At 35.9% G+C, this 43,611-nt stretch carries 40 protein-coding genes; 21 read left to right on the forward strand and 19 right to left on the reverse strand.

Annotated features, from left to right (window positions below):
* Positions 1-97 precede the first annotated feature (97 nt).
* The 4 genes from E0W73_RS20700 to E0W73_RS20715 all read right to left on the reverse strand — a co-directional run bounded on the left by E0W73_RS20700 (position 98) and on the right by E0W73_RS20715 (position 4,294).
* Positions 98-928, reverse strand: coding sequence for an amidohydrolase family protein (locus E0W73_RS20700; RefSeq protein WP_135223952.1), 831 nt, complete (start codon positions 926-928; stop codon positions 98-100).
* Between the two features lie 6 nt (positions 929-934).
* The gene (locus E0W73_RS20705) at positions 935-1,732 is read right to left on the reverse strand and encodes an SDR family oxidoreductase (RefSeq protein WP_135223953.1); all 798 of its coding nucleotides are present in this window, start codon (positions 1,730-1,732) and stop codon (positions 935-937) included.
* Positions 1,733-2,044: 312 nt separating this feature from the next.
* Positions 2,045-3,058: a zinc-binding alcohol dehydrogenase family protein gene (locus E0W73_RS20710; RefSeq protein WP_135223954.1), complete on the reverse strand. Its 1,014-nt coding sequence runs from the start codon at positions 3,056-3,058 to the stop codon at positions 2,045-2,047.
* 381 nt (positions 3,059-3,439) lie between these two features.
* Positions 3,440-4,294: a fumarylacetoacetate hydrolase family protein gene (locus E0W73_RS20715; protein WP_135223955.1), complete on the reverse strand. Its 855-nt coding sequence runs from the start codon at positions 4,292-4,294 to the stop codon at positions 3,440-3,442.
* 400 nt (positions 4,295-4,694) lie between these two features.
* Here E0W73_RS20715 and E0W73_RS20720 point away from each other — a divergent pair, with 400 nt between their 5' ends.
* The 7 genes from E0W73_RS20720 to fucP all read left to right on the forward strand — a co-directional run bounded on the left by E0W73_RS20720 (position 4,695) and on the right by fucP (position 12,741).
* Positions 4,695-5,843: an ABC transporter substrate-binding protein gene (locus E0W73_RS20720; RefSeq protein ID WP_135223956.1), complete on the forward strand. Its 1,149-nt coding sequence runs from the start codon at positions 4,695-4,697 to the stop codon at positions 5,841-5,843.
* Positions 5,840-6,982: a CaiB/BaiF CoA transferase family protein gene (locus E0W73_RS20725; RefSeq protein WP_135223957.1), complete on the forward strand. Its 1,143-nt coding sequence runs from the start codon at positions 5,840-5,842 to the stop codon at positions 6,980-6,982. The genes E0W73_RS20720 and E0W73_RS20725 overlap by 4 nt, the downstream gene beginning before the upstream one ends.
* A gap of 195 nt (positions 6,983-7,177) precedes the next feature.
* The gene (locus E0W73_RS20730; protein ID WP_135223958.1) at positions 7,178-8,317 is read left to right on the forward strand and encodes a CaiB/BaiF CoA transferase family protein; all 1,140 of its coding nucleotides are present in this window, start codon (positions 7,178-7,180) and stop codon (positions 8,315-8,317) included.
* On the forward strand, positions 8,317-9,546 hold the full coding sequence (locus E0W73_RS20735; protein WP_135223959.1) for an extracellular solute-binding protein: 1,230 nt from the start codon (positions 8,317-8,319) through the stop codon (positions 9,544-9,546). The genes E0W73_RS20730 and E0W73_RS20735 overlap by 1 nt, the downstream gene beginning before the upstream one ends.
* Positions 9,547-9,596: 50 nt before the next feature.
* The gene (locus E0W73_RS20740) at positions 9,597-10,670 is read left to right on the forward strand and encodes a Gfo/Idh/MocA family protein (protein WP_135223960.1); all 1,074 of its coding nucleotides are present in this window, start codon (positions 9,597-9,599) and stop codon (positions 10,668-10,670) included.
* 106 nt (positions 10,671-10,776) lie between these two features.
* On the forward strand, positions 10,777-11,220 hold the full coding sequence (locus tag E0W73_RS20745; protein WP_135223961.1) for a MaoC family dehydratase: 444 nt from the start codon (positions 10,777-10,779) through the stop codon (positions 11,218-11,220).
* 216 nt (positions 11,221-11,436) lie between these two features.
* Entirely contained in the window at positions 11,437-12,741 is a 1,305-nt protein-coding gene (gene fucP, locus E0W73_RS20750; protein WP_135223962.1) for an L-fucose:H+ symporter permease, read from the forward strand.
* A gap of 239 nt (positions 12,742-12,980) precedes the next feature.
* Here the strand turns inward: fucP and E0W73_RS20755 are convergent, their stop codons facing one another.
* The 4 genes from E0W73_RS20755 to E0W73_RS20770 all read right to left on the reverse strand — a co-directional run bounded on the left by E0W73_RS20755 (position 12,981) and on the right by E0W73_RS20770 (position 19,573).
* The gene (locus tag E0W73_RS20755; protein ID WP_135223963.1) at positions 12,981-13,472 is read right to left on the reverse strand and encodes a hypothetical protein; all 492 of its coding nucleotides are present in this window, start codon (positions 13,470-13,472) and stop codon (positions 12,981-12,983) included.
* Between the two features lie 348 nt (positions 13,473-13,820).
* On the reverse strand, positions 13,821-15,227 hold the full coding sequence (locus E0W73_RS20760; RefSeq protein WP_135223964.1) for an efflux transporter outer membrane subunit: 1,407 nt from the start codon (positions 15,225-15,227) through the stop codon (positions 13,821-13,823).
* Positions 15,228-15,245: 18 nt separating this feature from the next.
* On the reverse strand, positions 15,246-18,416 hold the full coding sequence (locus E0W73_RS20765) for an efflux RND transporter permease subunit (RefSeq protein ID WP_135223965.1): 3,171 nt from the start codon (positions 18,414-18,416) through the stop codon (positions 15,246-15,248).
* Between the two features lie 5 nt (positions 18,417-18,421).
* On the reverse strand, positions 18,422-19,573 hold the full coding sequence (locus tag E0W73_RS20770) for an efflux RND transporter periplasmic adaptor subunit (protein WP_135223966.1): 1,152 nt from the start codon (positions 19,571-19,573) through the stop codon (positions 18,422-18,424).
* 264 nt (positions 19,574-19,837) lie between these two features.
* Here E0W73_RS20770 and E0W73_RS20775 point away from each other — a divergent pair, with 264 nt between their 5' ends.
* The 5 genes from E0W73_RS20775 to E0W73_RS20795 all read left to right on the forward strand — a co-directional run bounded on the left by E0W73_RS20775 (position 19,838) and on the right by E0W73_RS20795 (position 24,475).
* A complete protein-coding gene (locus E0W73_RS20775; protein WP_135223967.1) occupies positions 19,838-20,887 on the forward strand; it encodes a sensor histidine kinase in 1,050 nt (349 codons plus the stop codon).
* Complete coding sequence (locus E0W73_RS20780; RefSeq protein WP_135223968.1) at positions 20,884-21,615, forward strand: LytR/AlgR family response regulator transcription factor; 732 nt, start codon at positions 20,884-20,886, stop codon at positions 21,613-21,615. The genes E0W73_RS20775 and E0W73_RS20780 overlap by 4 nt, the downstream gene beginning before the upstream one ends.
* Positions 21,616-21,635: 20 nt before the next feature.
* Positions 21,636-21,929 (forward strand): DUF3861 domain-containing protein, encoded by a 294-nt coding sequence (locus E0W73_RS20785; protein ID WP_135223969.1) that lies wholly within the window; start codon positions 21,636-21,638, stop codon positions 21,927-21,929.
* Between the two features lie 66 nt (positions 21,930-21,995).
* Entirely contained in the window at positions 21,996-22,886 is an 891-nt protein-coding gene (locus E0W73_RS20790; protein WP_135223970.1) for a dienelactone hydrolase family protein, read from the forward strand.
* A gap of 362 nt (positions 22,887-23,248) precedes the next feature.
* Positions 23,249-24,475 (forward strand): PQQ-dependent sugar dehydrogenase, encoded by a 1,227-nt coding sequence (locus tag E0W73_RS20795; protein ID WP_208730557.1) that lies wholly within the window; start codon positions 23,249-23,251, stop codon positions 24,473-24,475.
* A gap of 133 nt (positions 24,476-24,608) precedes the next feature.
* Here the strand turns inward: E0W73_RS20795 and E0W73_RS20800 are convergent, their stop codons facing one another.
* The 6 genes from E0W73_RS20800 to E0W73_RS20825 form a co-directional block, all read right to left on the reverse strand.
* Positions 24,609-25,223 (reverse strand): thioredoxin family protein, encoded by a 615-nt coding sequence (locus tag E0W73_RS20800; RefSeq protein ID WP_135223971.1) that lies wholly within the window; start codon positions 25,221-25,223, stop codon positions 24,609-24,611.
* A 3-nt stretch (positions 25,224-25,226) separates the two neighbouring features.
* Entirely contained in the window at positions 25,227-25,706 is a 480-nt protein-coding gene (locus E0W73_RS20805; RefSeq protein WP_135223972.1) for a TlpA disulfide reductase family protein, read from the reverse strand.
* A gap of 1,538 nt (positions 25,707-27,244) precedes the next feature.
* Positions 27,245-27,835: a hypothetical protein gene (locus E0W73_RS20810; protein ID WP_135223973.1), complete on the reverse strand. Its 591-nt coding sequence runs from the start codon at positions 27,833-27,835 to the stop codon at positions 27,245-27,247.
* Between the two features lie 12 nt (positions 27,836-27,847).
* Positions 27,848-28,570 (reverse strand): DUF1963 domain-containing protein, encoded by a 723-nt coding sequence (locus tag E0W73_RS20815; RefSeq protein WP_135223974.1) that lies wholly within the window; start codon positions 28,568-28,570, stop codon positions 27,848-27,850.
* A gap of 49 nt (positions 28,571-28,619) precedes the next feature.
* Entirely contained in the window at positions 28,620-29,150 is a 531-nt protein-coding gene (locus E0W73_RS20820) for an SMI1/KNR4 family protein (protein WP_135223975.1), read from the reverse strand.
* Between the two features lie 15 nt (positions 29,151-29,165).
* Positions 29,166-29,867 carry an SMI1/KNR4 family protein gene (locus tag E0W73_RS20825; RefSeq protein WP_135223976.1) on the reverse strand — a complete coding sequence of 234 codons (702 nt, stop codon included), beginning with the start codon at positions 29,865-29,867 and terminating at the stop codon, positions 29,166-29,168.
* A gap of 292 nt (positions 29,868-30,159) precedes the next feature.
* Between E0W73_RS20825 and E0W73_RS20830 the strand changes: the two genes are divergently transcribed.
* A complete protein-coding gene (locus E0W73_RS20830; RefSeq protein ID WP_135223991.1) occupies positions 30,160-31,077 on the forward strand; it encodes a DsbA family protein in 918 nt (305 codons plus the stop codon).
* A 1-nt stretch (position 31,078) separates the two neighbouring features.
* On the opposite strand, the gene E0W73_RS20835 is transcribed toward E0W73_RS20830, so the two are convergent.
* Complete coding sequence (locus E0W73_RS20835) at positions 31,079-31,573, reverse strand: CinA family protein (protein WP_135223977.1); 495 nt, start codon at positions 31,571-31,573, stop codon at positions 31,079-31,081.
* Between the two features lie 198 nt (positions 31,574-31,771).
* On the opposite strand from E0W73_RS20835, the gene E0W73_RS20840 reads away from it, so the two are divergent.
* Genes E0W73_RS20840 through E0W73_RS20850 form a run of 3 tightly spaced genes read left to right on the forward strand, consistent with a single transcriptional unit; the run spans position 31,772 to position 32,989 of the window.
* Positions 31,772-32,269 carry a hypothetical protein gene (locus E0W73_RS20840; protein WP_135223978.1) on the forward strand — a complete coding sequence of 166 codons (498 nt, stop codon included), beginning with the start codon at positions 31,772-31,774 and terminating at the stop codon, positions 32,267-32,269.
* Positions 32,270-32,286: 17 nt separating this feature from the next.
* Positions 32,287-32,679 (forward strand): hypothetical protein, encoded by a 393-nt coding sequence (locus E0W73_RS20845; protein ID WP_135223979.1) that lies wholly within the window; start codon positions 32,287-32,289, stop codon positions 32,677-32,679.
* 34 nt (positions 32,680-32,713) lie between these two features.
* A complete protein-coding gene (locus E0W73_RS20850) occupies positions 32,714-32,989 on the forward strand; it encodes a PrgI family protein (RefSeq protein WP_135223980.1) in 276 nt (91 codons plus the stop codon).
* Positions 32,990-33,074: 85 nt separating this feature from the next.
* Here E0W73_RS20850 and E0W73_RS20855 read toward each other — a convergent pair whose 3' ends face one another.
* The 3 genes from E0W73_RS20855 to E0W73_RS20865 all read right to left on the reverse strand — a co-directional run bounded on the left by E0W73_RS20855 (position 33,075) and on the right by E0W73_RS20865 (position 36,533).
* Positions 33,075-33,443, reverse strand: a complete 369-nt coding sequence (locus E0W73_RS20855) for a SpoIIAA family protein (RefSeq protein WP_135223981.1) — start codon at positions 33,441-33,443, stop codon at positions 33,075-33,077.
* Between the two features lie 267 nt (positions 33,444-33,710).
* The gene (locus tag E0W73_RS20860) at positions 33,711-35,642 is read right to left on the reverse strand and encodes a metallophosphoesterase family protein (protein WP_135223982.1); all 1,932 of its coding nucleotides are present in this window, start codon (positions 35,640-35,642) and stop codon (positions 33,711-33,713) included.
* A 252-nt stretch (positions 35,643-35,894) separates the two neighbouring features.
* Positions 35,895-36,533, reverse strand: coding sequence for an HAD family hydrolase (locus E0W73_RS20865; protein WP_135223983.1), 639 nt, complete (start codon positions 36,531-36,533; stop codon positions 35,895-35,897).
* Positions 36,534-36,827: 294 nt separating this feature from the next.
* Between E0W73_RS20865 and E0W73_RS20870 the strand changes: the two genes are divergently transcribed.
* Complete coding sequence (locus E0W73_RS20870) at positions 36,828-37,994, forward strand: DUF4861 family protein (protein WP_135223984.1); 1,167 nt, start codon at positions 36,828-36,830, stop codon at positions 37,992-37,994.
* 93 nt (positions 37,995-38,087) lie between these two features.
* Here E0W73_RS20870 and E0W73_RS20875 read toward each other — a convergent pair whose 3' ends face one another.
* The gene (locus tag E0W73_RS20875) at positions 38,088-39,158 is read right to left on the reverse strand and encodes a LacI family DNA-binding transcriptional regulator (RefSeq protein WP_317129340.1); all 1,071 of its coding nucleotides are present in this window, start codon (positions 39,156-39,158) and stop codon (positions 38,088-38,090) included.
* A gap of 201 nt (positions 39,159-39,359) precedes the next feature.
* On the opposite strand from E0W73_RS20875, the gene E0W73_RS20880 reads away from it, so the two are divergent.
* From E0W73_RS20880 to E0W73_RS20895, 4 genes are all read left to right on the forward strand, one after another.
* Positions 39,360-39,809 carry a YhcH/YjgK/YiaL family protein gene (locus E0W73_RS20880; protein ID WP_135223986.1) on the forward strand — a complete coding sequence of 150 codons (450 nt, stop codon included), beginning with the start codon at positions 39,360-39,362 and terminating at the stop codon, positions 39,807-39,809.
* A gap of 167 nt (positions 39,810-39,976) precedes the next feature.
* Positions 39,977-40,789 carry an SDR family oxidoreductase gene (locus E0W73_RS20885; protein WP_135223987.1) on the forward strand — a complete coding sequence of 271 codons (813 nt, stop codon included), beginning with the start codon at positions 39,977-39,979 and terminating at the stop codon, positions 40,787-40,789.
* A gap of 127 nt (positions 40,790-40,916) precedes the next feature.
* On the forward strand, positions 40,917-42,101 hold the full coding sequence (gene uxuA / locus E0W73_RS20890; RefSeq protein ID WP_135223988.1) for a mannonate dehydratase: 1,185 nt from the start codon (positions 40,917-40,919) through the stop codon (positions 42,099-42,101).
* A 301-nt stretch (positions 42,102-42,402) separates the two neighbouring features.
* Positions 42,403-42,966: a DUF2911 domain-containing protein gene (locus E0W73_RS20895; protein WP_135223989.1), complete on the forward strand. Its 564-nt coding sequence runs from the start codon at positions 42,403-42,405 to the stop codon at positions 42,964-42,966.
* Positions 42,967-43,611 lie beyond the last annotated feature (645 nt).

A 43,611-nucleotide genomic window follows, 5' to 3' on the forward strand; every position in this document is an offset into this window, starting at 1 on the left:
TAACTCATAACTCATAACTCATAACTCATAACTCATAACTCATAACTCATAACTCATAACTCATAACTCATAACTCACAACTCACAACTCATAAAACTCATAACTCATAAAACTCATTCGCATTCTCAAACCAAATCTTATTTTGGTCTTCGACTGAAAACTTCGAAATATAATCTTCTAAAGTTTTTACCACTTCGTGATAATCTGAAGCCACGTTTAAAACTGGCCAATCTGAGCCATACATTAATTTGTCTGCTGAAAAGTTTTCAAAAATTACATCTAAATATGGCTTCAAATCTTCTCGTTTCCAATTTTTCCAGTCCGCTTCTGTGACCATTCCTGAGATTTTACAGTAAACGTTGTCGTATTTTGCAATTTCTTCTATTCCTTTTTTCCAAGAATCAATGTTTCCTGATTTGATATCTGGTTTCGCAATATGGTCGATTACAAACTTTTGGTTTGGAAAATCTTGAACCAAACGTATTGCAGCAGGAAGTTGTCTGTGAAAAATTAAAATATCATAAGTATAATTGAATGGCTTTAAAGCTTTTATTCCTCTTCTAAATTCCTCACCATCCATAAAATCATCAGCTTCGCCTTGTACGACGTGTCTAAATCCTTTTAGTTTTTTTTGATTGGCGAAAAATTGCAAACGTTCTTCGATATTTTCATTTCGTAAATCTATCCATCCAACAACGCCTTTTATGAAATCATTTTTAGAAGCTAAATCCAACAGAAAATTAGTTTCTTCTTCCGATTGACTAGCTTGAACAGCAACACAGCCTTCAAACTCATTAGCACTCAATAACGGCTCTAAATCTTCTGGAAGAAAATCTCTTTGAATATTTTGCATGGTTTCGTCAATCCAACTGTCTCGAACCGGGTCAAACTTCCAAAAATGCTGATGGGAATCTATTCTTTTACTCATAATTTCTTAATTAACATCGCTGATTAATGCGCGGTCTAAATGTACATAACCTCCATCTACAAAAACAAATTGTCCCGTAGTATGCGATGATTTTTCAGAAATGATGAAAAGTGCTGTATCTGCAATTTCTTCTGTTTTAGTCATTCGGCTTTCTAATGGAATCGTTTTACTAATTTTTTTCAAGACCGCCTCTCCATCTGGCAAAGTTTTAATCCAATCTTCATAGGCTGGTGTGTAACTTTCCGCAATAATAATCGCATTCGAACGGATTCCGTACTGAATCAAATCTACTGCCCATTCTCTCGTTAAGCCTAAAACTCCCCCTTTCGCAGCAGCGTAACCCGAAGTGCCTCCCTGTCCAGTTAAAGCGACTTTTGAACCAATATTCAAAATATTCCCTTTAGATTCTTTCAAATAAGGAAGCGAATATTTAGCCAGCAAAAAGTAACTTACTACATTCAATTTCAACGAATTCATAAAATCTTCGTAACTAGAATCTAGTCCTGCTCCGTCATTTACGCCGACATTATTTATGATGGCATCGATTCTGCCGTATTTTGCTCCGATGACTTTTACAGCATTTTCTATTGCAACTGGGTCAGTTACATCGGTCTGCACAAATAAAGAATTCACACCTCTTTTTTGAAGTTTTTCTACATATTCAAAACCTCTTGCATTTCTATCAACCAAAACTGGAATAGCGCCTTCATCTGCCAATCTATTAACGATTGTTTCTCCGATACTACCTTCTTTTCCAGCTGAACCAGAAACGACAACAATTTTATTTTTTAAGTTTAAATCCATTTTGTAGTTATTTAAGATTTATTTTTAAACACATATAAACATAGTTTTTGAAACCGCATAAAGGCGTTTCACTTGCATTAATTCACATAGTTCTATGTGTTAGCAACTAGTTTCTTCCTATTCACTTTTCGAGAAACAAAAAAATCTATGTTTTTATGTGTTTATTTATTTTTCTCTTTTTGTCATTTCGAGGAACGAGGAATCTCCACAAGTAGCTCCGCAATCTAAATCGTAAATCTTTGTAGAGTTTCTTGCGGAGATCCTTCCTTCGTCAGGTTGACAAACTGTGCGTTAAAAGCTTGACTATAATTCCTAATCTATTTCAATCAACGCCTTGATTACATTATTTTTAGGGTCAATCAAATTTCCAAAATTGTTTATCATTTCGTCAAAACTAGTTCTATGCGTAATGTATTTTTTGGGATCGATTTTTCCTTCTTTCAGGCATTTCATTACGTATTCAAAATCTTCAATTGTGGCATTTCTGCTGCTCATTAAAGTCGATTCCCTTTTGTGGAAATCAGGATGACTGAAACTCAATTCGCCTTTTTGAAGTCCAACCAAGACAAATCTTCCGCCATGCGAAATATAATTGAAAGCGCTGTTCATCACTTTCTGATTTCCAGTTGCATCAATTACTACATTTGCCATATCTCCGTTTGTTAATTCAGCCAATTTAGCTGCAACATCGTCATTTAATGGATTAATCGTTTCATCTGCCTGCAATTGTTCTTTACAGAAATTCAATCTGTAATCGTTGATATCCATTACGATAACTTTTGCACCAGCAATTTTAGCAAACTGAATCAAACCAATTCCGATTGGACCAGCTCCCATAACCAAAACAGTATCGGTTGCTTTTACAGCCGCTCTTCTAACTCCATGTGCTGCAATAGCCAAGGGTTCAACCAAAGCCAATTCATCATAATCTAATCCTTGACCGTGCAATAAATATTGCTCAGGAATTGACACATATTCTGCCATGCCGCCATCAATATGCACTCCGAAAACTTTAATATTTACACAGCAATTTGTTAAGCCGTTTCTACAAGCCACACATTTTCCACAGTTAAAATACGGAATAAAAGTTACTTTATCGCCTGGCTTAAAACCTGCGGCATTTCCTTTTACATATTCAGCAGCCAATTCGTGACCTAAAATCCTTGGATATTCAAAATAAGGCTGCGTACCGCCAAACGCGTGAATATCAGTTCCGCAGATTCCGATTCTTTTAATTTTCAATAAAACCTCCCCTTCTTTTGGTTCTGGAATATTGGTTTCTTTTAGTAAAAATTCTTGCGGTTTTTCGCAAACAATATATTTCATTTTTTGTTTCGTTTAAATTTCTAATTGGACGCGGATGATACAGATTCGCTATCGCGAAGACACGGATTAAACGGATTTCTATTATTTTTTAAATATAAAATCCGTTTAAATCAGCGTTTTTACGAAGTAAATCAGTTTTATCCGCGTTACCATTCGTTAATATAATAACAGATAGTTAACTCGTTGGGTGAAATTATTTTCAACACATAGAAACATAGTTTAACTAAACTTAAAAAAGGCGTTTCACTAGCCTAAATGCACATAATTTAGCTATGTGTGGAAACTTGTTTCTTCCATTTTCTTTTTTCGGCACAAAAAACTATGCTTCTATGTGTTAAAATGCTTTTATTTTTTTAATTACACCCAACGGGTATAGTTATATTACTTTTTGTAAGCTACAGCCTTTTGTTTACTTGTTCCCAAACCTTCAATTCCAAGCTCAATAACATCACCCGCTTTAATGTAAATAGGATCTGGTTTTATTCCTAAACCAACTCCCGGAGGCGTTCCCGTACTGATGATATCGCCCGGAAGCAAAGTCATAAACTGACTTAAATAATGCACCAGATAAGGAATTTTGAAAACTAAATTCAATGTGTTGCTGTCTTGGTATTTTTTACCGTTTACCGTCAGCCACATTTTTAGATTATCCACATCTGCGATTTCGTCTTTTGTTGCCAAAAATGGTCCAAGAGGCGCAAAAGTGTCGCTTCCTTTTCCTTTTGCCCATTGTCCGCCACGCTCCAACTGGAAAGCTCTTTCGCTATAATCATTCAATAAAGCATATCCAGCAACATAATCCAACGCTTCAGCTTCTTCTACATAACTTGCTTTTTTCCCTACGATGAAAGCCAATTCTACTTCCCAATCTGTTTTTTCACTGTTTTTCGGAATAATCAAATCGTCGTCTGGACCGCATAACGAAGTAGTCGATTTAAAGAAGATAATAGGTTCTGTCGGAATTGGAGCGTTGGTTTCTTTACAGTGATCAATATAATTCAATCCAATACAGATAATTTTTGAAGGTCTTGCAACAGGTGAACCCAAACGAACAGATGCATCAACTTCCGGCAAAGACGGATTGTTTTCTAATGCTTTTTGCAATTTTTCTAATCCGTTTTCTTCAAAGAAGCTTTCGTTAAAATCGGTTACTATCGAAGAAACATCGAATCTTTTTTCTCCAATCAAAACTCCCGGCTTTTCCTTTCCGATTTCTCCAAAACGTATTAATTTCATAATCGTATATTTTTAAATGTTAGTTTATTTTTTTTTCTGATGAATGAAATCCATCAATTATTCTTTTTCTTTAGCTAATCTTGCAAATGCTATTCGAAATGCTTCAAAAAAGCAAGCAAAATTAATAAATGTAAAAATCACAATTACAAAAGTACTTTTTAAATATTAATATTCGAGATATATTTTATTTTAGGTTTATTAAAATAACCATACTTTAAAAATTTATAACATTTTTTAGATGCTTTGTAAAAATTCAGTCTTAAATTTTTAACTTTATTCAAAAAACCCCCGTATTAACACAGGGATTTCTTGCGCATTACAATCTTATTTCTACTTTTGTAATTGTATTTTTTACATTTATTATTTCTCACGACATCACAATCCAAAATCCCTATAAAAAATGATAAAATTAAAAGGCATTACCTGGAATCATACAAGAGGTTTACTTCCAATGGTTGCCACTTCACAGCGTTTTACCGAGTTACACCCTGAAGTTGAAATTTCTTGGGAAAAAAGAAGTTTACAAGAATTTGCGGATGCCTCAATTGAGGATCTTGCCAAAAGATTTGACTTGCTGGTAATTGATCATCCATGGACGGGTTTTGGAGCACAGACAAAAGCTATTCTTCCATTAACAGATTTTCTATCTACAGATTATATAAAAGATCAGGAACAGAATACCGTTGGAAAATCATATGGAAGTTATGTTTTTCACAATAAATTATGGGCACTTCCGATAGATGCTGCCACTCCTGTGGCTTCTGCCCGATTAGACATCTTAGAGAAAAACAATTTAGAAGTACCCAAAACCTACGAGGATTTATTGGCACTGGCACAAAAAGGACTTGTGGCTTTTGCAGGAATTCCAGTTGACGTTTTGATGAGCTTTTATATGTTTTGCTGCAGTCTTGGTGAAGCACCTTTTCTTTCTGAAGAAAAAGTAATCACAGAAACTACAGGAAAAAAAGCGCTTCAAATGTTTAGAGAACTGGCGCAGTTGATTGATCCGGCAAACTTTAACCGAAATCCGATTCAGGTTTACGAAGCTATGGTCAATACAGACGAAATTGCTTACTGCCCTTTTGCATATGGATATACTAATTATTCTCGAACTGGATACAGCCGTAAACTGCTTCATTTTTACGACTTAGTGAGTTTAGACGGGAAACCTATGATTTCGTCATTGGGTGGTACTGGATTAGCAGTTTCTTCTTTTAGCGAACATATCGGCGAAGCAATGCGATATGCCGAATTTACAGGATCATCTCAGGTGCAGCAAAACATCTACACAGATAACGGAGGTCAGCCTGGACATTTGCAAGCATGGAAAAATGAGCGATTGAATGAATTGACACACGATTATTTTACCAATACATTGCCTGCATTACAAAGAGCATTTTTGCGTCCGCGTTACTACGGCCATATGTATTTCCAAGATCATGCTGGAGATGTGGTTCGCAATTATTTAATATACGGCGGAGACGAGCAGAAAGTTTTGGATGAAATGAATTCGCTTTACGCGGAATCCCTTAAAATCCAGACAATATGAGGCCTTTAGAAGGATTAATTGTTTTAGAATTCTGTCAATTCTTAGCGGGTCCGTCTGCTGGTTTAAAACTAGCCGATTTGGGCGCGCGCGTCATTAAAATTGAGCGTCCTGTAAAAGGCGAAGCTTGCAGACAATTGAGTATTAAAGATTTATTTGTGGATGACAGCAGTTTGCTTTTTCATACCATTAACAGAAATAAAGAATCTTTTGCAGCCGATTTAAAAAATCCCGAAGATTTGGTTTTGATTAAAAAACTAATCGAAAAGGCTGCTATTATGACGCATAATTTCAGACCCGGCGTGATGGAAAAAATCGGTTTAGATTTTGAAAATGCGCTTACTATAAATCCGCAGATTATTTACGGAACCATTACGGGTTACGGAAATGAAGGCCCGTGGGCAAAAAAACCGGGACAAGATTTATTGTTGCAATCGCTTTCTGGATTAAGCTGGCTGAGCGGACGCAAAAGTCAAGGCCCAGTTCCGTTTGGATTGGCGGTTGCCGATTTAATGTGCGGCAATCATTTTGTACAGGGAATTTTAGCAGCACTTTTAAAAAGAGCCAAAACTAAAAAAGGAGTTCTAGTAGAAGTTAGTTTATTAGAATCGATTCTAGATGTGCAGTTTGAGGCCATCACTTCTTTCTTAAACGATGGCGGACAACAGCCTGAACGAGGCGATATAAAAGGAAGCGCACATGCTTTTTTAAGCGCTCCTTACGGAGTTTACCAAACCCAAGACGGTTATTTGTCTCTTGCGATGGGCGATTTACTTTTCATCGGAAAAACTTTAGGATTGGATTTAAACGCTTTCGCGGATAAACATCTTTGGTTTGAAAAAAGAGATGAAATCAGAACGATTTTGAGCGAAAAAATCAAAACCCAAACTTCTGATTATTGGATTGAAATTCTGCAAAAAGAAGGCATTTGGTGCGGCAAAGTTTTCAATTACGAAGAATTAGACAAGCAGCCTTTTGTTAATGAATTACAGCTGAAACAAACTGTAAAAAATACCGAAGGTGAAACTTTGGTAACCACCAGAAGTCCGATTCAGTTAGATGGCGAAATTTTATTGAGTGAAAAAGCAGCTCCAAAAGTTGGTCAAGATAATATAGCGATACACAAAGAGTTTATTCAGTAATAAGCTACTATTTATTATTCATCAGCTTAAATTTAAATCTGTCTAATCTGCTATAATCTTTTAAAATCTGCGTGAAAAATCTATGCGCAAAAAGTATTTCACTTAGATTTAAAAAGATTTGAGCAGATTAAATTAGATTTTTAATTATTAAATAAAACGATTCAACAAACAAACCAATAAACGGTTAAACATAAAATGAAACCATTAGAAGATTATTTAATTGTAGATTTCAGTCAGTTTCTTTCGGGGCCTTCAGCAAGTTTGCGCTTGGCTGATTTGGGCGCACGAGTGATAAAAATTGAAAAACCTGGAACGGGCGACATCTGCCGAACCTTATATACTTCTGATTTGATTATGAACGGCGAATCGTCTGTTTTTCATACCATCAACAGAAACAAAGAATCATTTGCAATTGATTTTAAACAGCCAGAAGAACTTCAAAAACTTAAAAAATTATTAGCCAAAGCCGATGTCGTCATGCATAATTTCAGACCCGGAGTTATGGAACGCATCGGACTAAGTTATGACGATGTAAAAAGCATTAATCCGAATGTGATTTACGGCTCGATTTCTGGTTTTGGAGAACATCCAGACTTGAAAGATTTACCAGGTCAGGATTTGCTTTTGCAATCTCTCACAGCACTTACTTGGTTGAGCGGTAACCAAGAAGACGGCCCAGTCCCGATGGGGTTGTCGATTGTAGATATGCTTGCTGGAGCGCATTTAGCTCAGGGAATTTTAGCTGCATTATACAGAAAAGCAACACATAATGTCGGTGCACAAATTCAGGTAAGCATGCTGGAATCGGCTTTTGATTTTCAGTTTGAAACTATTACAACCTTCTTTAATGATGGCGGTGAACTGCCTGTTCGAACCAAAACCAACAATGCACACGCTTATTTAGGCGCACCATACGGAATTTACAAAACCAAAAACGGTTACTTGGCTCTTGCAATGGGTTCGATTCCTGTTTTGGCTTCTTTGCTAAAATGCGATGCTTTGTTACAGTTTCCTGAAAATAAATTTACGCTTAGAGACGACATAAAAAATATACTTGCCGAGCATTTGCAAACGCAGGAAACACAATTCTGGCTGGATATTTTAGAACCCGCAGATATTTGGTGTGCAGGAGTTTTAAACTATCAGCAATTGTTTGCTGAAGACGGATTTAAAGTTTTGAATTTTACGCAAAAAGTCGAAATGCTTGATGGCTACAATTATAAAACAACACGTTGCCCTATAAAAATTGATGGCAAATATTTGACCTCTGGAAAAGGTTCTCCAAAATTAGGCCAGGACAATGAGAAAATTATTAAAGAATTTATAGACTGCTGATGGAAAAATTTAGAATCGCTGTTCGAAAATTTGATCCTTTCGAAAGTACGCTGCAAAAACTCTGGGATGCCTTTTGTCTTCAAAACAATATTGAGATAGAAGCAGAAATGATTCCGTACGAACTGCATAATCTGTATGTAGAAACCATTGCTAAAAAAGGATTAGAAAACGGAAATTGGGATATTGCACACTTAAATACAGATTGGATTTTTGATGCGGCAAACGAAAAAGCGGTTTTGAATTTGACTTCTTTTATTACTGAGAATCCGCCTGAAAATTATCCTGATGGCTGGCATAATTCGTTGTTGCATTTGCAGCAAATCAACAATGGGACGTATGGGCTTCCTTTTCATGATGGCCCAGAATGCCTGATTTTCAGAAAAGATTTATTTGAGAACCCTATAGAAAAAGAAAACTTCAGAAAACAGTTTGGCTACGAACTACGTACTCCAGAAAACTGGGAGGAGTTTACACAAATTGCTACTTTCTTTAATCGTCCTGAAGAAAATCTTTACGGAGCAGTATTTGCCAATTTTCCAGACGGCCATAATATGGTTTTTGATTTCTGCTTGCAGTTGTGGACAAGAGGCGGCTCTTTATTGAATGAAAATAATCAAATCAACATCAATCATAAAGAAGCAGTTCTGGCTTTGGATTTTTATCGAAACATCGTCAATAACGAAAAAGCGGTTCATCCAAAATCCAAAAAATTCGGATCTGTAGAAGCTGGTCTGGCTTTCGCCGAAGGGCAAGCCGCGATGGCAATTAACTGGTTCGGATTTGCTTCGATGTGCGAAGTAATTGAAGAGTCGAAAGTAAAAGGAAAAGTTGATATTGCCGCATTGCCGCACGACCCAAATCATAAAACGGCTTCATTAAACGTATATTGGCTTTACACTATAGGCTCAGGCAGTAAACATCAAAGACTAGCTTACGAATTTCTAAGATTTGCTACGACTGCAGAAAGCGACAAATTGCTGACTACAGAAGGCGGTATCGGATGCAGAAAATCGACTTGGAAAGACGAAGAAATAAATAAGCTCATTCCCTACTATCACAAACTGGAAATGCTGCACGAAAATGCATTAACATTGCCACAAACACCAATATGGCCAAAAGTTGCCGAATTGATCGACAAAATGGTATTAAAAGCAATTGAGAGTGATGTTGCATCTGAAAAACTTCTGCAGGAAACACAAAAAGCGATTCTAAAATTACAGAACTATTAACTTTATCAAGGTATCAAGCGATAGAGATTACAAACCAAAAAAATATAAAAATGAATATTCCATATAAACCGTTACTGCCCGAAACAGAACAGCCAATCGTAATTATTGGTGCTAGTGGTATTGTAAAAGACGCTCATCTTCCGGCCTACGAAATGGCTGGATTCAGAGTTTTCGGTATCACCAACAGAACCATTTCTAAGGCCTACGACTTACAAAAACAATTTAAAATTGAACATGTATTTGAAAATGTCGCTGAAGCTGTAAAAAACGCACCGTCAAATGCAGTGTATGATATTACGGTTTTACCTGATCAGTATATTGAGATTCTAGAGCAATTGCCCGACGGAGCTGCAGTTCTAATTCAGAAACCAATGGGAAATGATTTGGCTCAGGCACGTGAAATCGTTGAAGTGTGTGAAAGAAAAAAACTCGTTGCTGCAATAAATTTCCAGCTTCGTTTTTCTTCTTTTGTTAGCGCAGCCCGTTATTTAATTACAGAAGGTATTATTGGCGATCTGTACGATTTAGAATTCAAAGTTACCGTAAATACGCCCTGGGAATTGTTCCCTTTAATTAAGGAACATCCAAGATTGGAGATTCTTTTCCACAGCGTGCATTATATTGACTGTATTCGTTCTTTTCTGGGAAATCCTAAAGGCGTAATGGCGAAAACAGCCAAACATCCGCTTAAGAAATTATCTTCAAGCCGATCTACGATTATTCTGGATTATGGCGAAGACAAACATGTTGTCATCAATACAAATCACGATCATCATTTTGGGCCGAAACATGAGGAAAGCTATATCAAATGGGAAGGAACAAAAGGTGCTATTAAAGCAAAAATGGGCTTGTTGATGAACTATCCCGACGGTCTTCCGGACGTTTTTGAGTATGCTTTGCCGAAAAAAGATAATAAAAATGAATACGAATGGACTGAAGTGAAACTGGAAGGTTCTTGGTTTCCTGAAGCTTTTATCGGCGCAATGTCTAATCTGATGCGTTACAAGGAAGGTTCTGACTCAATATTGTCTGCCAGCGTACAGGATGTTTTAGGAACTATGAAAGTTGTAGAAGCTTGTTATATCAGTAATAATAAGGGCGGAATTTCTTTTGATGAGTTATAAGAAAACACTATATTTCAAAACCAAAAATAAAATTTAAAACCATTTTCAAATTAATAGCGATTTAGATTGCAACTTGAATGATTATGGCGAATAAAAGAATTAAACTATGTATTTTAAATCCACTTTTTTCGAAGATTACACTATCGACGATAAACGAGTAACTTTAGGCAGAACCATAACAGAAACTGATTTTGTAGTTCATGCCGGACACACAGGAGATTTCTTCCCACACCATATGGATGAAGAATGGTGCAAAACACAACCTTTCGGACAAAGAATAGCGCACGGAACTATGGTTTTTGCCATCGGAATCGGATTAACGGCTTCTGAAATAAATCCTGAAGCTTTTTCAAGAGGATATGACAAAATGCGTTTTGTAAAACCTGTTCATATTGGCGACACGATTCATTCAGAAGTTACTATTTCTGAAAAGGGAGAAGCCAAAAATCCAGAAATGGGAACTGTAACAGAACACGTAGAAATCATCAACCAACGCGGTGAAGTCGTTTTGGTATGTGATCACCTATTGCTTGTTAAGAAAAGGCCTTAAGATGCTAAGGTTCTAAGCTACTAAGGTTTTAGAAACTTTGCGACTTTGCGAGATTACCTTTAAAGTATTCTTTTTTAGTCTCGCAAAGACGTAAAGTCGCAGAGAAAAAACTTCGAGTCTTGCTGTCTTTGCGGCAAAACCAAAAAAAACTTAGCATCTTAGCATCTCAGAACCTTAGCAACTTCAAAAAAATAACTTAAAAAAACTATCAACACAATGCAAATTACAAACCAAGCCGGCGATCAACACGAAGTGCCGACAGAAGGCGGAAAAGGAAATCAGTATCTTTTGCCCTTTATTTTAGTTACTTGTCTGTTTTTCCTGTGGGGAATGGCTCACAATTTAGATTCTGTTCTAATTCCACATTTAAAGAAAGCGTGCGAATTAAACAATCGCCAATCGACCTTAATTGATACTTCTGTATTCTTTGCTTACTTTATTATGGCTATTCCTGCGGGAATGCTGATTAAAAGATTTGGATACAAGAACAGTATTATTACAGGATTATTAGTATTTGCTGTGGGAGCATTTTTATTTGTTCCGGCTGCTAATACTAGAACGTATGAATTATTTTTATTTGCTTTATTTGTAATTGGCTGTGGTTTGACAATCTTAGAAACCAGTGCAAATCCGTATGCGGCAATTTTAGGACCAGCAGAATCTTCGTCTAAGCGACTAAACCTGGCCGCTTCTTTCAACGGATTAGCAGCGATGGTTGCTCCAATTGTAGGGTCATTATTTATTCTTTCTGGAACCAATCACACACCAGAAGAAATGGCAGCAATGCCAGAAGCAGAAAAAGCTGCCTATTTGTTAGGCGAAGCGGCTTCTGTAAAAATGCCTTATATTGTTTTGGGAAGCATCTTGGTTTTGGTTGCCATTATATTCTATTTTGTACAATTGCCATCGATGAAAGCAACTCACACAGAAGCTGAAATAAAACCTGGATTTTTCTCTGTTTTAAGATTTAGACATTTAAGCTGGGGCGTTATTGCTCAGTTTTTCTATGTTGGTGCACAAGTCTGCATTACCAGTTTCTTTATTCGTATTGCACAGCAAGGCGCTGGATTAGATGAAAAAACAGCAGGATATTATTTGGGAATCTATGGTTTCCTTTTTATGGCGGGACGTTTTATTGGGACTTTCTTTTTACGTTTTGTAAAAGATTACGTTTTATTATCAATCTATTGTGTAATGAGCACATTACTGTGTTTAGTTGCTATTTACGGCTCAGGAATGGTGGTGATTTACGCTCTTGGAGGAATCGGATTCTTTATGTCGATCATGTTCCCGACTATTTTCTCTTTGGGAATTAAGGGCCTAAAATCGAATACCGAAACAGGTTCTTCATGGTTGGTTATGTCAATTGTCGGTGGTGCTATTATTCCGTACGGAATGGGAACTTTGATTGATATGAATCATGATGATATTCAGTCTGGATATATTATTCCTTTAGTTTGTTTCTTAATTATTCTTTCTTTTGGCGCTATTGGGCACAAAGTTAAAACTGTTTCGGAATAGTTTTTTAGCCACAAATTACACAAATTAGCACAAATTTATTTTAATATTAATTGCCTCCAGCTTTAGCTGGAGGCTTTTTATTTTAGCAACGAATTAGCATAAATTAAACCCTTTACAAAAATAAAAATTCGTGTTAATTTGTGTAATTGCTTCGCCTATTCGCTATTGCTCGGGTTGTGGCTATAAAAAATCAAAAACGCCTCCAAATAAGAGGCGTTTTCTTTTAGTCATGTTAAGAATTAACGGTGTTTACCGTTGTGATCGTGGTCTTTGCCTGACTGTTGTTTGGAGTTGTTTTTTCCCTTGTTTCCTTTTTCAGATTTGTAATGCCCTTTTCCGTTGTTGCTTTTTACTGGTTTTTCACCTCTGTTTTTTTGAGGTTTTCCAATATAACCTTTTGGATAAGCTTTTCTGTGATTTGCATGATAACTATATGGAGAATCTCCTCTATAATCTGTCAAAACCACTTTGTAACCTGAATACAAATCGTAATTTCTGTATCTAGCTGGAAGTCTTTTTTCTCGAATCCATTTTCCGCCGTTATCATAGATAAAAACACTTTGCGGTATATCATAATAAACATCGATATCTGGCAGGTAATAATATCTGTCATCGTCATATCCTTGCGGTCCCCAACTTGGCGGTGTCCCAATGTTTACATTAATGGATACTTGCGCTTGGGCAAAAAATACACTCATAAAGAATACTGAGGCGAATACTAATTTTTTCATGATCTTTAGTTTTAAATATTAATTTTAGTAGATATTAATCTAAAGTAATGCCAATATTTAACGCCGACATATTCATTATACAAAACCTTAAAAATAATCGACGAACAGCGTTTTTAAACCGACATAGATTCCTAAAAAAAACGCCTCATTTCTGAGGCATTTTTAAATCATGTTTTTATTTCAATTAAGCGATGATTAAAACAATTATAATAATAGTGGAACTTATATATGTTTTAAATTATTTTAACTGTTTCAAAGGTATAGCCAATTCTCCAATAGTAATCATTAATTAGACGAAATGTATAATTATTCCGACAAACGACACATTTTGGGAAATGAAACTATTAATTATTTCCAACCTCCGCCTAAAGCTCTATACAAATTAACAACCGCCTGCAATTTCTGAAGATTGTCATTGATGCCGCTCAATTGCGCTGCTAAAAGATTCTGTTCAGATGTCAAAACATCAGTATAGTTAGTAGCTGAGCTATATTCTAAAAGCTGTTGCGTAAAATCTACCGCTTTTTCTAAAGCTTCGATTTGCTTTTTTCTTGAATCTTCTTTTTCGACTGCCATTTCGTAAGAATACAGTGCGTTTGAAACTTCCTGCCCTGCAACTAAAAGAGTCTGCTGAAAATTATTGTACGCTTGCAATTGTTGTGACTGAGCTGTCGTTAATCGCATTTTATTCAATCCTTGATTAAAAATTGGCTGTGTCAAACCTCCAATAATCGAATAGAAAATAGAGTTAGTGAAAAAGTCTTTCAATTCTAAATTAGAAAATCCGGTACTTGCTGTAAGAGTCAAACTTGGGTAAAAATAGGTTTTCGCCAAATTTGTAGATTCAAAAGCCACCCTGAAATTAAATTCCGCTTGACGGACATCTGGACGATTATTCAATAACTGAGCTGGCATACCAAGAGCAATGTTTTCAGGAATAATCTGAGTTCCCAATTCTCCCCTATCAATTGGTCCCGGAGCTTGCCCTAGCAAGATACTCAAGGCATTTTCAGTTTCGCGGATGCTTTGTTTCAAATCTGGAATCAGTACTTCCGCTGCATGCTGATTGGCCTCACTCTGAACAACCGCCGCGCCTGTAACAATCGCGCCCTCTTTTAATGCCTTAATCGTTTCTACATTTTTGATTCGGCTTTCCAAGGTAGCTTCTGTAATTTTCAGCTGTTTATCGTAAGCCAATAATAGGAAGTAATTATTAGCAATATCCGAAATCAATTGTGTCTGAACGGCTTGTTTTGCGGCATCAGTTGCTAAATAAGTGGCCAAGGCGGCTCTTTTAGAACTGCTTAGTTTTCCCCAAATATCTAGTTCCCAAGCCGTACTCACTCCTAATTTATAGGTAGTAGTCAAGGTGTTGATATTGATTCCTGGAGGAAAGTTCAGTCCTGCCTGTGATTGTTTGTTATGAGTTGCACTCGCGTCTAATTGTAATGTTGGATAGTAAGCCAATTTGCTTTGACGCAAAGAAGCACGAGCTTGTACAATATTCTCGATCGCATTTTTCAGATTTAGGTTCTGGTCTAGTCCTTTCTGAATTAAAGCGTTCAGTTTTTCATCTTTAAATACGCTCTGCCAAGGCATATCTGCAATGGTAGTCGAATCTGTAGCAGATTGATCACGATACAACTGATCTGTCTTTAAGGTTGTGGGGCGTTCGTATTTTTTGGTAACAGAGCACGCACTAATTAGTGCGGCTGTTATTACCAGTAAAATATATTTATTTGAACTATTCGTCATTTCTTTCTTAATTAAATTTTACTCTTTATGAGCTTCTAATAAATGAATTTCATCTTCATCGTCATCTTCGTCATCATAACCGTCTTTTGCTGGACCGCTGATTTTTTCCTGTAAGTTTTGGAAAATGATAAACAGAACCGGAATAACAAATACTCCTAAAATGGTTCCGATCAACATTCCGCCCACAGCTCCAGTACCAATCGATTTGTTACCAACAGCACCTGCTCCAGAAGCAAACATCAATGGCACAAGTCCCAAAATAAAGGCGAATGAAGTCATCAAGATTGGACGCAAACGAGCCACGGCTCCTTCAATTGCTGCCTGCACAACTGGCAAACCTTTTCGTCTTCTGTCCAAAGCAAATTCTACGATCAAAATACCGTTCTTGGCAAGAAGTCCGATCAACATGATTAAGGAAATCTGTAAGTAAATATTACTATTCAGCTTGAAAATAATAGAGAACAAATAGGCTCCCGCCAATCCAAACGGAATAGAAAACAATACTGCAAATGGCAGAATATAACTTTCGTACTGAGCACTCAATAAGAAGTAAACGAACACCAAACATAAAATAAAAATGAAAATCGTTTCCCCTCCAGAAGCCAATTCTTCACGTGTTAATCCTGAGAATTCGTAACCGTAACCTGCTGGAAGATTTTCTGCTGCCACTTCTTGAATTGCTTTAATTGCATCACCAGAACTGTAACCTGGTTTTGGCGCTCCCGTAATCGAAATTGAGGTAAACAAGTTAAATCTCGAAATCGATTCTGGACCGAAAACTCGTGTCATTTTTACAAACTCTGTAATTGGCGCCATATTTCCAGCACTATTACGAACAAAGATTTTATTTAATCCCTGCGTGTTTGCTCTAAACTCTGGAGCTGCCTGAACCATTACACGGTATTGTTTTCCGAATTTGTTGAAATTCGAAGCATACAATCCACCATAATATCCTTGCATGGTTGAAAGAATGGTATTTACAGAAACTCCAGCATCTTTCGCTTTCGCTAAATTAATATCCATCATGTACTGAGGGAATCCAGGATTGAAAGGAGTCGTCGCGTATTGAATTTCGGGACGTTCTGCTAATTTTGCTAAAAATTCGTTATTTACTTTAAAGAACTCAGCCGTTGTATGTCCACCTTTATCCTGTAATTGGAATTCAAATCCACCACTTTGTCCAAAACCTTGAATCGTTGGCGGCGAAATAAAGAAAATACTAGCCTCACGAATACCGCTCGTTTTAGCAAAAAGCTGTCCGATTACGTCATCAACGCTTAAATCACGTTCATCCCATGGTTTCAATTTCACGATAACCATACTATAGGCACTACCCGCACCAGCGGTAAAGTTCTGACCAACGATACGAAGCGTGTTTTTGACTCCCGGAATAGTTTTCGCAATACTATCTACTTTTTTGGCCATTATATCCGAACGCTCCATAGAAGCTGATGGTGGCAAACTGATATTAGCAAAAACTGTCCCCTGATCTTCCGACGGAACAAAGGCAGATGGTGTAGTCTTCATCATGTAAACCAATGCCAAACTTGCAATGATAATAGAAGCCACCGCAATCCATTTTTTTACAGAAAGAAAACTGACCGAACGTTTGTATCGCTGTGTTACGTTATCGAAGGCAACGTTAAACGAAGTATAAAAACGCTGTAAAAAACTTTTATGTTTATGATCATCTGCATGCGGTTTTAATAAAAGTGCGCACAAGGCAGGACTCAAAGTCAAGGCGTTTACTGCCGAAAGAATAATCGCCACCGCCAATGTAATACCAAACTGTTTATAGAAAACCCCTGTTGATCCAGTGATAAATGTTACCGGAATAAATACCGCAGCCATTACCAAGGTAATCGAAATAATAGCTCCCGAAATTTCGTCCATTGCGTGAATAGTCGCTTTTTTAGCCGATTTGTAGCCATGGTCGAGTTTCGCATGCACGGCCTCCACAACCACAATCGCATCATCGACCACAATACCGATGGCGAGAACCATCGCAAAAAGCGTCAGTAAGTTAATCGTAAATCCGAATAAATTCAGGAAGAAGAACGTTCCTACAATCGCAACCGGAACCGCAATTGCCGGAATCAAAGTCGATCTAAAATCTTGAAGGAAAATAAATACTACGATAAAAACCAATATAAATGCTTCAATCAATGTATGAATTACTTTTTCGATAGAAGCATCCAAGTTCTCATTAACATCCACCATAATGGTATATTTCATTCCTTTTGGGAAACTTTTTGCCGCTTCTTCAATCAATTTTTTAGAATTGATGATTACATCTCGTGCATTAGATCCCGGAGTCTGGCTGATTGCCATAGCCGCAGATTCTACGCCGTTTGTCTTAATCGTAGAAGCGTAACTTAGAGATCCTAATTCTACTTTAGCCACATCTTTAAGTCGAAGCATTTGCCCGTTTCCAACAGATTTTATGACAATATTTTCAAACTCCTGAGCACTCGTCAGACGGCCTTTGTATTTGATTACATATTGAAATGCTTGATTTCCGTTTTCGCCAAATTTACCTGGCGCAGCCTCGATATTCTGTTCAGCCAAAGCTGCCGAAATATCACTCGGAATCAGTTTGTATTGCTGCATTACATCTGGTTTGAGCCAGATTCTCATAGAATAATCTTTTGCACCAAAAACCGTTACATCTCCTACCCCTACTACACGCTGAATTTGAGGTACAAGGTTGATTTTTGCATAGTTTTGAAGAAACGTCTGGTCGTAAGCCTTATCATCACTATATAAAGAGAAAATCAGCAAGTTACTGCTCTGACTTTTGGTTACGGTAACCCCTGCCTGCGTTACCTCAACAGGAAGCAAACTCGTTGCTCTAGAAACCCTGTTCTGCACGTTTACCGCTGCTAAGTCAGGATTGGTACCTACTTTAAAGAAAATCTTTATTGAAGCATTTCCGTCATTGGTTGCTGTAGAAGTCATGTAGGTCATGTTTTCTACACCATTAATTTGTTCTTCTAGCGGAATTACGATACTTTTAAGTACCACATCTGCATTGGCTCCTGTATAACTTGCGGCCACGTTTACGGTAGGCGGCGCAATATCCGGATATTGAGAAATCGGTAACTCAATTAGGCCTAAAACACCTAGAATAACGATAATAACAGATATTACCGTCGAGAGTACGGGTCTTTGTATAAATTTTTTAAACATTCTTTTTATTTTAAATCAGCATAAACTGTTTCTGGGCTTTGATTCTGAGCTTTAATTTCAGTTCCTTCTTTTAAAGAAGCTACTCCTTCTAATACGATTTGGTCACCTGCCTGCAAGCCATTTGTTACCACATAATAGTTTCCCGCTGTATTTTCAAGCACCGTAATGTTTACATTTTTTGTTTTGCCATCTTTTCCTAAGACTACTGCAAACATTTTATCTTGAAGTTCAAAGGTTGCGCTCTGCGGAATAATGATTCCGTCTTTTACTTCTTTTGGAATGCGAACTGTAGTACTGCTTCCACTTCTGATGATTCCTTTTGGATTTGGGAAACGAGCTCTTACATTTACAGTACCTGTTTCGGTATTGATCAAGCCATTTACAGTTTCAATATGCCCTTTCTGATCGTAAGCAGAACCGTCTGAAAGCACTAAAGAAACGGCCGGCATATTTTTAAGTTTTTGGTTTAATGAAGCTCCCGCATCTTTAGTAAAATTCAACAACGTTTTTTCATTCATTGCGAAATAAGCATATACATTACCAATACTTGAAACTGTAGTTAGAGGCTCAGCCGTATTAGAACTTACCAAACTCCCTAAACGAAACGGAATTGAACCTACAACTCCATTTACTGGACTTGTCACAGTGGTATAGCCTAAATTTACTTTAGCATTTACTAAAGCTGCATTTGCCTGAGCCAATGCCGCTTGAGCAGACTCATAAGTATATTGAGCTGATTCTAAATCGTATTTGCTGATGATGCCTTTTTCGACCAAAGGTTTTACTTTGTTCACAGCCAATTTCGCCGCGCTTAAGTCTGCCTGAGCGCTTTTGATGCTTGCCGTCGCGGTACGAACCTGCTGTTCATATTCTGGAGCGCTGATTTTAAACAAAGGCTGACCCGCTTTTACAACAGCTCCTTCGTCGACAAAAATTTTATCGATATAACCTTCAACTCGTGGGCGGATTTCTATATTTTGTTGTCCCTGAATACTTGCTGGAAAATCACTGTTTAGTGTTGCAGATTCCGGCTGTAACGTCACGGTCTTATACTCTTTTATCTGCGGTGCGCCAGCCTGAGCCGACTTATCATTTTTACCGCAAGAAGCGATAACAATTGATGCTGCAAGAATGCTTAAAAATGATTGCTTATTCATTGTGAAAATGTGAATTATCTATTATATGACAACAAAAGAACTAAAATATAAGAAGCGAAAATTTTCAAATAGACGAAGAGCAAAAGAGAATCGATAAAGGCAAGCTTAGAACCGATAGACTTTTTCAAAATATTAAACAACTGTTTAATTTTTATCTTATCGGCTCTAAAATGCTTTTTACAGACTCTAAATCCGTTTTGGGCGATTGCCTAAAAATTATATTCGAATAAAATGTAATATTGCCTTTAAAAAAAGAAAATCATAATGTTTACAACCATTTTTAGACCTTATTTATTTGCTGGATTGCATATTCTCAGCTGGGTATTATTGGGCTTTATTATGTTGTTTTATATGCCATTAACATGGAATGTAATTCTCCCTAGCATATTTTGGCTTTGGCAGATTATTTTATTGCTCTTGTTAATTGTCATTTTTTATTCGAATTCAAAAATAATAGTACCCAGAACCATTTTTAAAGACAATACATCGCCTTTCTTAATTTGGGCTCTTATTGCCGTTTTTGCAATGCAGCTGATTGCATATTTTTATACATCGCAAACCGATCTTCATAATAAAATAAGTCTGATTCTTGGGTTCAAAAAATACAGAAATCCATATTTTGACAATTACGTCTTGATGCTCACGTTGTTGGTTTTAGGAATTAGCACCAGTTGGGCAATGTTGCAGTACTGGCAGAAAGCCGCACAGCATAAACAAAAATTGGAGCAGGATAAAACAATGGCCGAACTGGCAATGCTAAAGGCACAGATTAATCCGCATTTTTTCTTTAACTCCTTAAACAGTATTTACTCGCTTACTTATACTGATATCGAAGATTCTAGAAACGCGTTGCATACCTTAAGTCGTATGATGCGCTATTTGCTTTACAGCACCGAAGGCGAAAGAACAACCTTGCTGAAAGAAGTCGAATTCCTGAAGGATTTTATTGCCTTAATGAAGCTTCGCGCCAACAGCAAATTGACTATTACAACAGAAATCCCTGAAAAACTGAACGATTACCCAATTGTTCCGATGTTATTATTACCTTTAGTAGAAAATGCGTTTAAACACGGTGTTCATGCCACTGATAAAAGCGAAATTTTTATCAAACTTAGTCAAAATGATACTGATTTGGAGTTTGAAGTCGAAAATACATTCTTTGAAAAAACAACCGTTCAAGATGTTGGAGGTATTGGTTTGACTAATACCAGAAGAAGATTACACCTTATTTATCCGAACAGTCATTTTATGACATTTGGCATTACCGAGGATGGAAAATATAGAGTAAAACTGAAAATAACTTTAGAGCAATGACCATATTAAAATGTATAGCAGTCGATGATGAACCATTAGCTTTAAAGCTAGTCGAAACATTTATACATCAAACTCCTTTTTTAGAATTAATAGGAAGTTGTGATAATGGCGTAGAAGCGATGAGCGTTATACGCGAAAAACAGCCCGACTTAGTCTTTTTAGATATCAACATGCCTAATCTAACGGGAATGGAACTTGCAAGACTTTTGCAAGACCAGTCTGGACCTCTTCCTAAAATTGTTTTTACAACGGCTTATAACCATTATGCAATTGAAGGGTATCGTGTGAATGCGGTCGATTATCTTTTAAAACCTTTTAGTTACGAAGAATTTCTGCGCGCTTCTAATAAAGTTTTACAAATACATGAAGAAGGCAAAAACGGATTTCAAAATATTGCCGCCGATGACGAGTTCATCTTTCTAAAAGTCGAATACCAGTGGGTTCGCATTTCACTTAAAGACATTTGTTATATCGAAAGCTTGAAAGATTACGTAAAAGTGCATTTGGAAGATTCACCAAAATCTCTGCTGTCGCTTATTTCCTTAAAAGCTTTAGAAGAAAAACTGCCTTCATCAAAGTTCATGCGCGTGCATCGTTCTTTTATTGTTGCATTAGATAAAATTAGTGCCATCAGCAAAAACTCCATTTTTATCGATAAAATTGAAATTACGGTTGGCGAACAGTATAAAGAAGCCTTTAAAATCATGGTGGATAAATGGCTTAAATAACATTTTGAATTATAAAAAACATGGAAAAAAAATCTAACAAATATTACTTGACTTTAAGTCTCAAGGAATATGCAAACGGAGAAACCGAACCTGCAAAAGAACTCGGAATCCAATTTGACAATCACGATGAAATTTTCGGAATTATTGAACGAATCAATGAGAAGAACATCTTCGAAGATCAATCTGAAGCAGTTCAATTTGCATTGGGATTGAAATTATTCAGCGAAATCAAATTAAAACACAGAAAAAACCCTCTTTTTGAAGAACTAAATGAAGTTTTTCCTGTGTTTATGAAAAAATTAAAAAGCTTGTAGTTCAGTAAACTGCAAGCTTTTTTTTATCTTCATCTCCTAAAATAACGCTCCAAAAAACCAAAAGCTATGGATAAAATCAACAAAGAAGACATCAGTCAGGAAGTATTTGATTTGTATGATGATTATGCACACAATAAAATAAACAGAAGGCAATTTGTAGAAAAACTTTCCATTTTTGCCGTTGGTGCAATTACATTGCCTTCTCTTTTGAGCTTCATGACGCCTAATTATGTCGACTCGATTCTGGTACAACCGACAGATCCGAGAATAAAAACTGGATATATCAATTATGATTCTCCCAAAGGTGGCGGAAGCATAAAAGGACTTTTATCGCAGCCTTCTGAAAATCGAAAGAAATTACCCGGAATTATTGTGGTTCATGAAAACCGCGGTCTGAATCCGTATATTGAAGATGTGGGAAGAAGAGCTGCTCTCGAAGGTTTTATTACACTTGCCCCAGATGCACTGTCTCCTCTCGGAGGCTACCCCGGAAATGATGACGAAGGACGAGAAATGCAAAAGAAACGCAGCCGAGAAGAGATGCTTGAAGATTTTATTGCGGCATACGAATATCTAAAATCTCATAAAGACTGCAACGGCTATATCGGTGTCGTCGGTTTTTGTTTTGGAGGATGGATTTCTAATATGATGGCTGTAAAAATAACAGATCTAAAGGCAGCAGTTCCGTATTATGGAGGACAGCCTTCAAAAGAAGATGCCGCAAAAATCAAGACACCACTACTACTCCATTATGCTGGTTTAGATACACGAGTAAATGACGGATGGCCGGCGTTTCAGGAAGTGCTCAATCTAAATAAAATAGAAAATACGGCATACTTCTATCCAAATGTCAATCATGGTTTTCATAACAATACAACTCCAAGATACGACGAAGCCGCCGCAACTTTATCTTGGAAAAGAACCATCGATTTTTTTAAAGAAAAGCTGAAGAAATAGCTTTCTAAGTTGTTTTTCTAAAAAAAATGCAATCCTAAAAACTCCTTTAAATATAGGGGTTATACGTGATTTCACTTTTTGAATTACGACTAAAGCAAAAAAAATTTCATTTTTTACGGCAATAATTTGTAGCTATTTTCCGTTACATTTTAGCATGCACCACTAAATGCTTTTCCAAAAGAAATTTAATTTCTATTGAAATTTATGATTTTTTGTATGCTTAAGCATTTAGGCATTTCTAAATTGAAAATAAAAAAGAAACTCCATAGGATTCGAATTGGTGATTTCTAATAAATAATATTCTTTTTCGAAGTGTTCGGTAATGCACGAAATTATTTTTTAACCATAAAAATGAAAGCATTATGATAATCAAAAAAAGTATTTTTCTATTCGTCGCACTTGCAGCTTTTAGCAGTTGTTCAAATAATGATTCAGACGACGATGTTAATGTTGGCCCGACAGGTCCTCCAGTCGAGACCAAACCCGCAAACACAACTTACCAGCCCGCTTTTTCGGGACAGACACGCGCAGGAAGCATTCAGACCACCACTGAATACGAATCTAAAATTATTACCAACGGCTTAAGCGCTCCTTGGGGAGTTGCCTATCTTCCTGACGGACGTTTATTGGTTACTGAAAAAGGAGGCTCCATGAAAATTGTGACTCAGGCAGGCGTTGTAGGTCCAGCCATAACCGGAATTCCAACTGTTAATCCAGCCGACCAAGGCGGTTTATTAGGACTTTGCCTGGATCCTGCTTTTGAGACCAACAGAATGATTTACTGGGTATTTTCTGAAGTTGTTTCAGGCGGAAATATTACCGCTGTAGCAAAAGGAAGATTGGCAAACAACGATGCTTCTATAGAAAATGCTACTGTAATTTATCGCTCGAATACGCCAAATTCGAGTACATTGCATTATGGAGGCCGAGTTCTGTTTGACAAAACAGGAAATCTTTTTGTAAGCATTGGCGAGCGCTCCGTATTACAGACTCGTCCGTTAGCACAAGCGGTTAATAGCAGTTTAGGAAAAGTTATACGCATTACAACTAGTGGTCAAGCTGCATCTGGAAATCCAACTTTTAGCGGATCTGGAGCTTTACCAGAACTTTACACAATCGGTCACAGAAATCCACAGGGACTGGCTATTCACCCAACAACGGGAGAACTTTGGGAAAGTGAGCACGGTCCAAGAGGTGGCGACGAAATCAACAGAATCAAAGCCGGAACCAATTACGGTTGGCCAACAATTACGTACGGAATTGAATATGGCGGTGCAAAAATTGGTGACGGAATTACACAGAAAGAAGGCATGGAACAACCCGTATACTATTGGGATCCTGTAGTTTCTCCTAGCGGTATGACATTTTACGCAGGAAAACGTATTCCAGAATGGCAGAATAATCTTTTTATAGGTTCGCTTAGTGGCACGCATATTGTACGTTTAGCTTTTAAAGACAATAAAGTGGCCGGAGAAGAAAGATTACTAGCCGGAGAAGGACAAAGGTTTAGAGATATTACTCAAGGAAAAGATGAAGCATTATACGCCGTTACCGATCAAGGAAGACTTTATCGCATCGATAAAAAGTAAACTTGTTCATTATATTAGCCAAAAAACGCCCTGTAATGGGGCGTTTTGTATTTTATGAAAGTTTGGATTTTGTTTCAGGTTTCAGGTTAACACAACGGAATAAAACTTGAACCTGAAACTTGAAACAAAAAAATTAAGCTTTTGCTTTTCTTTTTACGGTACAGCCGATTTCTTTCGTTTGAGTAACGGCTGGTTTTTGACCGCTTTTCAAAGAGGCGATAACTTCTTCTGCATACTTTGTTTTCTGCGGATTGTTACCTTCAGGATCATTATCGATTGCTCCTACATATTCCACAACATTCCCTTTTGCAGTTTTAGAAACAATAAAGATATGTGGTGTACGTTTTGCACCATATTGATCTGTAATTTTTTGCCCTGGATCAAACAAATATGGGAAAGGATATTTTTTGTCTTTTGCCAAATCCTGCATCTTTGCGAAGGTATCAGCAGTAGATGCCTCTGGATCATTTGGATTAATTGCAATTACAGGATAGCCTTGTGGTCTGAATTTTTTATCTAAATCGATAATGCGCTGTTCGTAGCCTATTGCATAAGGGCAGGTGTTACAGGTAAAAACTACAATATAGCCTTTTGCATTTGGAAAACTTCCAAAAGACACTTCCTTATTGTCTACGTTTTTCAGTTTGAAGTCGGGTGCAGCATCGCCTGCTTTTAATGTTGTCCCAGTTTGCGCCTGAGCCAAAAAGGCAGAAAGTGCCAATGCCAGTAATAAGATTATTTTTTTCATGGTTTACAGTTTTTTATATTCAGTTAATAATTGTTCGTACGTAAATTCACTTTCAACAAATTTTCGCTTGTCATTTTTAATAAAAAGTGTTGCAGGGATACTGCCTGACCAACTTGGGTCGATTCTGTCAATAAACTCTTGCGGATTGCTTTCATTCAATAAAAAAACTTCATTCTTTAAGTTTTTTCGCTTCACAAACGGAATTACATTAGAAGTCAATTTTGATTTAAAATCTAAACTTACTAGTAAAACAGCGAGTTTATCTTTTTTATGTTCAGCTCCCAATTTTTCAAAATGCGGCAGTTCTTTTATGCAAGGCGCACACCACGTTGCCCAGAAATTAACCACGTAGGTACTATCTTTTCCATTTTTGATTCTTTCATTAAGCTGATTGATATCTAAAAGCTTAACGTTTTGATTGTATCCTTTTACGGAAAAAAGCAGCAAAAGAAAGAAAGAGATTTTTAAAAGTTTATTTCTCATAAGTTCTAAGACTCTTAAAATTAATTTGTTTCCTACAAATATAAACTAATGACAAATTATATTTTGTTAATAATGATTCTTTTTTGAGGTACTAAGGTACTAAGTTGCTAAGATTTATAAATCGTTCCTACGGAACTTCATATTTTTTTTCAATATTTTTCAACGGATTAAAATCCGTTGCTACAAAATGAAACATTCCTACGGAATTCTGGACGTTGCATTTTAAAGAGTCTTATACAAACATAATATAAGAACCATCGGTTCGAATTGCTTTGTAGCGCTGGATTTCAATCCAGCGTAAAGAAAATGCATCGAAACAAAGAGAGTGCTACAAAATGAAACATTCCTACGGAATTCTGGATGTTGTATTTCAAAGAATCGTATACAAGCATAATATGAAAGAACCATTGGTTCGAATTATTTTGTAGCGCTGGATTTCAATCCAGCGTAAAGAAAATGCATCGAAACAGAGAGCCGTAGGTTCGGTACATTTTTAATATACATGTTTCGCCCAACGGATGAAAATCCGTTTCCGCAAAATGGAACAGTCATACGGAATTCTGGATTTTGCATTTTAAAGAGTCTTATACAAACATAATATAAGAACCATAGGTTCGAATTATTTTGTAGCGCTGGATTTCAATCCAGCGTAAAGAAAATGCATCGAAACAAAGAGCCGTAGGTTCGGTACATTTTTAATCTACATGTTTCGCCCAACGGATTAAAATCCGTTGCTACAAAATGGAACATTCCAATGGAATTCTGGATTTTGTATTTCAAAGAATCTTATACAAACATAATATAAAGAACCATAGGTTCGAATTATTTTGTAGCGCTGGATTTTAATCCAGCTTAAAAGAAAAAACACATCGAAAGAGAGAGCCGTAGGTTCGGTCATTTTTAATCCACATGTTTCACCCAACGGATTAAAATCCGTTGCTACAAAATGCAATATTCCTATGGAATTCTGGATTTTGCATTTTAAAGAATCTTATACAAGCATGATATGAAAGAACCATCGGTTCGAATTATTTTGTAGCGCTGGATTTCAATCCAGCGTAAAGAAAATGCATCGAAACAGAGAGCCGTAGGTTCGGTACATTTTTAATCTACATGTTCGCCCAATGGATTAAAATCCGTTGCTATAAAATGGAACATTCCTATGGAATTCTGGATTTTGTATTTCAAAGAATCTTATACAAACATAATATAAAGAACCATCGGTTCGAATTATTTTGTAGCGCTGGATTTCAATCCAGCGTAAGAAAATGCATCGAAACAGAGAGCCGTAGGTTCGGTACATTTTTAATCTACATGTTCGCCCAACGGATTAAAATTCGTTGCTACAAAACGGAACATTCCTATGGAATTCTGGATGTTTTATTTTAAAGAATCTTATACAAACATATAAAAGAACCATCGGTTCGAATTGTTTTGTAGCGCTGGATTCATATTGCTTCGTATAAAATGAAAATTGGCTAATAAATTAGCACAGTCAAATACTCCAAATAAATTTGAAATGGTTTCGAGATATTTCGTTACAATAACTCTACTCTAAAAGGATAGGTAAAATCTGCCGTAAAATTAGGTCGTTCAATAGACGGCTTAATGAGAAATTCAAAAGTAGGTTCCATGTCTTCAATCTTTTTTATTTCTCCTGAAACAGTTTTTATTTCTGTGGATTGCTTTGTTAAACCTGCCAAGATCGAAACATTGTAAAACCCATTGGGAAGTTCGATAGATGCATGTTTGTATTTCTTTAGCAAATCAACAGTGCCTTTGGTAAAATCTCTTAAATACGGAATGGTGTACAAATAAATTCTTCCGTTGACCACCGTAAGGCAGTAGCCATCTTGCTTATGCTGCAGTTGATTTTCTGGTTTTAACAATTCAGGAGTTTCGTCTGAGAGATTAAAATAAATCGTATACGGATGATTTTCTACGCCAATCATCGGTACCATTATGCCTTCTTGTACAACTTGATCTCCGGTTTCTTCGGTCGTGAATTCCGTTAGTAAATCATCTGGCAAATCATTTTCGATTTTATACTGCATCAAACAATCGACATCTCCCAGAATAAAATAATCCATCAAGTCATTTAAAACTTCTTCGAATTTATACAACATCATTTTTATTTGCTTTTAAGATTGTCCCCAATGGAAACTGCAGTTATCAAAATTACGTGCTTTCAAATCTTTCTTATCAATTAAGACGCTAAAAACGCCTTCGTCGTTAAAACCATTTTCACCTATTTGCAGCAATACGACTTTATCAGAATTAACCACATCCAATATCTGCTGCTCCTGTGCCTGGCAATGCGTAAAAATGCCGAAGACTTTTGAGGTTTCGCTCCCGGCGAAGAAATCCCACAAAACACCGTCTTCATTGGCGTCTTCCTCTTCGTATTCATCTTCTGGATCACGGTATCGGTCTGAAAGTTTTTCTATTGACACAAAAGCTTCTTTTATCAAAACTCCCTCAAAAAAATTATCATCATGGTCTTTTACAACTCTCACAAGATCGCTGTTGTCAACATCTGCATAAGCCACAAGCCCCCTATCTTCGATGATATCTGCAAAAAAGAATAGATGTCCCGTTTTGGGCAGCAATCCAGATTTGTCATGAGGTGCGATTTGTTTAAGGTCCAGCTGCGCCGCAAAGCGAAGGTCTTCCGGATATTGAAAATCTTTTGGAAGATCGGCAATCGGTCCGCCATAACGAGAATGTCCAAGGGGAATCTCCAATGTTTCTGCCTTTACCAACAGCCCGTCTTTTAAGAGAATATCCGGCATTTTTAGACTGTCTCCATAATAATGTTTGGTTGCGGGGCGTAATTCTATAATTTCAAAAATATCTTTTATCATTAACTGTGAGTTTATAAGTTCCTCTTTGCGGAACATTTTTAATTAATTTCTAAATTTCAAAAGGATGCTTTTCCAATAAAAGACCACTAATTTCCTCTAATCTTTGTTTGTAAGCTGCTTTTAATACCTCGGTGATTTCATCTTCTGTTTCGTAAACTTCATCCGGTTGTTTATTAAGATAGGCGAATTGAAGCCATTTCTCGAAATTCAATCCTAAATCAGTAAAGTTTTGAATACTCATTTCTTCCTGATTGTGATCGTAGAAATAGACTTTGTTTTTATTGTCAAACAACCAAAAATCGCCTTGTCCGTTTTGGGCAAAAAACCAGAAGCTTTCTATTGTCTCTTTTGTATTCTCAGACCAGTAATCGGGATTTGAAAACTCTTTTGTTTCATTGAAAGATTTAACGCTGTCGAACACAATGCATTCTGATGAAATTTCAATGGTTTTGATTTGAGTGACAATGTCTTTATATAATTCAGGAAAAGGAAAAGAAACCGATTTTGGAAAATTTCTTATTGATTGTTTATTAGTTAAAAGCTTTTCTTTTATGTTTCGAATAGACAGAATTGTAAACATCTTTTCTTCTTTAAATTAATCCTCTTCGTCATCATCATCAAAATCCTCATCATCATACGAAAGATACGACCAATCAATTTCGATTACATCCAAAATGTCATCAAAACGGTTTTGATCACTTGTCCCGATAAAAGCGGCGGTACAATTGTTATTTTTATCGAATGACAAACTGATTACATCATAAAAATCATCGGTGTATACTTTTTGATTATCTCTACTGATTTCGGGTACTAAAGTCCATTTTTCACGAACTAGCTTTACAATTTCGGAATCTATTTCTCCTATAAAATTCCCGTTGTATCGCAGTCCTCCAAAAGTTCCGTTATAAATTGCCATCATTAAAAAGAAATCTTCAGTTGTCTGATTTTCAACTTCCCAATCTGATTTTTCAATTGTGTCATAATTTCCATAAACAGGCGGATTTTTTAGTTTTAAATCTTCTTTTTTGATTCCCCAAATGGCAACGTTTTGATTTTCTTCATATATAACCAAAAAATCATCTTCAGAAAATCCGATTTCATTTTCAGGCTTCAATAATCGATTATAGGTGTAATTAAGATTTTCTTCTTGACCTAATTCCAAATAGTATTCTTTAAGCTTTGCTGGGAGAGCAGTTTCCAAATTCTTTTCAAGTCTAAGAATTTCGTCCTCCGAAAATCCGTAGTTTTCATTTTCAGACAAGTTATAAAGGCGTTTAATCTTTTGAATATAATTCATTTTGGCTTTCCAAGTTTTATTTAAATGTGAAAATACACAATTTCTTGTAAGATTGCAATTACTTTAAAACTGATAATTTCAAATTGCTTTAAAAACCTTATGACCATTCTCAGAATCCAGACTGCATAATCGATTACTTTACCGTAGTCATGTTTTTGTGACTAATTGACTTTTACTGCATTTAAAAAGATCTTTGCAAAAAGACTAGCGTAAAATTTAAACCATGAAAATACTACCGCTATTATTAATCCTGATTTGCAGTATAAGCTGTCAATCGCAAACGAACATCAAAATGAGTCAAGAGAAAACAAATCCGCTATTGTGCGATCCCGTTGCTGGAACATGCGAAATGCCTTCTGGTGAGAAATCAAATGAAAATGTTACGATCAAATCTGAAAACAAGCCGGTTAAAATAGTTTATTATACCGATCCTATATGTTCTTCCTGCTGGGGAATCGAACCGCAACTCCGAAAACTAAAACTAGAATACGGCGATTATTTTGAAATCGAGTATCGAATGGGAGGTTTATTGCCAGACTGGAGCTACAACAGCGGCGGCATCAGCAAACCGTCTGATGTAGCACATCACTGGGATGAGGCAAGCCTTCATTATGATATGCCTATTGATGGCGCTGTATGGTTAGAAGATCCTTTAGATTCTTCATATCCATCTTGTATTGCTATGAAAGCGGCTCAGATTCAAAGCGATGATAAGGCTGTAAAATTTATGCGAATTCTTCGTGAAAAGCTTTATTTGGAAAAAAAGAATATTGCAAAATGGGAAAATATTGCCGAAGCAGCAAAACTGACAGGTTTAAACGTTCAAAAACTAAAAACCGATTATGAGGGTGATGCTAAAAGACTTTTCGAAACAGATTTAAAACTCGGAAAATCATTGGGAGTTAGAGGGTTTCCAACTTTATTCTTCTCCGACGGAAATAACAATCAATTAACGGTTTACGGCTCAAAACCCTTTGCAGCTTATGAAAATGCATTATTAGCCCTTTTTCCAGACGCCAAAAAGAAAAACAATCTGTTTGCAAATCCGTTGTCTCTTTTTACCATTTACCCAACCTTGGCGGCAAAGGAATATGCAGTAATTTTAGATATTACGACTCTTCAGGCAAAAGACATTCTGGAAAAATTATCTAAAGAAGGGAAACTGAATAAAAAGACTATCAAAAACGGTTGTCTTTATTCGATAAAATAAACTAGGTCGGAACATTATTATTTGAAATTTCGTTTAAAATCAAATCAGCAACAGCATCTATCGCCTGATTGACAATTTCTTCTGGAGATCCTTTGAATTCAAATCTCTCTGCAATTTCTTTTGCAGGAAAAACGATATGAATAAATATTGTTCCGACTGGCTTAGTTTCAGTTTCGCTTCCTCCGGGAGTTGTCAGTCCGGTTAAGGCCACACAGATATCAGATGACACGTAGCGATAGAAGTTTCTTGCCATTAATTTGGTCACAATCGCAGATTCTGCTGTATATTTTTGTATAGTTCCTTGTGGTATCGATAGTAAATCTTCTTTCATAGAAGTATGATAACACACTACTCCTCCAATTAAAATTGCGCCTGAATTTATAACTGTCGAAAATTCATAGCTCATTTTTCCTGCCGATGCACTTTCGACAAAGGCGATTGTCATATTTCTACTAATGAGTTCGTTACAACATTTGGTAACTCTTTCTGAAGCCATAAACGATAATATTTGAATTTATTCAAAAGTAAAATCTAGAAAAATTCTGTACTTACAATATCTTGCAGAAAAATTATATTATAAGCAACTGATAATTATAGAAATACAGATTTTATTTGTGTAAGGATGACCTTTTAGCAATCTGGTAACTTTGTAAAACATGCTTATTTAAACAAAATAAACTAAAAAGATAAAGTTATGAAAAATCCAAATAATCAAGATTACGGACAATTTGATCCGGATTTTATAGACCAAAATACGCTTATAGACGGAACTAATTCTTATGAAGATCAATATAAGCAAGATCTGCAAACACAAGACGATAGAGAATTTGGAGAAAGCGATCCCGACTATATTGATCAAAATACATTGATTGATAATGATAACTACGCTAGAGATGAAGATCCTTATCAATATCAGGAAGAGTTTATAGAAGATCCTCAACATCCACAGGGCGACTTTGAAAAAAACGCTACTATCAGATCCGAAAACATTCCGAATCAGGAACGTGTTGTAAATGAAGATGATGCCATTACGAATGACGGTACAGAAAATGATTTGAACGATGATTATGATCCTGATTTAGATTCAGAAAATGATGTAGATAGAGACGAAGATTTTGACCATAATGACGAACCTGAAGATCTTGACGATTTTGAGGCAGAACATTATCCTGAAAATCATCCGAGAGAGTAAAGAATTGGAAGTAAGGAATGGAAATTCTAACTCAAATCATATGGCTTTTTGTTCTTGCTGTTCCTATAGCTTGTATTAGCTGGACAGTAACGCATGAGGAAATTTTTAGAGAGCCACACGAATGGTGTGTAAAACGTTCCAAATTCGACAGACATATTCTTTCGAGAAAGTTCTTTTACCTTTTTACCTGCGAATACTGTTTCAGCCATTATATAACTATATTTTTTATACTGCTGACCGATTATAAACTTTTGTTAAACGATTGGCGAGGTTATATTTTGGCAGGCTTTTCGCTGGTTTTTATGGCAAATATCTACATGAGTCTTTTTGCTTTGTTACGACAAGCCATCAAAAAAGAAAAAGTAGAAATTGAAAAAATAGAAAACGAAACAGAAAACGATAAAAAGTAATTGTAATTAAGTATAACTAAGTAAATTAACAAACATGGAAAATTTAAATTTCATTGACCCATTGTTACACGGAATCAATCCTATTAACAACAATCAATTAAACCTTTCTGCTAAACAGCTTGCATGTGCGGGAGTCGGAAGCCTTATTGCCGCGGCTGTACTAAAAAAAACAGGACATACAAAATCTAGCGCTTTCGTAGGAAGTCTAGCATTACCACTACTAGCTTCTGCATTGTATAAAAAATATGCAGCAAATGCCAAAGAAAAGAGAGATGCTAACAGCACAAGCGGTATTGAATACAATCACTAATGTTATGGTTTTATTCACAAAAAAGCACTTCAGTCAAAAACTGAAGTGCTTTTTTAATTGGAATCGACTTAACGCAATCTCTGACTTACGAAATATTGCCTTCAACCCAATTTAATGCTTTGTTGAATTCTGCTTTCTTATATCCTCTAAATTCACCTGGAACGATATAACTGAAACCGTTTGTAAAAGATATAATTTCTTCGGTATCGGTTATAATTGCAGCACGGTTCCATTTTCCTAAATGCTTCAGTCCAAGTAGCGCATCCTGTAGCCACGCTCCAGCAGTAAAATTTTTAATATCGGTATCTAAAACCAATAAAAAATTGATTTCATTAGTTTGCTTAACCAGATGCTCGACTGCAGGAACAACTGCGGTTAGAAAATCTTCTTTAGTAACTTCTGCCAATGCTCTAAAGGCAACAATATTATCTGTTGTATCAATTTGATGTATCATGATTATTTTGCTTTTTTGAATTAAATTATTTTTTTTATCATCCTGAAAGACAACAATTAAAGTCTTAAAAATGCATATCAAATATACAACAAACAGGTAGTTAAATCTTACATTTATATGTTTGATTTTTATATTCTTTCCTTCTTTTTTTAAACCGCAAAGTCAAATATTTTTAACAGTGTTACGCAAAGGGCGCAAAACTTAAACATATAATCTTTTATGCTTTTGAATGGCTCGTCTTTGCTAGATATAAAATTTTCGTAGACCTTAGCGCACATTGCGGATAATTTCCCCAGTTTTCAAATCGACTGAAAAATTATCAGCTGGAACTTCGTGCATGAATTTATTGAAGATTATCAGAAATAGTTTTATCTGTTTCTGTAGAGAGGTATCTTTTGAAAAATCTATTGAGCCTTCTAAAAATAGGTTTGACAGCACTTTATATTCTTTTGCTCTTTGAGTTCCAACATCGGCAAGAGCCAACTCATCTGCGCTTCTAAAACGATAAAAATCAATTAAAAGGTCATTTCCTGTCCAATTGAAACCTTCCTTTTTTAGATTGTTTTGTCTTAGAATTTGTTCTGATTTCATTTCGGCATCATTCCATTCTCTTTGAAACTGATCTTTGTTTTTAAGAATCACATCAAAATCCTTATCTGCTTTTATATTTGCCAAAACCAATAAATCTTTGGCGGAAACATTCAGAATAAAATCTTTAAAAGCAGAAGGCCAATCATCTCTTAGAAAACGCAGACGAACTAATTCTCTTAAATGGAAATCGGTAAAATCATGATAACTTTTGGTTTTGAGGATATCGATATTCCAAATATCTTTATCATTCTGGCTTTTCAAAAAATCATATTCCATTTTGTATAAATCAAAAAGTTCATCAAATCTCGGAACATCATCAATAGTTATGGTTTGAATATCTATAAGGTTGTCTTTTTGAATCGTCAATAATTTATATGCCGGAATATAAGCTGCCAACGAAGGCGTTTGCACATTAACCAAAGTATTGCCTTTTGGGGTTGTACGAACACCTGTATCGTTAATATGCATATGACCGCCAAAATGAATCTTCAATCCAGCATCGGCAAAAACCTGTGCTACTTCCTCGACCGGAACACGGTTTAGCTGCCATTTATTCGGTCCTAAAAGCTCTTTTATCTCCGCAGAAGCGTCATCGTTAAAATCAATCATAGGAAAATGACTGAAAGCGACTAATGTTTTGCCGTGAAGTTTGGCCGCTGCCGAAATATCCTGGACCCATTTTATAAGATGCTTTTTGTTGGTAAGCACATTATTGTAGCCTGTACTTGCTTCAGAATAACTTTTGGAATCGTGAGAATCGTTAGCGTTTTTCTTCGGAATATAGACGTTTCCGTCAATTGCCATCAACCAAAGTCCGTCAATTGGCTCTACAACGTAACTAACGTCTGGAACTTCAAATCCTGGAGCTACCTCATAAATTCTGTTTTTTAAAAGCGAGGCTATAAGTGCTTTTTTGTATTTGTAGTTTTGCCTAGTATATGTCGAAAAAGGAGTTGCCCAGAATTTATAGCTTTTATTGGGATAAAAACCAAAATTTTTAAGTTCATCTGTTATGCCTAAATAACCCATTTTAGCAATATCGGCTGTTATGACAACTGGCTGTTCGATATTCATGTTAGGCTTATACATGCCGTCTTTGCTAAAAATGGGTTGGCTTTTTCCTTCTTTTCCTAAAAAATCTTCTTTACCCGATTCCTGGGCAAATGGTCCTACAGGATCATGATTTCCAGTAGTTATAAAAAATTCAATACCATATTTCTTCTGATATTGGTCTAATATTTCCCTTAATCCCCGCAGGTGTAACGGCTGGCCGTCATCTGTATAATCGCCTGGAAGTGCCACATATTTGATCTTTCTTTTGGCTATATCATCCAGAGCTGCGATGAAGGCAAAATAATTCTCATTGAAAATTCTCGTTGAGTGCAACTGCGAGGCCATCGTTCTTATTAACGCATATTTACCGGTTTTGGTATTCAAAACACCTTTAAAATCATTATCCGAAAAATGACCAAACAAGTCCTGAAGATGCACATCTGATAGAAATGCGACCTGTGTTCCGTTTAAATTTCTTGTTTTTTGAGCATAAAGGGCACCATTAAAAACAACAAAAAATGATACTATAAAAAGCGAAGTAAATTTTAGGTTCATAGAGTTTTAACTTTAATAAATCTAATGCTATTAGAAGCTTTCAGACTTTTAATCAGCAGCAATTTTATCGATTTAACTCTAGAATCAGTTTATGTTAGTGTTACGGAATAATAATCTTTAGCCCTTTGAGCGTAATTCGTATTTCTTTTATTCAACATATTGGCTTAAAATAATTCACTCAACGGGTTTCATCTTTATAACAGATTAGAAATGCAGCCATGGCAAAGTTTTTAGTTTTGACAAAGTCATTTATCAGTACAAATCAAGTTTTTTACGTAATTCTTCATATGAACTAAAAAGCTCTGCTCCTTCTTCTTCTAAATCTTCGTTATTGAAACCGTTTGCAAAGCCAAAGACTTTAAAGCCACCGCTTACGCCAGCCTTTACCCCTGCTTTGCTGTCTTCTAGAACAATGCAGTCTTTTACGTCAAAACCCATTTCTTGAGCCGCATGAAGAAATATTCCTGGTTCTGGTTTCCAGCTTCCGATTTGATACGAACTGAATATTTTATTCTCGAATTTATCCAGCAATCCTGCTACTTCGAGGTTGAGACGAATTTTTTCCTCCGGACCGCTAGAAGCCACACAAAATGGAATTTTCAATTTTTCGATAAAATCGACAACTCCTTCCATTGGTTTAACTTGTGTTTTAAACGCTTTGAAGCTTTTTGTGCGATATTCGGCTTCAAATGTTTCAGGCAATTTCTGATTGATTGCTTCCTCGATATGACGGAAACAATCTTTTAGATTCCGACCATTAAAATGACGATAGGCATCTTCAAGTTCCATTTCGAATCCGTGTTCTTGAGCCATTGCCAGCAATATTCCGTTACCGATTTTTTCGGTATCTACCAATACTCCATCACAATCGAAAATAATACATTTAACCATTTTTGTTGATTTACATTTTAATTAACCAGATTTAGACAAATTTACATCTAAGCTGATTTAATAGAATTGAAAAAAAAAAAAAATTTCAACCACCGGGTTTGATTATAATTTGCCCAGCTCAAAAAGAGTGGAATCGTAAATTACGAAAAAAAATCTATTCTATAATTAAACTTTACAATCTCACTTTTTAGCATTCTGAACAAAATTACTCAATTCCGTACTTTCATTTTCATTTTTGATTTGTACTTTTATAAATGCTATCAACCAATTGTAGAAATTAAAAAAAGTTGCATTTTGAAAAAAAATCTTTTGATTATTGCTGTTCTTATGGCAGGCTCTGTTGCATTTTCTCAGAGTAAAATCATTACCGTTACCAACACACTGCCTGTAAAAAGAGAATTTGAAACGATAGAGCTCACTAAAAAATCTATTGGTTTTTCTTCTCAAATCAGACTCGAAGATTATGGTGTAAAAGACGTTGAAACTAATACTTTCCTTACTACTCAGACCGTAGATAATGACGGCGACGGAAAAGCTGATGTATTATTATTCCAGCCTCAAATAAAAGCCTCCTCTCAGAAGGATTTCGAAATTGCTCCTTTTGTTCCTTCAGAAGATAAGAAAATCAATTGTTTTTCTCGCTTTGTTCCTGAGCGTACAGACGATTACGCATGGGAAAATGATAAAGTTGCTTTTAGAACTTACGGCCCTGTTGCACAAAAAATGGTAGAAGACAATATTCCTGGCGGTACGTTGACGAGCGGCATCGATGCTTGGCTCAAAAAGGTCGATTATCCTATTATTGATAAATGGTACGCCAAAACAGTTTCGGGAGCAGGAAGTTATCATAAAGATACAGGAGAAGGCCTAGACAATTTTCACGTAGGCGACAGCCGTGGCGTGGGCGGAATTGCCGTAAAAGCAGCTGGAGAATATTATTTCTCTAAAAACTTCATTAGCTGGAAAACTATTACCAACGGACCAATCAGAACAAGTTTTGTACTAACTTATGCCGATTGGGATGCAAAAGGAAATAAAATAACCGAATCAAAAATTATCAGTTTGGATTACGGAAGTCATCTTTCAAAATTTGAAATCAATATTACCGGAACAAAAGAAATCGCTGCCGGATTGACACTTCATGATAAAAAAGGCACAACAGAAACCAATATAAAAGAAGGCTGGTTAAGCTATTGGGAGCCTATAGATGATTCTGAAATCGGATTGGGCTTAGTCGCTCCAAAAAATACTTTACTAAGTTTTGACAATCACATTACCGATAAAAAAGATTTAAGCAATTTGTACGGAATTGTTGCCGTTAAAAAGAACAAAGCTATTTACTATGCTGGTTTTGGATGGAAAACTCAAGGATACTTCACCACTAAAAAATTATGGGAAAATTACTTGAGCTCTTTTGCAGAAAAGATTAATAATCCTTTGGTTGTAAAGATTAAGCAATAAGTTTCTTTATGTTGCTAAGGCGCTGAAACATCGAGATTTTTATGTTAATTATACCTGACAGATTTTAAACCTGTCAGGTGTAATTGATAATCCCTACTTCCTCAGCGGAAAATAATTTTCTTTTACAATAATCTCAAGCGGAATGTATTGTGTATGGTCAGTTTCTTCCTGAAGGACTAATTTTTTATACAAATAATTAATTCCTAGATAACCTTGTCTTTCGGGTCTTTGATTGATTAAAAAATCTATTGTTCCCTTATTAAGATAATCAATGTTTTCATTCAGCAAATCATAACCTATAACCCGCAAACCTTTGATATTGTTTTCTTCCAAAAATTGAGCAACGATGTAAGCCCTTGAATTGGGAACAAAAATACTGTTGATTCCAGAAAACATTTCTACATTCATTTGGTCTATTCCCGAATCTTTGATAGTAATCTCAGAAAATTTAAAATTAGTAAGTTCCTGATGGTCTTTAAAATAAGAATAGAAACCATTTATTCTCTGGAGATAAACAGAAGTACTTTCGATTTCGCGTGCTATTTTAAAAATAAGAACTTGTCTTTCATTTTTTTCGGCAAAACTAATCAGTCTTCCTGCCAAATAACCGCTCTGAAAAGCATCTTGCCCCACATAAGCATGATCGCTGCTTTTAATATCTGAATCAATCATTACCACCGGAACATTCTTTTTTTCAAACTCTTTTAGAAAACGAACCGACTCTTCGTAAAAAATAGGCGCAAACAAAAGAGCATCACACTCATATTCAATCACTTCTTTTATAGCTTCCTTAAATGAGGCAGCATTAAAATCATAAAAGAAATAATCGAGCATGATGCCAAATTTACTGTACTCTTCTTCGGCTTCCATAATTCCTTCTATCTGGCTTCTCCAATACTCTAGATTCTCATAATGAGGCAAAAAAACGGCAAAACGAAACTTCCTATTCAGAGCCAAATTACTGGCTAGAATATTTCTTTTGTAGCCATGTTCTTCTATAATGGCATTTACCTTATCTACGGTCTCCTGTGCAACCTGTCCTCTATTATGGATTATCCTGTCTACTGTTCCTGCCGAAACACCTGCTAAAGCTGCAATTTGTTTGATTGTTATAATGGCAATTCTATTTTTAATTTGAAAAATATAACATTTACAGACATTTATTTTACACCTAAAAAGTTGTTTTGCTTAACTTTTTATTTACATTTGTAACTGTCCGTGTGCGTACACGCAAAATTAAGCATATGTTTCTAAACTATCATGATTTTGCATAAATTTATTTTGATGCACAACAGAAGCTGCTATTTCATAGTGAAAACAATTGATAGATTATAAAAATTAAAAAATTAACTAATTCAACCTATAATGATAATAGATTCTATACAAAATGCGTCAAAATACTTCGGGCTTCATCCCAAATTTCAGAAAGCTTTTGAGTATGTAAACCAAACCGATATTGTCGGACTTGAAGCGGGTGTGATTGAAATCTGCGAAGGCTTAAAACTGATTGTAATACATGGAGACGGAAACTCAAGAGAAGAGAGCATTAAAGGATTTGAATGCCATGATAAAAATATTGACATTCAGATTTCGATACAAGGACCTGAAACTTTTGCCTGGAAGCCAAGAGAAAAATGCGTAAAACCGAATGGCGATTACAGCGATGAAAAAGACGTTCGCTTTTTTCACGATAAACCAGATATGTTTTTTGAACTGCAGGAAAAACAATTTGCCATTTTATTTCCAGAAGATGTTCACGCGGCTATGATTGGCGAAGGTTTTATCAAAAAACTTGTTTTTAAGGTTAAAATCTAAAAAAATATTTGAAGATCTAAATTCTGATATTTACAAAAGTGTTTCAGTTGTGCACCGTGACTTTTGTCCAAATTTCAATTAAAAATTTAAATAGTAAACTAAACCATAACCATACTTTATTTCTCAAATCGAATTTGGAATTTAAGGTATTGAAAATTAAAAATTAAATGGATTCAATATTCAATCTAAAAGGAAAAATAGCGCTGATTACTGGAGGTGCTGGAGTTTTAGGAAGCCGATTTGCAAATGTTCTGGCACAACAGGGCGTTATTGTCGGAATCGTTTCTCAGTCGCTTGAAAAAGCCGAAAGCACTGTAAAAACTCTTGAAGCAAATGGCGGAAAAGGATTTGCGGTTCAGGCCAATGTTTTAAACAAAGAAGAAGTAGAAAAAGCAAGAGATTTTATTGTGGAGCAATACGGACGTCTTGATATTTTGATTAATGCCGCAGGAGGAAATATGCCTGGAGCAACGATTCAGCCAGATCAGGCCGTTTATGACATGAAAAGCGATGACCTGCAAAAAGTAATCGATTTGAACATCATCGGAACCATGCTTCCAACTCAGGTTTTTGCAGAACTTTTTGCTAAACAAAAAGCTGGAAATATCATCAACATATCGTCAGCATCAGCCCAAAGGCCTTTAACTCGAGTAGTTGGTTATTCGGCTTCAAAAGCGGCTATTGACAACTTTACACAATGGATGGCGGTTGAATTGGCTTCTAAATATGGCGAAGGAATTCGAGTAAATGCTATTTCTCCTGGCTTTTTTATCGGAGAGCAAAATCGTGCATTATTGCTAACTCCAGAAGGAAAATTGACTCCAAGAGGCGAGAAAATCATCGATCATACACCAATGGGAAGATTTGGAACTCCAGAAGATATCGACGGCGCTTTGTTATTCCTTTGCAGTGACATGTCAAAATTTGTGACGGGAACCATCTTAAAAGTAGACGGTGGATTTGCCGCTACAAGTATTTAAGATTTAGCAAAGTCTCTCCTGCAAGGTTTATAAAGCCTTGTAGGTATAACTATTTACAACAATAACTTTAAAATCAAACCTACAAGGTTTTATAAACCTTACAGGAAATAAAATCAATATTATAAACATGGAACAAACATTAAGATGGTTCGGACCAAATGATCCTGTTTCTTTACAAGATATTAAACAAACCGGAGCAACCGGAATTGTAACTGCTTTACACCATATTCCGAACGGAGAAGTTTGGAGCATCGATGAAATCATTAAACGAAAAGTTGAAATCGAACACGAAGACGGAGACCCTAAAAAAGGTGCTTCTGGTTTAACTTGGTCGGTGGTAGAAAGTATTCCGGTTCACGAAGATATTAAAAAACAGACTGGAAACTATCTTCAATACATTGAAAACTATAAAGAAAGCATTCGCAATCTAGCTCTTTGTGGCATTAAATGCGTTTGTTATAATTTCATGCCGGTTTTAGATTGGTCAAGAACTGATTTGTCTTATACGGTCGAAGACGGCTCAAAGGCATTGCGTTTTGACATTAATGCATTTGCGGCTTTTGAATTGTATATTTTGAAAAGACCAGGCGCAGAAAACGAATACTCTGAAGAACAGAAACAAAAAGCAAAAAGCTATTTTGAAGCCATGACTTCAGAAGATAAGGTAAAATTACAACAGAACATCCTTGCTGGACTTCCGGGTGCTGAAGAAGCTTACACCGTTGAAGATTTCTTAGTGACTTTAAGTGCCTACAACCATATTGACAGACAAGCTTTAAAAAACAATCTTTTTCATTTTCTAAAAGAAATTATTCCAGTTGCCGAGAGTAAAGGCGTTTTAATGGCGATTCATCCAGATGATCCCCCTTATCCAATTTTGGGACTACCAAGAGTGGTAAGTACAGAGGAAGATTTAGTAGAATTAATGAATGCCGCTCCTTCGCAGTCAAACGGATTTACAATGTGTACCGGCTCATACGGCGTTCGCGCCGATAATGATTTACCTGGAATGGTAAGACGTCACGGAGATAAAATGAATTTTATTCATTTAAGAAGTACTCAGAGAGATGAAGAAGGAAGTTTCTACGAAGCAAACCATCTTGAGGGCGATGTTGACATGTACGAAGTCGTAAAAGCCATTCTTGAAGTCGAAAAAAGAAACAACAGCCAATTGCCAATGCGTCCAGATCACGGACACCAGATGCTGGATGATTTAAAGAAAAAAACAAATCCTGGCTATTCTGCTATCGGCCGTCTGAGAGGTCTTGCAGAGTTACGCGGATTGGAAATAGGGATCAAGCGATCTTTATAAAGCCTATTGTCACAAAAGGCATTAAAACACAAAGCTTTTCTTTTTAAGCTTTGTGTTTTTTTTATCACAAAGTCATTGAGATGCGAAGTTTTTGCTTCATGAAGATTTTGCCGATTTGCCTTATACTAGAATCTGAATTAATCTGCTCTAATCAACAAAATCTGTATTAATAAAAACCTAAAAAAAATAAAATTTCATTGTCAAAACTGTTATCAATTCATTAACAAAAAACAATCTGCAAATTATATGATTTTTCTTCATTATTAACTTACTTTGTAGTTATTCTAAAAATTGTAATCCTATGAAAAAATTTTATTTAATGGCAGTTACTTTGTTTGCTGCTTTTACAGTGCAGGCACAAGACGTGGTTAAATTTGCACCGTTAGACAATAGCCCTGTGGATATTTCTTATTTCCCAAACAAAGCGGTTAAATTCAAAAAAACTGACAATCCAAATCCAGTTGTTAAAGTTATCTACGCAAGACCTTCTGTAAAAGGAAGAACTATTTTTGGAGACGTTGTAAAATTTGGCGAAATTTGGAGAGTTGGCGCTAATGAAAATACAGAAATCAAATTCTACAAAGACGTAACAATTGGCGGTAAAAAAGTTCCTGCTGGATATTACAGTTTATTTGCTATTCCAGAAAAAGACAAATGGACTATTATCATCAATAAAGAATTGGATTTATGGGGTGGTTATGCTTATGACCAAAGCAAAGATGTTGTTAGAGTTTCTGTTCCTGTTAAAAATGTTTCTGATGTTATTGAAGCTTTATCTATTGCTTTTACAACACAAGGAAATATCGCAAATTTAGTTATTGGATGGGATAAGACAACTGTCGAATTGCCTATTACGGTTAAATAATTTTAGTGAAATAAGGCCATCAAGGCACAAAGTCGCAAAGTTTTTTTAAGCTTTGCGACTTTTTTTTGCCACGAATTGCACTAATTTCCGCTAATTTTTTTCTTATAAACCCGTGCCAATTTGGTGCAATTCGTGGCTAAGAAAACCCTTTTAATCTCGTAAATCTGTGGCTAAATAGTAAGCCACGAATCACCCTAATTTCCACTAATTTTTCCTATAAATTCGTGCCAATTGGTGTAATTCGTGGCTAAAAAATCATTTTAATGTCTTAAATCTGTGGCTAAATAGTAAGCCTCGAATTACACTAATTTCCACTAATTTTTCCTATAAATTCGTGGCAATTAGTGTAATTCGTGGCTAAAAAAATCTTTTAATCTCGTAAATCTGTGGCTAAATAGTAAGCCACGAATTACACAAATTTCCACTAATTTTTCCTGTAAATTCGTGCCAATTGGTGTAATTCGTGGCTAAGAAAACCCTTTTAATCTCGTAAATCTGTGGTAAATAGTAAGCCACGAATTACACTAATTTCCACTAATTTTTCCTATAAATTCGTGCCAATTTGTGCAATTCGTGGCTAAGAAAACCCTTTTAATCTCGTAAATCTGTGGTAAATAGTAAGCCACGAATTACACTAATTTCCAC

This window comes from Flavobacterium foetidum (assembly GCF_004634245.1).
Taxonomy (GTDB): Bacteria; Bacteroidota; Bacteroidia; order Flavobacteriales; family Flavobacteriaceae; genus Flavobacterium; species Flavobacterium foetidum.

Excerpts from the sequence above, each read along its gene's own strand:
- E0W73_RS20700 (WP_135223952.1), bottom strand. The coding sequence starts at position 928 with ATGAGTAAAAGAATAGATTCCCATCAGCATTTTTGGAAGTTTGACCCG.
- E0W73_RS20705 (WP_135223953.1), bottom strand. The coding sequence starts at position 1,732 with ATGGATTTAAACTTAAAAAATAAAATTGTTGTCGTTTCTGGTTCAGCT.
- E0W73_RS20710 (WP_135223954.1), bottom strand. The coding sequence starts at position 3,058 with ATGAAATATATTGTTTGCGAAAAACCGCAAGAATTTTTACTAAAAGAA.
- E0W73_RS20715 (WP_135223955.1), bottom strand. The coding sequence starts at position 4,294 with ATGAAATTAATACGTTTTGGAGAAATCGGAAAGGAAAAGCCGGGAGTT.
- E0W73_RS20720 (WP_135223956.1), top strand. The coding sequence starts at position 4,695 with ATGATAAAATTAAAAGGCATTACCTGGAATCATACAAGAGGTTTACTT.
- E0W73_RS20725 (WP_135223957.1), top strand. The coding sequence starts at position 5,840 with ATGAGGCCTTTAGAAGGATTAATTGTTTTAGAATTCTGTCAATTCTTA.
- E0W73_RS20730 (WP_135223958.1), top strand. The coding sequence starts at position 7,178 with ATGAAACCATTAGAAGATTATTTAATTGTAGATTTCAGTCAGTTTCTT.
- E0W73_RS20735 (WP_135223959.1), top strand. The coding sequence starts at position 8,317 with ATGGAAAAATTTAGAATCGCTGTTCGAAAATTTGATCCTTTCGAAAGT.
- E0W73_RS20740 (WP_135223960.1), top strand. The coding sequence starts at position 9,597 with ATGAATATTCCATATAAACCGTTACTGCCCGAAACAGAACAGCCAATC.
- E0W73_RS20745 (WP_135223961.1), top strand. The coding sequence starts at position 10,777 with ATGTATTTTAAATCCACTTTTTTCGAAGATTACACTATCGACGATAAA.
- fucP (WP_135223962.1), top strand. The coding sequence starts at position 11,437 with ATGCAAATTACAAACCAAGCCGGCGATCAACACGAAGTGCCGACAGAA.
- E0W73_RS20755 (WP_135223963.1), bottom strand. The coding sequence starts at position 13,472 with ATGAAAAAATTAGTATTCGCCTCAGTATTCTTTATGAGTGTATTTTTT.
- E0W73_RS20760 (WP_135223964.1), bottom strand. The coding sequence starts at position 15,227 with ATGACGAATAGTTCAAATAAATATATTTTACTGGTAATAACAGCCGCA.
- E0W73_RS20765 (WP_135223965.1), bottom strand. The coding sequence starts at position 18,416 with ATGTTTAAAAAATTTATACAAAGACCCGTACTCTCGACGGTAATATCT.
- E0W73_RS20770 (WP_135223966.1), bottom strand. The coding sequence starts at position 19,573 with ATGAATAAGCAATCATTTTTAAGCATTCTTGCAGCATCAATTGTTATC.
- E0W73_RS20775 (WP_135223967.1), top strand. The coding sequence starts at position 19,838 with ATGTTTACAACCATTTTTAGACCTTATTTATTTGCTGGATTGCATATT.
- E0W73_RS20780 (WP_135223968.1), top strand. The coding sequence starts at position 20,884 with ATGACCATATTAAAATGTATAGCAGTCGATGATGAACCATTAGCTTTA.
- E0W73_RS20785 (WP_135223969.1), top strand. The coding sequence starts at position 21,636 with ATGGAAAAAAAATCTAACAAATATTACTTGACTTTAAGTCTCAAGGAA.
- E0W73_RS20790 (WP_135223970.1), top strand. The coding sequence starts at position 21,996 with ATGGATAAAATCAACAAAGAAGACATCAGTCAGGAAGTATTTGATTTG.
- E0W73_RS20795 (WP_208730557.1), top strand. The coding sequence starts at position 23,249 with ATGATAATCAAAAAAAGTATTTTTCTATTCGTCGCACTTGCAGCTTTT.
- E0W73_RS20800 (WP_135223971.1), bottom strand. The coding sequence starts at position 25,223 with ATGAAAAAAATAATCTTATTACTGGCATTGGCACTTTCTGCCTTTTTG.
- E0W73_RS20805 (WP_135223972.1), bottom strand. The coding sequence starts at position 25,706 with ATGAGAAATAAACTTTTAAAAATCTCTTTCTTTCTTTTGCTGCTTTTT.
- E0W73_RS20810 (WP_135223973.1), bottom strand. The coding sequence starts at position 27,835 with ATGATGTTGTATAAATTCGAAGAAGTTTTAAATGACTTGATGGATTAT.
- E0W73_RS20815 (WP_135223974.1), bottom strand. The coding sequence starts at position 28,570 with ATGATAAAAGATATTTTTGAAATTATAGAATTACGCCCCGCAACCAAA.
- E0W73_RS20820 (WP_135223975.1), bottom strand. The coding sequence starts at position 29,150 with ATGTTTACAATTCTGTCTATTCGAAACATAAAAGAAAAGCTTTTAACT.
- E0W73_RS20825 (WP_135223976.1), bottom strand. The coding sequence starts at position 29,867 with ATGAATTATATTCAAAAGATTAAACGCCTTTATAACTTGTCTGAAAAT.
- E0W73_RS20830 (WP_135223991.1), top strand. The coding sequence starts at position 30,160 with ATGAGTCAAGAGAAAACAAATCCGCTATTGTGCGATCCCGTTGCTGGA.
- E0W73_RS20835 (WP_135223977.1), bottom strand. The coding sequence starts at position 31,573 with ATGGCTTCAGAAAGAGTTACCAAATGTTGTAACGAACTCATTAGTAGA.
- E0W73_RS20840 (WP_135223978.1), top strand. The coding sequence starts at position 31,772 with ATGAAAAATCCAAATAATCAAGATTACGGACAATTTGATCCGGATTTT.
- E0W73_RS20845 (WP_135223979.1), top strand. The coding sequence starts at position 32,287 with ATGGAAATTCTAACTCAAATCATATGGCTTTTTGTTCTTGCTGTTCCT.
- E0W73_RS20850 (WP_135223980.1), top strand. The coding sequence starts at position 32,714 with ATGGAAAATTTAAATTTCATTGACCCATTGTTACACGGAATCAATCCT.
- E0W73_RS20855 (WP_135223981.1), bottom strand. The coding sequence starts at position 33,443 with ATGATACATCAAATTGATACAACAGATAATATTGTTGCCTTTAGAGCA.
- E0W73_RS20860 (WP_135223982.1), bottom strand. The coding sequence starts at position 35,642 with ATGAACCTAAAATTTACTTCGCTTTTTATAGTATCATTTTTTGTTGTT.
- E0W73_RS20865 (WP_135223983.1), bottom strand. The coding sequence starts at position 36,533 with ATGGTTAAATGTATTATTTTCGATTGTGATGGAGTATTGGTAGATACC.
- E0W73_RS20880 (WP_135223986.1), top strand. The coding sequence starts at position 39,360 with ATGATAATAGATTCTATACAAAATGCGTCAAAATACTTCGGGCTTCAT.
- E0W73_RS20885 (WP_135223987.1), top strand. The coding sequence starts at position 39,977 with ATGGATTCAATATTCAATCTAAAAGGAAAAATAGCGCTGATTACTGGA.
- uxuA (WP_135223988.1), top strand. The coding sequence starts at position 40,917 with ATGGAACAAACATTAAGATGGTTCGGACCAAATGATCCTGTTTCTTTA.
- E0W73_RS20895 (WP_135223989.1), top strand. The coding sequence starts at position 42,403 with ATGAAAAAATTTTATTTAATGGCAGTTACTTTGTTTGCTGCTTTTACA.